This window comes from Pseudomonas sp. SH10-3B, from assembly GCF_019891415.1.
Lineage (GTDB): Bacteria > Pseudomonadota > Gammaproteobacteria > Pseudomonadales > Pseudomonadaceae > Aquipseudomonas.
Map to the genome: position 1 here is coordinate 56,769 of NZ_JAFLXD010000017.1, position 57,003 is coordinate 113,771.

52 protein-coding genes, 1 tRNA gene and 4 pseudogenes (2 of these 57 running past the window's edge) are annotated in these 57,003 nt (G+C 57.2%); 40 read left to right on the top strand and 17 right to left on the bottom strand.

Going from position 1 to position 57,003, the window contains the following annotated elements; genetic code table 11:
* The 4 genes in view from J1G35_RS15030 to J1G35_RS15045 are tightly spaced (at most 26 nt apart) and all read left to right on the top strand, a layout consistent with a single transcriptional unit that may run on beyond the window.
* Nucleotides 1-824, top strand: the 3' portion of a protein-coding gene (locus J1G35_RS15030; protein ID WP_223015308.1) for a LacI family DNA-binding transcriptional regulator. The gene continues 199 nt to the left of window position 1, outside the view; 824 of the gene's 1,023 nt are visible here — the last part of the coding sequence; the start codon falls outside the window, past its left edge; the stop codon is at nt 822-824.
* Between the two features lie 23 nt (nt 825-847).
* Complete coding sequence (rbsK, locus tag J1G35_RS15035) at nt 848-1,765, top strand: ribokinase (protein WP_223015309.1); 918 nt, start codon at nt 848-850, stop codon at nt 1,763-1,765.
* Nucleotides 1,762-2,166: a D-ribose pyranase gene (gene rbsD, locus J1G35_RS15040; RefSeq protein WP_053128887.1), complete on the top strand. Its 405-nt coding sequence runs from the start codon at nt 1,762-1,764 to the stop codon at nt 2,164-2,166. The genes rbsK and rbsD overlap by 4 nt, the downstream gene beginning before the upstream one ends.
* A gap of 26 nt (nt 2,167-2,192) precedes the next feature.
* A complete protein-coding gene (locus J1G35_RS15045; RefSeq protein WP_053128889.1) occupies nt 2,193-3,221 on the top strand; it encodes a nucleoside hydrolase in 1,029 nt (342 codons plus the stop codon).
* Between the two features lie 33 nt (nt 3,222-3,254).
* Here J1G35_RS15045 and J1G35_RS15050 read toward each other — a convergent pair whose 3' ends face one another.
* Nucleotides 3,255-3,467 (bottom strand): hypothetical protein, encoded by a 213-nt coding sequence (locus tag J1G35_RS15050; protein WP_053128891.1) that lies wholly within the window; start codon nt 3,465-3,467, stop codon nt 3,255-3,257.
* Between the two features lie 154 nt (nt 3,468-3,621).
* Between J1G35_RS15050 and J1G35_RS15055 the strand changes: the two genes are divergently transcribed.
* Nucleotides 3,622-3,927 carry a hypothetical protein gene (locus J1G35_RS15055; protein WP_053128892.1) on the top strand — a complete coding sequence of 102 codons (306 nt, stop codon included), beginning with the start codon at nt 3,622-3,624 and terminating at the stop codon, nt 3,925-3,927.
* A 143-nt stretch (nt 3,928-4,070) separates the two neighbouring features.
* Nucleotides 4,071-4,391 (top strand): I78 family peptidase inhibitor, encoded by a 321-nt coding sequence (locus J1G35_RS15060; protein ID WP_053128894.1) that lies wholly within the window; start codon nt 4,071-4,073, stop codon nt 4,389-4,391.
* 73 nt (nt 4,392-4,464) lie between these two features.
* Here the strand turns inward: J1G35_RS15060 and J1G35_RS15065 are convergent, their stop codons facing one another.
* Nucleotides 4,465-4,677 (bottom strand): cold-shock protein, encoded by a 213-nt coding sequence (locus J1G35_RS15065; protein ID WP_032631434.1) that lies wholly within the window; start codon nt 4,675-4,677, stop codon nt 4,465-4,467.
* 289 nt (nt 4,678-4,966) lie between these two features.
* Nucleotides 4,967-5,281: a hypothetical protein gene (locus tag J1G35_RS15070; protein WP_082340908.1), complete on the bottom strand. Its 315-nt coding sequence runs from the start codon at nt 5,279-5,281 to the stop codon at nt 4,967-4,969.
* 367 nt (nt 5,282-5,648) lie between these two features.
* Between J1G35_RS15070 and thrS the strand changes: the two genes are divergently transcribed.
* The 9 genes from thrS to J1G35_RS15115 all read left to right on the top strand — a co-directional run bounded on the left by thrS (nt 5,649) and on the right by J1G35_RS15115 (nt 13,104).
* Complete coding sequence (gene thrS, locus J1G35_RS15075) at nt 5,649-7,571, top strand: threonine--tRNA ligase (protein WP_223015310.1); 1,923 nt, start codon at nt 5,649-5,651, stop codon at nt 7,569-7,571.
* A complete protein-coding gene (infC, locus tag J1G35_RS15080; RefSeq protein WP_015884933.1) occupies nt 7,571-8,122 on the top strand; it encodes a translation initiation factor IF-3 in 552 nt (183 codons plus the stop codon). The genes thrS and infC overlap by 1 nt, the downstream gene beginning before the upstream one ends.
* Before the next feature lie 60 nt (nt 8,123-8,182).
* Nucleotides 8,183-8,377: a 50S ribosomal protein L35 gene (gene rpmI / locus J1G35_RS15085; protein WP_002553160.1), complete on the top strand. Its 195-nt coding sequence runs from the start codon at nt 8,183-8,185 to the stop codon at nt 8,375-8,377.
* Between the two features lie 29 nt (nt 8,378-8,406).
* The gene (gene rplT, locus J1G35_RS15090; protein WP_003174975.1) at nt 8,407-8,763 is read left to right on the top strand and encodes a 50S ribosomal protein L20; all 357 of its coding nucleotides are present in this window, start codon (nt 8,407-8,409) and stop codon (nt 8,761-8,763) included.
* 109 nt (nt 8,764-8,872) lie between these two features.
* Complete coding sequence (gene pheS, locus J1G35_RS15095; protein WP_034099107.1) at nt 8,873-9,889, top strand: phenylalanine--tRNA ligase subunit alpha; 1,017 nt, start codon at nt 8,873-8,875, stop codon at nt 9,887-9,889.
* A 26-nt stretch (nt 9,890-9,915) separates the two neighbouring features.
* Nucleotides 9,916-12,294 (top strand): phenylalanine--tRNA ligase subunit beta, encoded by a 2,379-nt coding sequence (pheT, locus tag J1G35_RS15100; protein WP_223015311.1) that lies wholly within the window; start codon nt 9,916-9,918, stop codon nt 12,292-12,294.
* Nucleotides 12,295-12,297: 3 nt separating this feature from the next.
* Nucleotides 12,298-12,600 carry an integration host factor subunit alpha gene (ihfA, locus tag J1G35_RS15105; RefSeq protein ID WP_002553164.1) on the top strand — a complete coding sequence of 101 codons (303 nt, stop codon included), beginning with the start codon at nt 12,298-12,300 and terminating at the stop codon, nt 12,598-12,600.
* A complete protein-coding gene (locus J1G35_RS15110; protein WP_003174972.1) occupies nt 12,581-12,937 on the top strand; it encodes a MerR family transcriptional regulator in 357 nt (118 codons plus the stop codon). Before ihfA ends, J1G35_RS15110 begins: the two co-directional genes overlap by 20 nt.
* A 90-nt stretch (nt 12,938-13,027) precedes the next feature.
* Nucleotides 13,028-13,104: transfer RNA gene (locus J1G35_RS15115), tRNA-Pro, on the top strand.
* 78 nt (nt 13,105-13,182) lie between these two features.
* On the opposite strand, the pseudogene J1G35_RS15120 reads toward J1G35_RS15115, so the two are convergent.
* Nucleotides 13,183-13,341 (bottom strand): annotated as a pseudogene (locus J1G35_RS15120) (integrase); the annotation flags it as partial.
* Between the two features lie 163 nt (nt 13,342-13,504).
* On the opposite strand from J1G35_RS15120, the gene J1G35_RS15125 reads away from it, so the two are divergent.
* The 6 genes and pseudogenes from J1G35_RS15125 to J1G35_RS30950 all read left to right on the top strand — a co-directional run bounded on the left by J1G35_RS15125 (nt 13,505) and on the right by J1G35_RS30950 (nt 18,150).
* A complete protein-coding gene (locus tag J1G35_RS15125; protein ID WP_223015312.1) occupies nt 13,505-14,293 on the top strand; it encodes a P63C domain-containing protein in 789 nt (262 codons plus the stop codon).
* Nucleotides 14,294-14,328: 35 nt separating this feature from the next.
* Complete coding sequence (locus J1G35_RS15130; RefSeq protein WP_223015313.1) at nt 14,329-14,709, top strand: hypothetical protein; 381 nt, start codon at nt 14,329-14,331, stop codon at nt 14,707-14,709.
* 123 nt (nt 14,710-14,832) lie between these two features.
* On the top strand, nt 14,833-15,156 hold the full coding sequence (locus tag J1G35_RS15135; protein WP_223015314.1) for a DUF2388 domain-containing protein: 324 nt from the start codon (nt 14,833-14,835) through the stop codon (nt 15,154-15,156).
* 81 nt (nt 15,157-15,237) lie between these two features.
* Nucleotides 15,238-15,711 (top strand): hypothetical protein, encoded by a 474-nt coding sequence (locus J1G35_RS15140; protein ID WP_223015315.1) that lies wholly within the window; start codon nt 15,238-15,240, stop codon nt 15,709-15,711.
* 633 nt (nt 15,712-16,344) lie between these two features.
* On the top strand, nt 16,345-17,610 hold the full coding sequence (locus J1G35_RS15145) for an alpha/beta hydrolase (RefSeq protein ID WP_223015316.1): 1,266 nt from the start codon (nt 16,345-16,347) through the stop codon (nt 17,608-17,610).
* A gap of 321 nt (nt 17,611-17,931) precedes the next feature.
* Nucleotides 17,932-18,150: pseudogene (locus J1G35_RS30950) on the top strand (hypothetical protein).
* A 55-nt stretch (nt 18,151-18,205) separates the two neighbouring features.
* On the opposite strand, the gene J1G35_RS30955 reads toward J1G35_RS30950, so the two are convergent.
* The 4 genes from J1G35_RS30955 to J1G35_RS15165 form a co-directional block, all read right to left on the bottom strand.
* Nucleotides 18,206-18,955, bottom strand: coding sequence for a hypothetical protein (locus J1G35_RS30955; RefSeq protein ID WP_262417297.1), 750 nt, complete (start codon nt 18,953-18,955; stop codon nt 18,206-18,208).
* A gap of 379 nt (nt 18,956-19,334) precedes the next feature.
* Entirely contained in the window at nt 19,335-19,601 is a 267-nt protein-coding gene (locus tag J1G35_RS15155; protein ID WP_223015317.1) for a hypothetical protein, read from the bottom strand.
* Nucleotides 19,602-19,731: 130 nt separating this feature from the next.
* Nucleotides 19,732-20,265, bottom strand: coding sequence for a hypothetical protein (locus J1G35_RS15160; protein WP_223015318.1), 534 nt, complete (start codon nt 20,263-20,265; stop codon nt 19,732-19,734).
* Between the two features lie 42 nt (nt 20,266-20,307).
* The gene (locus tag J1G35_RS15165; RefSeq protein ID WP_223015319.1) at nt 20,308-20,610 is read right to left on the bottom strand and encodes a hypothetical protein; all 303 of its coding nucleotides are present in this window, start codon (nt 20,608-20,610) and stop codon (nt 20,308-20,310) included.
* 481 nt (nt 20,611-21,091) lie between these two features.
* Here J1G35_RS15165 and J1G35_RS15170 point away from each other — a divergent pair.
* The 7 genes and pseudogenes from J1G35_RS15170 to J1G35_RS15200 all read left to right on the top strand — a co-directional run.
* A pseudogene (locus J1G35_RS15170) lies at nt 21,092-21,604 on the top strand (host specificity protein); the annotation flags it as partial.
* A 91-nt stretch (nt 21,605-21,695) separates the two neighbouring features.
* Nucleotides 21,696-21,914 (top strand): annotated as a pseudogene (locus J1G35_RS15175) (cell wall hydrolase); the annotation flags it as partial.
* Complete coding sequence (locus tag J1G35_RS15180) at nt 21,914-22,045, top strand: hypothetical protein (RefSeq protein WP_262417298.1); 132 nt, start codon at nt 21,914-21,916, stop codon at nt 22,043-22,045. The pseudogene J1G35_RS15175 and the gene J1G35_RS15180, both read left to right, overlap by 1 nt.
* 401 nt (nt 22,046-22,446) lie before the next feature.
* The gene (locus J1G35_RS15185; RefSeq protein WP_223015320.1) at nt 22,447-23,649 is read left to right on the top strand and encodes an MFS transporter; all 1,203 of its coding nucleotides are present in this window, start codon (nt 22,447-22,449) and stop codon (nt 23,647-23,649) included.
* 169 nt (nt 23,650-23,818) lie between these two features.
* Nucleotides 23,819-26,170 carry a membrane-bound PQQ-dependent dehydrogenase, glucose/quinate/shikimate family gene (locus tag J1G35_RS15190; RefSeq protein WP_262417299.1) on the top strand — a complete coding sequence of 784 codons (2,352 nt, stop codon included), beginning with the start codon at nt 23,819-23,821 and terminating at the stop codon, nt 26,168-26,170.
* A 102-nt stretch (nt 26,171-26,272) separates the two neighbouring features.
* Complete coding sequence (locus J1G35_RS15195) at nt 26,273-27,283, top strand: alpha/beta fold hydrolase (RefSeq protein ID WP_053129022.1); 1,011 nt, start codon at nt 26,273-26,275, stop codon at nt 27,281-27,283.
* Nucleotides 27,284-27,430: 147 nt separating this feature from the next.
* Nucleotides 27,431-28,033, top strand: coding sequence for a TetR/AcrR family transcriptional regulator (locus J1G35_RS15200; protein ID WP_223015322.1), 603 nt, complete (start codon nt 27,431-27,433; stop codon nt 28,031-28,033).
* A 151-nt stretch (nt 28,034-28,184) separates the two neighbouring features.
* Here J1G35_RS15200 and J1G35_RS15205 read toward each other — a convergent pair whose 3' ends face one another.
* The 6 genes from J1G35_RS15205 to J1G35_RS15230 all read right to left on the bottom strand — a co-directional run bounded on the left by J1G35_RS15205 (nt 28,185) and on the right by J1G35_RS15230 (nt 41,285).
* Nucleotides 28,185-29,393 carry an MFS transporter gene (locus tag J1G35_RS15205; RefSeq protein ID WP_053129027.1) on the bottom strand — a complete coding sequence of 403 codons (1,209 nt, stop codon included), beginning with the start codon at nt 29,391-29,393 and terminating at the stop codon, nt 28,185-28,187.
* Nucleotides 29,394-29,549: 156 nt separating this feature from the next.
* Nucleotides 29,550-30,248: a 4'-phosphopantetheinyl transferase superfamily protein gene (locus J1G35_RS15210; RefSeq protein ID WP_223015323.1), complete on the bottom strand. Its 699-nt coding sequence runs from the start codon at nt 30,246-30,248 to the stop codon at nt 29,550-29,552.
* Between the two features lie 47 nt (nt 30,249-30,295).
* Nucleotides 30,296-31,999 carry an aldehyde dehydrogenase family protein gene (locus J1G35_RS15215; RefSeq protein ID WP_223015324.1) on the bottom strand — a complete coding sequence of 568 codons (1,704 nt, stop codon included), beginning with the start codon at nt 31,997-31,999 and terminating at the stop codon, nt 30,296-30,298.
* Nucleotides 31,996-32,877, bottom strand: a complete 882-nt coding sequence (locus J1G35_RS15220) for an SDR family NAD(P)-dependent oxidoreductase (RefSeq protein ID WP_223015325.1) — start codon at nt 32,875-32,877, stop codon at nt 31,996-31,998. The genes J1G35_RS15215 and J1G35_RS15220 overlap by 4 nt, the downstream gene beginning before the upstream one ends.
* A 39-nt stretch (nt 32,878-32,916) precedes the next feature.
* Nucleotides 32,917-34,092 (bottom strand): FAD-dependent monooxygenase, encoded by a 1,176-nt coding sequence (locus J1G35_RS15225; protein ID WP_053129138.1) that lies wholly within the window; start codon nt 34,090-34,092, stop codon nt 32,917-32,919.
* A gap of 20 nt (nt 34,093-34,112) precedes the next feature.
* Nucleotides 34,113-41,285 carry a non-ribosomal peptide synthetase gene (locus tag J1G35_RS15230; protein WP_223015326.1) on the bottom strand — a complete coding sequence of 2,391 codons (7,173 nt, stop codon included), beginning with the start codon at nt 41,283-41,285 and terminating at the stop codon, nt 34,113-34,115.
* A 246-nt stretch (nt 41,286-41,531) separates the two neighbouring features.
* Here J1G35_RS15230 and J1G35_RS15235 point away from each other — a divergent pair, with 246 nt between their 5' ends.
* Nucleotides 41,532-42,167 (top strand): TetR family transcriptional regulator, encoded by a 636-nt coding sequence (locus J1G35_RS15235; protein ID WP_053129045.1) that lies wholly within the window; start codon nt 41,532-41,534, stop codon nt 42,165-42,167.
* A gap of 306 nt (nt 42,168-42,473) precedes the next feature.
* Nucleotides 42,474-43,022: a cytochrome b gene (locus J1G35_RS15240; RefSeq protein WP_053129141.1), complete on the top strand. Its 549-nt coding sequence runs from the start codon at nt 42,474-42,476 to the stop codon at nt 43,020-43,022.
* A gap of 57 nt (nt 43,023-43,079) precedes the next feature.
* Here the strand turns inward: J1G35_RS15240 and J1G35_RS15245 are convergent, their stop codons facing one another.
* Nucleotides 43,080-43,898, bottom strand: a complete 819-nt coding sequence (locus J1G35_RS15245) for a lipopolysaccharide biosynthesis protein (protein WP_223015327.1) — start codon at nt 43,896-43,898, stop codon at nt 43,080-43,082.
* Between the two features lie 385 nt (nt 43,899-44,283).
* Here J1G35_RS15245 and J1G35_RS15250 point away from each other — a divergent pair, with 385 nt between their 5' ends.
* The 10 genes from J1G35_RS15250 (at nt 44,284) to fecE (ending at nt 55,564) form a co-directional block, all read left to right on the top strand.
* Nucleotides 44,284-44,952, top strand: a complete 669-nt coding sequence (locus J1G35_RS15250) for a GntR family transcriptional regulator (RefSeq protein WP_223015328.1) — start codon at nt 44,284-44,286, stop codon at nt 44,950-44,952.
* Between the two features lie 64 nt (nt 44,953-45,016).
* Complete coding sequence (locus tag J1G35_RS15255; protein ID WP_223015329.1) at nt 45,017-45,823, top strand: ABC transporter substrate-binding protein; 807 nt, start codon at nt 45,017-45,019, stop codon at nt 45,821-45,823.
* Nucleotides 45,824-45,835: 12 nt separating this feature from the next.
* Entirely contained in the window at nt 45,836-46,612 is a 777-nt protein-coding gene (locus J1G35_RS15260) for an amino acid ABC transporter permease (RefSeq protein ID WP_015884889.1), read from the top strand.
* Between the two features lie 2 nt (nt 46,613-46,614).
* Entirely contained in the window at nt 46,615-47,394 is a 780-nt protein-coding gene (locus J1G35_RS15265) for an amino acid ABC transporter ATP-binding protein (RefSeq protein WP_053129053.1), read from the top strand.
* A 22-nt stretch (nt 47,395-47,416) separates the two neighbouring features.
* The gene (locus J1G35_RS15270; protein ID WP_223015330.1) at nt 47,417-49,027 is read left to right on the top strand and encodes a gamma-glutamyltransferase family protein; all 1,611 of its coding nucleotides are present in this window, start codon (nt 47,417-47,419) and stop codon (nt 49,025-49,027) included.
* 123 nt (nt 49,028-49,150) lie between these two features.
* Nucleotides 49,151-51,556 (top strand): TonB-dependent receptor, encoded by a 2,406-nt coding sequence (locus J1G35_RS15275; RefSeq protein ID WP_223015331.1) that lies wholly within the window; start codon nt 49,151-49,153, stop codon nt 51,554-51,556.
* Between the two features lie 334 nt (nt 51,557-51,890).
* On the top strand, nt 51,891-52,811 hold the full coding sequence (locus J1G35_RS15280) for a Fe(3+) dicitrate ABC transporter substrate-binding protein (RefSeq protein ID WP_223015332.1): 921 nt from the start codon (nt 51,891-51,893) through the stop codon (nt 52,809-52,811).
* A 2-nt stretch (nt 52,812-52,813) separates the two neighbouring features.
* Nucleotides 52,814-53,803, top strand: a complete 990-nt coding sequence (gene fecC / locus J1G35_RS15285) for an iron-dicitrate ABC transporter permease FecC (RefSeq protein ID WP_223015333.1) — start codon at nt 52,814-52,816, stop codon at nt 53,801-53,803.
* A complete protein-coding gene (locus J1G35_RS15290; protein ID WP_223015334.1) occupies nt 53,800-54,768 on the top strand; it encodes an iron chelate uptake ABC transporter family permease subunit in 969 nt (322 codons plus the stop codon). The genes fecC and J1G35_RS15290 overlap by 4 nt, the downstream gene beginning before the upstream one ends.
* Nucleotides 54,769-54,772: 4 nt before the next feature.
* Nucleotides 54,773-55,564 (top strand): Fe(3+) dicitrate ABC transporter ATP-binding protein FecE, encoded by a 792-nt coding sequence (fecE, locus tag J1G35_RS15295; RefSeq protein ID WP_223015335.1) that lies wholly within the window; start codon nt 54,773-54,775, stop codon nt 55,562-55,564.
* Nucleotides 55,565-55,613: 49 nt separating this feature from the next.
* Here fecE and J1G35_RS15300 read toward each other — a convergent pair whose 3' ends face one another.
* Nucleotides 55,614-56,546: a sulfonate ABC transporter substrate-binding protein gene (locus J1G35_RS15300; RefSeq protein WP_223015336.1), complete on the bottom strand. Its 933-nt coding sequence runs from the start codon at nt 56,544-56,546 to the stop codon at nt 55,614-55,616.
* Nucleotides 56,543-57,003 carry the end of an LLM class flavin-dependent oxidoreductase gene (locus J1G35_RS15305; protein WP_223015337.1) on the bottom strand. Its footprint extends 871 nt past the window's final position, so 461 of the gene's 1,332 nt are visible here — the last part of the coding sequence; its start codon lies beyond the right edge, outside the window — the gene reads right to left on this strand; its stop codon occupies nt 56,543-56,545. The genes J1G35_RS15300 and J1G35_RS15305 overlap by 4 nt, the downstream gene beginning before the upstream one ends.

Below are 57,003 nucleotides of genomic sequence, written 5' to 3' on the forward strand. Positions count from 1 at the left end.
CCAATAGCCTCAACCCTTATTTTGCCGAGCTGGCCCGGGGTATCGAGGATTACTGTGAGCGTAACGGCTACTGCGTGATTCTCTGCAACTCCGACGACAACGCGGAAAAACAACGTAGCTACTTGCGCGTGTTGCTGGAGAAACGCATCGACGGTTTGATCGTGACCTCGGTAGGCGGTGATGACAGCGGCCTCGCAGCGGGTTTGAGCGCGGTGCGTACGCCCATGGTGATTGTCGACCGGGCGCTGGACGGCATTGATGTTGACCTGGTGCGTATCGATCACGAGCAGGGCGCCTACCTGGCGACCCGACACTTGCTTGATCTGGGCCATCGGGACATCGCTTGCATCGGCGGCCCGGCCCACACGCGCGTCGCGCAAATGCGTCTGGCGGGGTACCAGCGTGCGCTGCATGAGGCCGGTGTGGAAGTGCTGGCCAATCGCACCCGGGAAAGCGACTTCACCAGCACCGGCGGTTATGCTGCTGCCGTGCAATTGCTGGCGGAAAACCCGCCCAGCGCAATTTTTGCCAGCAACGACATGATCGGTTTCGGCGTGTTGCGCGCCGCGGCGGAGCGTAATATCCGCGTGCCTGGCGAACTGTCGGTGATCGGTTTTGATGACATACAAATGGGCCGCTACGTGTACCCGGCGCTGACCACGGTTGGCCAGTCGATCCTGCAACTGGGCGAGACGGCGGCCGAGCTTTTACTGCGACGAATTTCAACACCTCAACTGCCGATCGATCAACGCATCGTGACGCCGAGCATTGTATTGCGCGAGTCGACGGCGCCAGTCGCCAGCGCATTCGCCCAATACCGCTGAACCGAATTGATGAGTACTGATGTATGCCAGCAAAAGTAGTGGTAGTAGGCAGCTTGAACATGGACTTGGTCACCCGCGCCAGTCGGTTGCCCCGTGCCGGCGAGACCCTGATCGGCCAAACATTTTCCACGGTGCCTGGCGGCAAGGGGGCCAACCAGGCCGTGGCATCGGCGCGACTGGGGGCGGATGTGGCAATGATCGGCTGTGTCGGCACCGATGCCTATGGCACTGAACTGCGTGGCGCCTTGCTGGTGGAAGGTATCGATTGCCAGGCGGTGAGCACTGTGGACGGCTCCAGTGGCGTCGCCTTGATTGTGGTGGACGACAGCAGCCAGAACGCGATTGTGATTGTCGCTGGCAGCAACGGTGGGTTGACGCCCGCCTCACTGCGGGCATGTGATGCGGTGCTGCAGGCCGCCGATGTGATCATCTGCCAGCTTGAAGTGCCGATGGATACTGTCGGTTATACCCTCAAGCGCGGTCGTGAACTGGGCAAGACCGTGATCCTCAACCCAGCGCCAGCCAGCGGTCCGTTGCCCGCCGACTGGTACGCCGCGGTCGACTACCTGATTCCCAACGAAAGCGAAGCCACCGCACTGAGCGGCGTGACAGTCGACTCTCTCGACAGTGCCAAGGTCGCGGCGACACACCTGATCAAGGCGGGGGCCGGTAAAGTCATTATTACTCTGGGTGCCCAAGGTGCGTTGTTCGCCGATGGCCACGGTTTTGAGCACCTGGTGGCGCCCAAGGTCAAGGCGGTGGATACCACCGCTGCCGGCGATACCTTTGTCGGTGGTTTTGCCGCAGCACTGGCCAGTGGCAAAAGTGAAGCCGAGGCCATCCGTTTTGGCCAGGTCGCTGCAGCATTGTCAGTCACCCGTGCCGGTGCGCAACCCTCCATTCCTACGCTGCATGACGTTCAAGGTTTTGTGCCCTTATGAAAAAGACCCCGCTGCTCAATATCGCCTTGTCGCGGCTGATCGCATCCCTGGGCCATGGCGACATCCTGGTGATCGGCGACGCCGGCTTACCAGTGCCGCCGGGGGTCGAGTTGATCGACCTGGCGCTGACCCAGGGCATTCCCGACTTCATCAGTACCTTGCGTATCGTGCTCAGTGAAATGCAGGTGGAAAGCCATGTGCTGGCGGAAGAAATCCTGCTCAAGCAGCCACCCGCGCTGGTTGAGTTGAATGCCTTGACTGAGCAGGCAGCCCTCGGCGAGCGACGACTGCTCAGCCATGAACAATTCAAGCAGTTAAGCCGCAATGCGCGCGCGGTTGTGCGCACTGGCGAGTGCCAGCCTTACTGCAATATCGCGCTGGTGTCTGGCGTAACCTTCTAGAGTTCCCCAACGACAAGGAGTGTTTTATGCAACGTGGTCTCCCAACCCTGAGAAATCTGTTTCGGAGTGTCCTGCTTTTGTCCGCGCTCACTGCTGCAAGCGCCCAGGCGGCGGAAAAAATCGACTTGATCATCGACACTGATCCAGGTGCCGACGATGTGGTGGCCTTGCTCTTCGCCATGGCTTCCCCGGACGAATTGAACATTCGTGCGCTGACCACCGTCGCCGGCAATGTGCGCCTGGACAAGACCTCGCGTAACGCGCGTCTGGCCCGCGAGTGGGCCGGGCGTGAAGAAATCCCGGTGTACGCCGGCGCACCCAAACCGCTGCTGCGCACACCGATCTACGCCGAGAACATCCATGGCAAAGAAGGTATTTCCGGCGTCACCGTCCATGAACCTAAAAAGGGCCTGGCTGAAGGCAACGCTGTTGATTACCTGATCAAGACCCTGCGGGCTGCGAAGCCTCACAGCATCACCATTGCGATGCTCGGTCCGCAGACCAACCTGGCGCTGGCATTGACTCAGGACCCGGAAATCACCCAAGGCATCAAGGAAGTGGTGGTGATGGGCGGCGCGCACTTCAACGGCGGCAATATCACCCCGGTTGCCGAGTTCAACTTGTTCGCCGATCCGATGGCGGCCGAGATTGTGCTCAAGAGCGGCGTCAAGCTGACTTACCTGCCGCTGGACGTGACCCATAAGGTCCTGACCAGCGAGGCGCGTTTGAAAAAGATCGCCGACATCAAGAACAATGCGAGCAAGGTCGTCGGCGATATTCTTAATGAATACGTCAAGGGCGACATGGAGCACTACGGCATTCCGGGCGGACCGGTACATGACGCGACCGTCATTGCCTACCTGCTCAAGCCATCGTTGTTCACGGGGCGTCAGGCCAATATGGTGGTGGACAGCCGCGAAGGTCCGACCTTTGGCCAGACTATCGTGGATTGGTACGACGGCCTGAAGCAGGAAAAGAATGTGTTCTGGGTTGAGAACGGCGACGCCCAGGGCTTCTTTGATCTGCTCACCGAGCGCCTGGCGCGCTTGAAGTAAAGCGCTTGCCGGTTGACGTTCGTCAGCCGGCTCTTATTCGCGCTCGGGGTCTTGCGCCCCCATATGATCGGCCGGGTATTTTTCGAATACCTGGCCGATGAATGCTTGCGCTGCCTGGGTGCCGAGTTCCTTGACCAGCAGGTCGATACCGATGATTGCCAGTTCCTCCGGGCTTCCTGGGCTGTAGGAGCTTTGGCCTTGGGGCCACTTGGCTTTGATATCGGCTTGCAGCGTTACGGTGGTCATGGAAATCTCACGGGTTGAAAGACGGGGCAATGCGCTGGAACGCGGTTCTAGCGGGCGCAGTTAATCATTTTGCGCGGTGTTTGGCACTGCTACTTAGGCATGAAGCGGGTGCTGTGCGACACTGTCCCCCTGTTTAATTGCCGGGGGACACCGCGTGCAGATCGATTTGAATAACCCCGAAAATCTCACCCTGGCCGCCGTGCGCCAACTGATCGCCAGCGCCAGTGATGACGAGCACACCCAGTTACGTGTGAGCAAGGCTGGGATTGCCTACATATCGTCGGGGGTGGTGGGGGGCACGGATATAGACGGCCTGCTGTTTCGCCTGGAGACCTGGGCCAAGGGCTCTGGTTATGTCGGCAACGTCGCAGCCAGCGATGAAGTCTGGGTCACGCAGATTTTCAATGCGCTGAAGCAGAATTGGCCGAAGCCGCCGTTTGACTACATCGACATCTACTGATGCGTTCATATCTGGTCACGATTGATCGGGCGAATGCCTGCTGAGAGTCAGGCAGACTTGCCCATCAGCGGTTTACGTCTTGAAACCAATCTGCCAGGCCGCTGTCGCACGATCTCTGTTCATTATTTTCAATAGGAGGCTTCATGCCTTGGAAGCTCGCATCATTCGGTACCCTGTTGGCAGCACTCGCGTTGGCGGGTTGCAGCACCCCAGGTGCCTCTGAGCCAGCCAAAGACGCCGCCGTGTCCGATGCTGGCCATAGCCGCTGTGAGGCTAAGGCCGCCGAATTTACCATTGGCCAAAAAGCCTCGCCGCAGTTACTGGAACAGGCTCGCACGCGTGCCGGTGCGCAAAATGCGCGGATCCTCAAGCCCAACGATATGATCACGCTGGAATACCGCTCCGACCGTTTGAACCTGAATACCGACGACAACCTGGTGATCAACCGCGTCAATTGCGGCTGATTGCTTCCAGGTTTTTGCAGCGCCCATAAAAAACCCCGTCACATGGACGGGGTTTTTTTAGCTCAGCACAGAATTACTCTGGGCGAACCTGTGCAGCTTGCATACCCTTTTGGCCTTTCTCAGCCACGAAGGAAACGGTTTGGCCTTCTTTCAGGCTTTTGAAACCGTCGCTTTCGATAGCTTTGAAGTGTACGAACAGGTCGTCACCGCCACCTTGAGGAGTGATGAAGCCGAAGCCTTTTTCATCGTTGAACCATTTAACGGTGCCGGATTGGCGATTAGACATGGTGTATCTCCAAGAAACATATATTTTCAGTAGTACTGTGCTGCTCAGGCCAACTGGGCACACTGGGCTATCATAGTCGAAATGCTCGGCTTGGGAGCCCCCCCAAGGCATTGTTTGCTAATCAATAGCGTTGCGTTCAGTGCTTGATTCGGCTGAAAGCCCCGATCTACGGGGCTTTTGCACGAAATATCAGCTGGTAAAAAAAGCCGTAAAAGCTGTGTAATTTGTGAGAAATGGCAGTTTTCGGGCTGTTTTTCCGGTAAAACGGCCGTCTGATCAGGGGCCGATCTTACTTTTTCTTCACGACTTTGCAGGACGAAATAGCCGCGACCGCTTTGTTTTTAAGCTCCGGGCTGGCGTTCTGGTTGGTCATGAGTTCCTTGATTTCAGCAGTGCTCAATTCAGCGTTGATCTTGTCAGCGCCGCATTCGCAATGGGCTTTGGCGGTTTTGACGTCCACGTTCTGGCTGGCGGCTGCGCTGCAGTCGCTGACGAAACTGTCGCGGGCGCCGGCTGGCCAGTTGGACGGGGCGGCGGCCTGTGCGCCGAGGGAAAGGAGGCTCAGGGTAGCGGCAAGAGCGAGGGTAGAGGTAAAACGCATCATGGGATGCTCCTTTGGGTCGGGGACGAACGGCGATTCTCAGTGGGTTTGAGGCATGGCGTACAGCCCAAGTTCACTTTTGCAGCTATAAAGGCTGGAATTTGTGTTTACGGCAGGTGTGGTCGGCGCGATGACCGTTCATCTGTGCTAGCATCTTGCGCTTGGCTAATTCCGGGTGCGCCAGTTGCCGCCCTGCCATGTTTCTTTTTAGCTCACTCCAGTCACTGTGGTTCGATTATCGGTTGGCCGAAAGGCTCCTGCCGCTGTAAGGCAGGCGTTCATCACTGAACGGCCTGGTGTTGGATCTTGTACTGGCTCATCCCAACCCACGTGACCTTTGGTAGGGGTCACCACTAGGAGAGGAGGCGCCATGCCAACTATTACTCTTCCCGACGGCAGTCAACGCTCATTCGATCATTCGGTTTCCGTAGCCGAGGTCGCCGCATCCATTGGTGCTGGCCTGGCCAAGGCCACCGTGGCCGGCAAGGTCGATGGCAAGCTGGTTGACGCCAGCGACCTGATCACCTCCGATGCCAGCCTGCAAATCATCACGCCCAAGGATCAAGAGGGGCTGGAGATCATTCGCCACTCTTGCGCGCATCTGATTGGCCACGCGGTCAAACAGCTGTACCCAACGGCGAAAATGGTGATCGGCCCGGTCATCGACGAAGGCTTTTATTACGACATTGCCTACGAACGTCCTTTCACTCCGGACGATCTGGCTGCCATCGAACAGCGCATGCACGCACTGATCGAAAAAGATTACGACGTCATCAAGAAGGTCACTCCGCGCGCCGAAGTGATTGACGTGTTCACCGCGCGCGGTGAGGACTACAAGCTACGTCTGGTGGAAGACATGCCGGACGAACAGGCCATGGGCCTGTACTACCACGAAGAATACGTCGACATGTGCCGTGGTCCGCACGTGCCGAACACACGCTTCCTCAAATCGTTCAAGCTGACTAAGTTGTCCGGTGCCTATTGGCGCGGCGACGCGAAGAACGAGCAGCTGCAACGGATCTACGGCACTGCCTGGGCTGACAAGAAGCAACTGGCCGCCTATATCCAGCGCATCGAAGAAGCCGAAAAGCGCGATCACCGCAAGATCGGCAAGCGCCTGAACCTGTTCCACCTTCAGGAAGAAGCGCCGGGCATGGTGTTCTGGCATCCGAACGGCTGTACCCTGTATCAAGTGCTTGAGCAATACATGCGCAAGGTTCAGCGCGACAACGGTTACCTGGAGATCAAGACCCCACAGGTGGTTGATCGCAGCCTGTGGGAGAAATCCGGGCACTGGGCCAACTACGCCGACAACATGTTCACCACCCAGTCGGAAAACCGCGACTACGCCATCAAGCCGATGAACTGCCCTTGCCACGTGCAAGTGTTCAATCAAGGCCTGAAGAGCTACCGCGAGTTGCCGATGCGCCTGGCCGAGTTCGGTGCCTGCCATCGTAACGAGCCATCGGGTGCGCTGCACGGCATCATGCGCGTGCGCGGCTTCACCCAGGACGACGCCCACATTTTCTGCACCGAAGAGCAGATGCAGGCCGAATCCGCCGCGTTCATCAAGCTGACCATGGACGTTTATCGCGATTTCGGCTTTACCGAAGTCGAGATGAAGCTGTCCACTCGTCCGGAAAAACGCGTCGGTTCCGACGAACTGTGGGATCGCGCCGAAGCGGCACTGGCCGCAGCGCTAGACAGTGCGGGCCTTGCGTACGACTTGCAGCCGGGCGAGGGTGCCTTCTACGGGCCGAAGATCGAATTCTCATTGAAAGATTGCCTTGGTCGTGTCTGGCAATGTGGTACCTTGCAGCTCGATTTTAACCTGCCGATCCGTTTGGGAGCCGAATACGTCTCCGAAGACAACAGCCGTAAACACCCGGTTATGCTGCACCGGGCGATCCTCGGCTCGTTCGAACGGTTCGTCGGGATCCTGATCGAGCACTACGAGGGCGCGTTCCCTGCGTGGCTGGCTCCGACTCAGGCAGTGATCATGAATATCACTGATAAACAGGCAGATTTTGCCGCTGAAGTTGAAAAAACTCTCAACGAAAGCGGATTTCGTGCCAAGTCCGACTTGAGAAATGAAAAGATCGGCTTTAAAATCCGCGAGCATACTTTGCTCAAGGTTCCCTATCTTTTGGTTATCGGAGATCGGGAAGTCGAGATGCAGACTGTCGCTGTGCGTACTCGTGAAGGTGCTGACCTGGGCTCGATGCCCGTCGCCCAGTTCGCTGAGTTCCTCGCGCAAGCGGTTTCCCGGCGTGGTCGCCCAGATTCGGAGTAATTATTATTAAGCGTGAAATGAGACAAGATAAACGAGCTGCACCGAAAGCCCCGATCAACGAGAATATCTCGGCACGCGAGGTTCGGTTAATTGGCGCTGACGGCGAGCAGATTGGCATCGTCTCGATTGATGAAGCGCTTCGTATTGCAGAAGAGTCCAAGTTGGACCTGGTGGAAATCTCCGCCGATGCAATCCCACCCGTTTGCCGGGTGATGGACTACGGCAAGTCGATCTTCGAAAAGAAGAAGCAGGTTGCCGCGGCGAAGAAGAACCAGAAGCAGATTCAAGTAAAAGAAATCAAGTTTCGTCCAGGGACGGAGGAAGGGGATTACCAGGTAAAACTGCGCAACCTGGTACGTTTCCTGAGTGATGGGGACAGGGCCAAGGTATCCTTGCGATTCCGCGGCCGTGAGATGGCCCACCAGGAGCTGGGGATGGAACTCCTCAAACGGGTTGAAGCTGACCTGCTTGAGTACGGTTCGGTCGAACAGCATCCTAAGATGGAAGGACGCCAGCTGATCATGGTCATCGCCCCGAAAAAGAAGAAGTAATCAACAGGGCACGGCAGGCCTTCTGATTATGTTTATCAACTGAATGCGGAGTATCCGAACATGCCAAAGATGAAGACTAAAAGTGGTGCTGCTAAGCGGTTTCTGAAAACTGCTAACGGTATCAAGCACAAGCACGCTTTCAAGAGCCACATCCTGACCAAAATGTCGACCAAGCGTAAGCGTCAACTGCGCGGTAGCAGCTTGCTGCATCCGTCTGACGTGGCAAAAGTCGAGCGCATGCTGCGCCTTCGTTAATTTTGGATCAAGAATAGAGGAAGTAACTCATGGCTCGTGTAAAGCGTGGCGTCATTGCCCGTAAACGTCACAAAAAAATTCTGAAACTCGCTAAAGGCTACTACGGCGCGCGTTCACGCGTATTCCGTGTTGCCAAGCAAGCGGTAATCAAGGCAGGCCAATACGCCTACCGCGACCGTCGTCAGAAAAAACGTCAGTTCCGCGCTCTGTGGATCGCTCGTATCAACGCTGGTGCACGTGTTAACGGTCTGTCCTACAGCCGTTTCATCGCTGGCCTGAAAAAAGCGTCCATCGAAATCGACCGTAAGGTTCTGGCTGAACTGGCCGTGAACGAAAAAGCGGTGTTTGCTGCGATTGTCGAGAAAGCTAAAGCCACCTTGGCTTAAGTACCCCCGACAGTCACCCTGGGCTGCTCCTGTAGCCCAAGGTGGTAAACGTCATAAATAGGGGAAGAGCCTTCAAGCTCTTCCCCTATTTTGTATCTGGAGTCTGTACATGGAAAACCTGGACGCGCTCGTCGCTCAAGCTCTTGAGGCTGTGCAAAGCGCTGAAGATATCAATGCCCTGGAGCAAATCCGGGTTCACTACCTTGGCAAAAAGGGTGAATTGACTCAGGTGATGAAGACCCTGGGGAATTTGCCAGCTGAAGAGCGCCCGCAAGTCGGTGCGCTGATCAACGTCGCCAAGGAGCGTGTCACAGAGGTGCTCAATGCGCGCAAGGCGTCGCTCGAGGAGGCCGATCTTGCGGCCAAGCTCGCCGCCGAGTCCATTGATGTGACCTTGCCTGGCCGTGGCCAGGCCTCGGGCGGTCTGCATCCGATCACCCGGACTCTGGAACGTATCGAGCAGTTCTTCACCCATATCGGCTACGGCATTGCCGAAGGCCCTGAGGTCGAAGACGATTATCACAACTTCGAGGCGCTCAACATCCCAGGCCATCACCCGGCCCGGTCGATGCACGACACCTTCTATTTCAACGCAAACATGCTGTTGCGCACCCATACCTCGCCGGTACAGGTCCGCACCATGGAAGCGAACAAGCCGCCGATCCGCATTGTCTGCCCAGGCCGTGTGTACCGCAGCGACTCCGATATCACCCACTCGCCGATGTTCCACCAGGTCGAAGGCCTGTTGGTTGATCGCGACATCAACTTCGCCGACCTCAAGGGCACCATCGAAGAGTTCCTGCGAGTGTTCTTCGAGAAAGAGCTGGCGGTGCGTTTCCGTCCATCATTCTTCCCGTTCACCGAGCCGTCCGCAGAAGTCGACATGGAGTGCGTGATGTGCAGCGGTAAAGGCTGCCGCGTCTGCAAACAGACCGGCTGGCTGGAAGTGATGGGCTGCGGCATGGTTCACCCCAACGTGCTGCGTATGTCCGGGATCGATCCGGAAGAGTTCTCGGGCTTTGCCTTCGGCATGGGCGTTGAGCGCCTGGCCATGCTGCGTTACGGCGTAAACGACTTGCGTCTGTTCTTCGACAACGACTTGCGGTTCCTCGCGCAATTTCGCTAGTCGTAACGAATCTTTAGGAGAGCAGGATGAAATTCAGTGAACAATGGCTGCGCGGCTGGGTAAGCCCGCAGGTAGATCGCGACGCGCTGGTTGCGCGTTTGTCGATGGCCGGTCTTGAGGTCGATAGCGTTACGCCGGCCGCCGGTGTTTTCAGTGGCGTAGTCGTGGGTGAGGTGCTGAGCACCGAGCAACACCCCGATGCCGACAAATTGCGTGTGTGCCAGGTCAGCAATGGCACGGAAACCTTCCAGGTCGTGTGCGGAGCGCCTAACGTGCGCCCTGGCCTGAAGATCCCGTTCGCCATGATCGGCGCCGAACTGCCGGGCGACTTCAAGATCAAGAAAGCCAAGCTGCGCGGTGTCGAGTCCAACGGCATGCTGTGCTCCCAGGCGGAGTTGCAAGTAGGCGAGGGCAATGATGGCCTGATGGAGCTGCCGGCCGATGCACCTGTGGGCCAGGACATTCGTGTCTACCTGGAGCTGGAAGACGCCAGTATCGAGGTCGACCTGACCCCGAACCGTGGCGACTGCCTGTCCCTGGCCGGCCTGGCACGTGAAGTGGGCGCGTTGTACAACACGCCAGTCACTCGTCCAGTGGTTGCCGCAGTGGCTGCGGTGCACGATGAAGTGCGTCCGATCGAAGTACTGGCACCAAACGCCTGCCCACGTTACCTGGGGCGCGTGATCCGCAACGTTGACCTGTCCAAGCCAACCCCGCTGTGGATGGTTGAGCGTCTGCGCCGCGCCGACGTGCGTAGCATCGACGCTGCCGTCGACATCACCAACTACGTGATGCTTGAGCTGGGCCAGCCGCTGCACGCTTTCGATCTCGCCGAAATCAATGGCGGCATCCGTGTGCGCATGGCCGAAGAAGGCGAGAAGCTTGTATTGCTCGACGGCCAGGAAGTCAGCCTGCGCGCCGACACCCTGGTGATCGCTGACCATTCCCGCGCCCTGGCGATTGCTGGTGTGATGGGTGGCGAGCACAGCGGTGTGTCGGAGACCACTCGTGACATATTCATTGAAAGTGCGTTCTTCGACCAGATTGCCATCGCTGGCAAGGCCCGCTCCTACGGCCTGCACACTGATGCTTCGCACCGCTACGAGCGTGGCGTGGACTGGAAGCTCGCCCGTGAGGCCATGGAGCGCGCCACTGGCCTGCTGCTGGAAATCACCGGTGGCGAAGCTGGCCCGATCACCGAGACTGTCAGCGAACAGCATCTGCCGTCCGTTGCGCCGATCACCCTGCGCGCCAAAAGCGTCGAGCAAATGCTCGGCCTCGTCATAGTGCCGGCTGAAATCGAGCAACTGTTGTCGGCCCTCGGCCTGACCATTTCTGTGAGTGGGGAAGGGCAGTGGCACGTTGAAGTGCCAAGCCATCGCTTCGATATCAGTCTGGAAGTCGATCTGATCGAAGAGTTGGCTCGCCTGTACGGTTACAACCGCCTGCCGGTTCGTTACCCGCAAGCACGTCTGGCGCCGCAACCCAAGGCTGAAGCGCGTGCGCACTTGCCTGAGCTGCGTCGTCTGCTGGTTGCCCGTGGTTATCAGGAAGCGGTGACCTACAGCTTCATCGATCCGAAGCAATTCGAACTGTTCAACCCGGGCGTCGAACCGCTGCTGCTGGCCAACCCGATCTCTAACGACATGGCCGCCATGCGTTCGTCGCTGTGGCCGGGTCTGGTGAAAGCCCTTTCCCATAACCTGAATCGCCAGCAAGACCGCGTGCGCATGTTTGAAAGCGGCCTGCGGTTTGTCGGTCAGCTCGACGGCCTGAAGCAAGAGCCAATGCTGGCCGGGGTTGTTTGCGGTAGCCGCTTGCCAGAAGGCTGGGCGCAAGGTCGCGACGCCGTAGACTTCTTCGACGTTAAAGCTGACGTGGAAGCGGTCTTGGGCTTTGCCGGTGCACTGGACGACTTCACATTCGTGCCAGGCAGCCACCCGGCGTTACACCCAGGCCAGACTGCGCGCATCGAGCGCGAAGGTCGCCTGGTGGGCTTCGTCGGAGCCATTCACCCAGAGCTGTCGAAAATCCTTGGGCTCGACCGCCCGGTCTTCGTCTTCGAACTGGTCCTGGCCGAAGTGGCCTCGGGCAAGATGCCTAAATTCAGCGAGTTGTCGCGCTTCCCTGAAGTGCGTCGCGACCTGGCCCTGATCGCTGATCGTGAAGTCGCCGCCACTGCCGTTTTGGATGTAATCCGTGAAAATGCAGGGGAATGGCTGACAGACCTCAGGCTATTTGACGTCTATCAGGGTAAAGGCATTGATCCGCATAGAAAAAGCCTTGCAGTTGGCTTGACCTGGCAGCATCCATCGCGCACTCTTAATGACGATGAGGTGAATACCACGACACAAAATATCCTCACCTCGCTCGAACAAAGGTTGAACGCCACGTTAAGGAAGTGACGTATGGGGGCTTTGACGAAAGCTGAGATGGCGGAACGTCTGTACGAAGAGTTGGGTCTGAACAAGCGCGAGGCCAAGGAATTGGTCGAGCTGTTTTTTGAAGAGATCAGGCACGCTCTGGAAGACAACGAACAGGTCAAATTGTCGGGTTTCGGCAATTTTGACCTGCGGGACAAACGCCAGCGGCCTGGCCGCAATCCAAAAACGGGAGAAGAAATCCCGATCACGGCTCGCCGTGTGGTCACCTTTCGTCCAGGGCAGAAGTTGAAGGCCCGAGTTGAGGCTTATGCTGGAACCAAGTCATAACGACGAGCTACCCGTCATCCCTGGCAAACGCTACTTCACCATTGGTGAAGTCAGCGAGCTCTGTGCGGTAAAACCGCACGTGCTGCGCTATTGGGAGCAGGAGTTTCCTCAACTCAACCCCGTCAAACGTACTGGGAACCGTCGGTATTATCAGCGCCAGGATGTGCTGATGATCCGACAGATCCGTGCGTTGCTGTATGACCAGGGCTTTACCATCAGCGGCGCGCGCCAGCGTATGTCCGGTGATGAAGCCAAAGACGACACAACCCAATACAAGCAACTGATCCGCCAGATGATTTCCGAACTCGAAGATGTGCTGGTGGTTTTGAAGAAGTGATACAGGCTTTTAAAATACTTCCACATTTCAAAAGCTTGCGGTATATTCCTGATCGCTTCGTTACGAAGCGAACCCAGTAACACGCCTAGTCGGGGCGTAGCGCAGTCCGGTAGCGCACTAGCATGGGGTGCTAGGGGTCGAGTGTTCGAATCACTCCGTCCCGACCATTATTCCTGAGTAAAATCAGACTCTTAAGCCGATCACATAGATCGGCTTTTTTGTGCCTGCGCAAAACTGGCGCAAAACTACCCGGTGATTTCGCTGATATTCAGGTCCGGAATTGCCTCGGACAAGATGATTTCCTCATGGCCTCGCTGGTAGTTCTTCGTCATGCCCTCGCTCGCATGGCCTGCGATCTTCTGCCCATCCTTTCCGGCTTTCTTGTAAAGGTGCAGAGACATCGCGAAGAAGGCAGCTCAAGCGAAGTCAGAAGCAAGTCGATTACCTAAGGCAACTCACGGGTCAAGCGATCACCCCCTTCGTATTGGGGACATCGAAATTCCTTGTTATGTGCTTGATGATGGCCCTCGCGTGATATCTCAGCGCGGTATTGTCTTAGGGCTGGGAATGAAGTTTGGTTCTCGCGCAAGTGGTGCTGACCGACTGACAGGGTTTGTGCAGGGAAAATTGATTTCGCCCTATGTAAACAAAGAGTTAATGGCGCTGATCGAGAATCCAATTAAATTCACTCACAGCGGAGGCGTGGGGGTTGCCTCAGGGTACCCCGTCACTCTAATTGCGGATCTTTGTGACACTATACTTGCTGCAAGAAAAGGCGGCCGACTCCAAAAACAACTGGAGCACATCGCAGTACAAGCCGAAATTCTGGTTCGAGGTTTTGCGCGCGTAGGCATTATTGCTCTTGTCGATGAAGCTACCGGTTATCAAAAAGACAGAGCTAAAGACGCACTTGCGAAAATACTTGAAGCCTTTGTTGCCAAGCAGCTTCAGCCATACGTTCGCACATTCCCGGCAGATTATCACGAGCAATTCCGCCTGCGCGGGCTTCAATATCCTCCTGAAAACGCGAAATATCGTCCGCAATATTTCGGTACTCTTACTAACGACATCGTCTGCAAACGCTTGGCCCCAAGCTTCCTGGCCGAGCTAAAGAGCCAGAACGCCAAGGCCGAAAAAAAGGGAAAACTCTTCCAGCGACTGACGCCAGATACAGGGCATCCAAAGCTTAGAGAGCACCTAGCATCGTCCGTTACCATAATGAAGCTGAGCAAGGATTACCCCGACTTCATTGAGGAGCTGAATAGCATTCATCCCCGGTACGGGGACACACTAGTGCTTGATTTAGACGAAGCCCGGCCCAGCGCCGGGCTTTTTGTCTCTATGCCCCCGTGCTGATAAAATCTGCGCCTCTCTCGAATGGACTCGTTTTCATGCGCATATCTCCGATGCCGCTGGCCTTCTTCGCCATGTTCACCAGTATTTCCTTAACCGCCCAAGCCGAATCTCAAAATGAAAGAGACATCCACTGCGCGGCCTACTACGAATTACTTTCAGTAGCTGGTGACCAGCCCGACATAAACCGCAAGCAGTCCTCAAAAGCCTTCTATGCACTTTTGGTGCATGCTGGCGATAGCCCGAAGGTTCAGGATGACGTTGCGCAGAAAATGGTGGACTTGCACAAAGAGACACCCGGGCCGATGACGCCAGCTAGCACTGCCAAGCTACGTGAAAAATACGACGCGGAATGCAGAATCCTTCTGAAGGCCGCCTGGTGCGAAGCATACAAAGACCCGGGTGCTTGTGAGGCGTAGTGCCTTGGCGGTAACAGCATAGACATCCATCAACGAGCCCAGCCCATCGCCGGACTTCTTGTTTTTAGTAAGCGCTTTACTCTGCTATGTTTCGCCCTCAGATCGCAATGGAAGCATCGAAGAATGGACTCGTGGAAGACTCTGGCAGCAGCCCTAATGTTATCGATGGGGGCTCATGCCTCTGAGGGGGCGGATGACTCCTATAATAACTCGATGTTGTCTGTACTAATGGCTCCAACCTACACGGTTGCGGGAACTACCGGGCTTACCATGCTGGCCTCAAATAACTTCAAGCCTGCAAAGGCTGATGCCCTTGCATTCATCGGCTCAAAAGGCGAGATTCGCGGCGCACAATTTGAACAGGCAGTACGCTTTTATCACACGACCTACGCACCACCGCTGATGACTGACCAACAGCTGGCCCAGGCGATCGCGACTACGTACTGATACAGACCTTTAATCTATCCTCAGCGTCGTGATTCTTGCCGCCGGCGTAACCGCCAAATTCATCATCCGGGTCAGCCACCAATGCCTTCCATCGTCTATGCCAATGAGTTCGACATCTGCGTATCAATGTCCGATTTAGTTTCATGGGTAGGGGACGAGCACTCACCCAATGCGGATTTAGAAGCCGCTTTGAGCGCCGCTGGAATCGAGCTAGACATTGCAAAACTGTACGACCACTACTTCGAAGACACACCTATCGGTGCTGGTGACGTTCATGTCTATTCGTCTGCCGTGAGCGAGAGCCTACTGGTCATAGACCTGTACCGAGATATGACCGACCAGCTTGATTTAATTACCGCTTCGCTGAGAATTGACAAGACCCAGCTCAATTTTTCGACACCACTCCTCAGACTATTTTTTGATGCCGCTGAGTGCCAGGTACTTTTTAGTCAATCTACCCACTCAAAGCGATTGCACTCACTGATAGATGAGAGCAGGTATCCGTTCCTGATCAACGAGAGCGGATACCGGCAACAGATAATTTTCCGGAAATGACGTGCACTACTTAGAGTGCCACTGCTTCGCGCCCCTTTCACAGTCGAGCTCCTATTATTACCTCAGCTCCTAGTGAAAACCTTTCAGCCCGCACTCCCCATCGTGGGCTTTTCTTTGTCTGGGATTCGGCCTGCCAAAGCAGCTGATGAGTCAGATTTATCACTTGTTGCCACACAAGTGAGCACCCGTCTAATCATGCAAGGTGTGTTTGACCTGCGCTCACGATCCGACAGACAAACATCACTGTCCGCCTCTCCAGCTCCGCCCCCGCGCATGATGGTAATTGTGATATGGGAACTATGCCGCGTCGACAAGGTGTAGAGGCTCATCTATACCTATGTTCGAAGTGACAGCATTCTCGAGCGTTTCGCTTCTGCGAAGGTCTCCATTGCAGTCGTTACCTCCAGATTCCATGGTGAGGAAGACTGGCCGTGGTGCCTTACAGTTGGCGCGAAGCGCTCTCGTCGAACTCAGTTGACTGGGATGAAGGTACCTATGGCTATGATCATGAGTAGGGCAATCAAGTGTTTACTGACAGCCAATACCATCTTGCTATCAGGGTGCTTCGGCGACGGGTCGCCCCGAATCCTGGAATCTGCGGAGAGGGAGCTGGGGACCGCCGGGCCAATCACCATGCACTATCATTCGGCTGTCTATTACCCTGACGAAATTTCACTCCGAGATGGTGGATATATAGTCGGGATTGAGAAAGGCGACCCCGATAAGATTCTTCAGCCAGAGGAGCATCTGACGTTTGAGCAGCCGAACAGTACAGATAAAACAGTCAGAAACCAGCAGGCCGCCGTTCACGAAGGCAAGATTATGTTTGTGTCACACATCATCCGTAATCAGCTTCCCGGCAGCGCCAAAAGGAACTGCACCTTGTTCGATGCCTACTACCGGTCAGCCGCCACAGCTCCGCCGGTACGTGACTGTAATCCTGAGCAACCTCCCGAGATTGCTTCAAAAGACGCATACAGCTCAGGCTGGAAGGGGATGAACGCCCTGCAGCAGGCATTGAATGTCGATATCGCGTCCCGCGCCTACACCCACATCGTTGTCGTGGTCATGGGATGGAACACCGTACAAGAGGAAGCGGTAAGGAATATCAACTCGATCATCAGAGGAATTAAGCATGCCAGTGAGGGGAGCCCAGGCGCCTTCAATCCGCTCGTCATAGGCGTGACATGGCCAAGCCAGTGGAACAGCCCATGGCTTGATCCCATTTATAAACTGACAAGCTTCGGGACAAAAGCAAAAGACGCCGATGAAGTGGGGTTAACCTGGTTAGGCGTCCTACTGGGAAACACCATTCCTCGAGCCAACATACAAGCAAAAGGAAGCTTGCCGGTGGTAGCGATAGGGCATAGCTTTGGGGCGCGAGCGGCGACCATGGCTGCTTGTGACGGACCGGTGATAGCTGATGGTTCTGGCCCTCGATCATCGAAGCAAACGGTAGATTTGCTGATCAATTATCAGGGGGCTTTCTTGACCGATAGATTGCTAGATAAAGGCCCAGACGGAGCTCTACGCGACAAGTGTCCCCGTGCAAGGAGCATAGCCCTGACCTCTTCCAAGAACGATACTGCGGTCAAAAGAGCTCTCTGGGGCCTCTATGCCGGCAGCGAGGAAAGCTATCTAGAATACTGCTCCGTGCCATCTACGCTCATAAATTGCGTGAAAGCAAATGCCGCGGGGCAAACTATCCCGCCGCCAACGTTCGGTAGAAGGGTAACCTACATCAATTCGGATGCCTTGATTACCTACAACGCGTTCTACACTGGGGGAGGCGCTCATAGTGATATTTATCGAGATGAGCAAGGTGTTCTTTCATGGTCTCTGATCAAGGCGCTTAGTGATAAAAGCAGTTCATTACCTGCCTCGGTCGTTCAGCCATAGACGGCAAGGAGAATGTTTGAACTCGGGGTTGGGTGGCATAAAGAGTCTTAACCGCAATCGTTACTATTGGTATGGAAAAACGTCCGATTTCAACGATCAAGATTTCATTCCGTATGGTCTTTAATCTCCTCTTGAACACCCCTTAAGCCCGCCGCCATCGCGGGCTTTTCTGCTTTTCCGACATCCTTTTCACCTGGCATTTACACGACGGGGAGCAAGATGACCCTACTCCTTTGAAGAATTCCCATTAGGCCCGCACATAAGCGGGCCATTTTTTTGCCCGCGGCTATGCTTTCCATTCCCTCTGCTGTATACCAAGCAATGCCATCCCCCGAATACTCTCTCCCTCACACGCTCGAACGAATCTATGAGAACCAACTCGCCCTGGAGGCTGCCATCATGGAGCTTTCACTTTGGGCTGAGCGGCAAGGTGGCGCGCATGTCGACGAAAACATTTGAGGAGCCCTGCAGACTATCGGGGAGAACGCCGGACACATCAAACAGGGTTTGGCTAGGCTGAAGGCTCAAGGGCCCGAATGACGCATCGCGTCAGCCGTGAGGAGCCCGCCACTGAGCGGGCTTTTCTTTGTTTGATCTAAAACGATTTCGGGTCAATCCCAATTATTCGAAGAGACTGGGCAAGCGACTCGTCCAGCACAACCTCGCCAGTGGTAGATGCCGCCTGATTGATGCCAACCGTTCTGAACTTAAGAACCTGCCCCGCTAGCATCTGCCTCAAAATTGACTTGGCCTTGTCCCCGCCAGTGATGGTGTAGGGGCTCATCATCTTGTAAACATTTTCCATAGCCTGAGCCTGGGTCTTTTTGATCAGTTCCGCCTGCTCAGGTGGTAGTCCTAAGGCCACCTCGGGAGAGGCTGGTTGGTCATCTCTTAGTTGAATGGGATCTGTTTCGCGCGTTGCTCTACCTGCCTGGGGATCTGGTTTAATCGACGCGACAGCCGCTTTCCAATCACATTCTGAGCCAGTCCAAATCGGGACAGCTTCTGAGAATGAGACGCTAGATGTGTTTTCAATCGGATTGCCAGAGTAGTAGCGTACTAGAGCGGGCGATCCAAAGAAGGCCCGACCCCAAATACGAGGCGAGGGTAGTACACCTTCAATTTTTTCGTATCCAATCACCAGATCAAGATCGCCGCAAAGTAATGCGCCGCGGGCATAGGACCCCACTGCCCAGACCATGGTGATTTCAATCTGACACGTGAACTCACGGTAAATGTGTTTGTGTGTGATCGTGCGAACCGCCTGCTCATCGAGTCTCTGGCAGATCCGCACGAGCTTTTTGGTGAACGACTCGCGCGGATCACGCTTTTCAGATAAGGCCATGCTTTCATCTCTGCATGCGGGCGGGAGACTGAACGTATCATTCCCTGCATTCAAATCACCATTAGCAACAGGTACAGCGAGATGGACTTCATCGCACATCAAGCCCGCACGTAGCGGGATTTATAAGGATGACAGGGGAGGGCTCGCTATTGACCCCAGGATTGGCCTGCTCTGCCGCAGTTTCTGGCAATAGATAAAAAAATGTCGTTAGCGGAGTATTGCTTGGCCGTCCATGCGTCGAGGTTGGCTTGGATCACAGCCCGGCAATTTTTAGGGTAGCCGGTTTCTCCGAACGTGGGCGCTGCGTTAGGGTCGCCTGGCGCCGTGAGTCTTCCGATGGCTATTCCGATTATCAGAATCAGAGCCAGCTTCCAGAGTTTCATCTCCTCTCCTTTGCATTGTTTACTGCTGCGATGATCTCGACATGTCGACTCTTCGCATCGTCCCATGCGTTCAGCGACACCTGCTTGGCAGCGGTTGCTTGATTAACAATCTCTTCGACTTGGATGTGTATTTCCAGCAGTCGCATGTCCATAGTGTCTATTTTTTCATTCAGCTTTTGCACCAGCTTCCTGATAGTGACGGCCTTATATAATGTCCCTGCGGCTAAAATGAAAACAATGAGGTAGCGATAATCAAAGTCCATTTCTCGTCTCGTAGGCTGAGTAAAAGCACCAGATCGGAACACGATTTAACCGTAATAGTTCGATGTCTGTACCACCAATAGCAATTGGTATCTTAAGACTGATGGGGAGCAGTTTTTTAGGTGGAATTATTTACTCGCAAGGGGCATTCATTATTGAAGGAGGAAATGACGTGAAATCTCCTTTTTTCGCCATAATAAGCATGAATTCTTTCTGTACGTCTATGACCATTTTTCGCTCTAACAGCCAAGCGTCGTAACTGCGATCAAATATTCTACTTTGCTCTGCTATGGATGTACCTGCAAATAGGTTTATGACGGTAGCCATCATCATCCCAACCAAACAAAATGGAATGATTGGGCGGAATTTTGCAAGGCCGTCTCGAGTAAAAATATATCCGGTGATCGCGGTTATCAATGTAATGAGAGCGGGGAGAAAAGTTCCGAGGACAGGAGTTTTTGACGCCCCGGCGGTAATTCCAAGTAGTGCGCCAATCGAAATAAATGAAGTTATCAATCCATATGCTTCTCTTAATGGCGGTTTGACAATAAGTCGATAAGCTCCAGAAGTAACTATTGCAATGATTACAATCACAACTAACCAAGGAAGTAGAGTCTGAATAAAGGGTGATATAAATAAAATCGCTGATTGCGTGCATTTTTCCATTCGTCTCACCTGCTGCAATCTAATCTTCCGCAAGGCATGTAGTTATTTACTTTCAAATTTAAAGCTTTTCTCTGGCTTCATTATTTCTGATTCCTTGCCTTGACCTGTAACGTCAAGCTTCTCGTGAGCAGCAGGAGCCGGAAATGTTGGAGCTACTGGGCCGGTACCATGCGGCGGAGGTCTATCTAGCCACACCGCACCACCTGTTTTGCCCTTACACTCGTTATTACACTCGGTTCCCACAGGCTTTTTGGGGCAAAAGCATAGTTCTCCATTCGCAATGCCGGTGTAAAAAAGTAAAGCGCAAATGAAAGAGGTTGACTTTAAGTAAGTTGAGGTAGACATGTGCTTTTCCTCTGGCCTTGAATCTGCCGATCACCCGTGTGTGATCGAAATCCTAGTAGCCTTTTCCCATTACTGCATGCGCCTAACGCAAAATTTCGTTTCGAGTGCTCTTTCCCAATGGTCCTACTAGGTTGGTTTGGCTGGTGCAATGCCGCGCAATGTCAAATATTCAGGGGCTCAGGACGCAGGACGACGCGTTGCTTCGATTCGTACAGGCCTTTCGTATAGCCGTCCTGGAATGCTCCGCAATCAGTTGAAGGGGTTCTCCGTTGCTTTTGGTGCCTTTCCCCCAGGGCTTCTAAAAACGCACGTAAGCCCAGCGCTTCCTTAAGGGGACTTGTGTTCCTAGGGCGCGCGCGGTTGCCTGTTACATTTTGCTAACCGGCGATAGACTGGATGCTATTGCTGCTACGTCGGCAGCTTATGATCCTGAGAAAATTGAAGTCCAGTTCGACGGTGTTAAAGCAGAACTCCCATACGCATAAGATCTATCAGCAATACTCAGCTTTCGGCTGTTCGTGTGCGTTTCGCGTGGCCCGCGCTGCAGTTCGTGGATGCCAGCGGCAATATCAATGGGTATCGCATCGAGTACAAGGTCGAATTGGCCACCGATGGCGGGGCCTATCAGCAAGTTTTGAGCGAGGCTGTAGACGGCAAGACCACCAGCATTCATGAGCGCACACGCCGAATCGACCTACCAAAAGCGACGTCCGGCTGGCTGATGAAAATCACCAGACTGACCATCAATCAGAACAACAAAAAAATTTCCGACACCATGCAGGTCGCTGGCTTCACCGAGGTGATCGACGCGAAGATTCGCTACCCGAATACCGCGCTCCTTTACATAGAGTTTTCGGCAGAGCAATTCCGCAGCATCCCTGCCGTTACGGTCGGTTGTAAGGCACGCAAATGGTCAGTTCCGAGCAGCTACGACCCAGCGTCCCGCACCTATAGCCGAGTGTGGGATGGCACCTTCAAAGAGGCGTACACCAACAAGCCGACCTTCCCCTTCAGGTTGGTTAGGTTAGAGTTTTTCCAGATTGAGGAGATCTCGAAGGCGCTCAACGACTGAACTCGGGCCAGGTAACTACGTATACCTGAGCGGCGCAAAGCCGATCCCGGCCGCCCAGTTCGCCCACGCTAAGCGCGCAGCCGACCAGGTGGTGTCATGTGTGGCGCCCGATCCAACCGGCGGCGCCACGTGCTACTACGCCACGACTATGCCTAAGGCCCCGGCCTGGGCGTCGGGGGCCAAAGAGACTTTGCGCGTCGGTCACCACATCTCCTTCAAGGATGTGCCGTGATGACTCCAGGCCAGATCCTGGCCCCGATCGTGCTGGCAATTGCCATCGCTTTTGGCGGCGTCTGGCAAGTGCAGGACTGGTGGATGGGCAAGCAGCTCGCCGCGACTTCTCATTTGGCCGACTCTTCATAAGTAGAGTTTCCTCGACCCCCCCCATCCCGATGTGAGTCTCAAGCAGGTTCACCAGCGAATAGGTGCTCTAGTCTCTTATCCAATTTCCTAAGGCCAAGCAGCCAACAATGTTGGCTGCACTTCGAGGTTGCCGTGGTTCAAAGCCAGAGCGTCTGAATCGCTACCCGCGATTGTTTACATTCATTGCGTATGATAGGTTTGATTTAAACATTCATTCAGTATGTATGTTTTCTGGGGTCGTCGAGGCTGCGATCCGTTTCCTATCAGGGAACGGTTAACCCACTAGCTTTCCGGGATTAGCGGCGCGATCAAAGGACTTTGCAGTGAGCCCTGTATCCAGGGTGGCAAATGCCTCGCGTTTTGGGCGAGTCCTGAATTTCATCTAAAGGGATTTAGCAATCATGAGTTCACCTTCAGTCGCTTCGCCTGCAACTTCTCCACGGTATCCATGGCTGGCAGTGACCGCCATGGGCCTTGCTACATTTTCGGTCGTGACGACAGAAATGCTTCCGGTCGGTTTGCTGACGACCATTGCCGGCTCGCTTGAAACGTCAACTGGAAGCGCTGGCTTATTGATCTCATTGCCTGCTTTGCTGGCGGCTTTTTTTGCACCGCTGGTGGTGATCGCAGCAGGCAATCTGGACCGTCGTTGGATTTTGTGCGGTTTACTCGTCCTGTTGGTAATCGCCAATATTGCATCGGCCCTGGCCCCAAGTATGGTGTGGATGCTGATTGCGCGTGCGCTTGTCGGCTTCTGCATGGGGGGGATCTGGGCTGTCGCGGGTGGCTTGGCCGCTCGGCTGGTCCCGGCACACGCAGTGGGGCTGGCCACCTCCATTATTTTTGGCGGGGTCGCTGCGGCATCCGTGCTGGGTGTGCCATTAGGCGCGTTGATCGGTGATTTTGCCGGTTGGCGTTGGGCTTTCGGCTGCATGGCTATCTTCAGTGCGGGTGTGCTGTTGATTCACCTCTTCGCCATTCCCGCTTTGCCTGTTCACCACTCAGTCACCTTGCGCCAGTTCGCTGAACAGTTTGCCAACCGCAAGTTGCAAGCCGGTCTGGCACTGACCATCTTGCTGGTGGCCGGGCACTTCATGGCATTCACCTTTGTCCGTCCGTTGTTGTTATCGGTCTCCGGATTCGATGCTCAATGGATCGGCGCGTTGCTGTTCGCCTATGGTGTCGCGGGCATCATTGGCAACTTCCTGGCGGGTATTATCGCCGCGCGTCGCACGGCCCTGACCCTGGTCTTTATCTCGCTGGGATTGTTGTTGGCGCCAGTGCTGTTCCTGACGATCGGTGACTCCCATGTGGGGGGCGGCCTAGTGTTGCTGGCCTGGGGGCTGGCGTACGGTGGCGTGTCGGTGGGCTTGATGACCTGGATGATGAAAGCGGCGCCGCATGCAGTGGAAATCGCTACTGCGCTTTATGTAGGTGTATTCAATATCGGTATTTTTCTGGGGTCGTGGTCGGGTGGGCAGGCGGTAGACAGGTTCGGTCTGGCCACCAATCTCTGGTTGGCCGCAGGTTTGGCCACATTGGCACTGCTGCTGACGTTCGCGATCCGTTCAAGTGGCAAAAAAACTCAGGCAATTTGCCCATAGGCTGGGCCCGAAAGGGGTTCGGTTGTTCGATTGGAAACCTATCCCCCTCGTTTCACGCACGACTGTGACGGGGGGAGTGTGCACGACGGTAAGTGGTCAAAGACCCTTGATCAGTAACCATAGGCATCGCTGGCAGGAGAAGGGCGGTATGCGGGTTATACGGATTGCAATGCACACCGTCGCAGGCTTATTCGCGCTTGGCGCCGGGTTTTTGTTCTTGGGCGGACTGTGGTTGATAGTGCTTGGCGGGAGCTGGTTCTACGCAGTGGCAGGTTGTCTTCTTGGCTACGTTTCCTATTCGCTTATCAAACAGCACGCTCATGCTTTCAGCACGGCAATCGTCCTGTTGATTTTCAGTGTGATTTGGGCGCTGCTGGAGGTGGGCCTGGACTACTGGCAGTTTGTGCCGCGGGTGTCCTTATTTTTAGGCGTGGCTTGTGTGGTTACGTTGTTTTACGCGCAGCTTAGAACTCATGACGGCGTGCAAGGTGGACGCAAGATGCGAACGCCAGCGTCGATTGTGTTGTTCGGCATCGCGTTTGTCGGCATCGGGGCTGGTTTCTATCCGCATGCATCAGTTGTTTCAAAAAGCGTGCTGACGGCTGAGGGAGCATCCAGCGCCAACCCTCCTCTGGAACACGCAGTCAATCAGGATTGGCCTCAATATGGGCTCAGTGCACGGGGCACTCGATATTCAGAACTTGCCGAGATAGAGCGTTCGAACGTAACGGATTTACAGGTCGCCTGGGAGTTTAAAACCGGTGATGTACCCACCGCAGAAGCTGCCTTTCAGGGCACCCCGATAAAGATAGGCGACATGCTCTATGTCTGTACGCCCTACAGCAAAGTTATGGCGGTCGACGCTGAAACCGGTGTTGAGAGGTGGCGATTCGATCCACAAGTAGTTTCAAAAGAATGGCAGCGCTGCCGTGGCCTTGCGTCCCATTCGGCGCCTGACGACAGCGTCACGGGCAACGCGGATGACAGCACGGACGGCTTGTGTAAAACGCGTATTGTACTGACCACCCTCGATGCAAGGTTGTTCACGCTTGATGCCCGCTCGGGTGAGGCGTGTCCTGGGTTTGGCGAGCACGGTTACGTGGATCTGCTGAAGGGATTGAGCGAAAGGGCTAAAGACTCCTATTTCCCTACCTCAGCGCCCCTTGTTGCGGGTGACGTCATTGTCACCGGCGCGCGTATGCAGGATTGGGCCAGTGGTGGCGAGCCATCGGGTGTTGTGCGTGGTTGGGATATTAAGTCAGGGCGGCTTGTCTGGGCATGGGACCCGGCTGCTCCAAAGAGGGGGCATCCGCTCCCGGAGGGGGAAATTTACGCGGATGAGACCCCCAATTTCTGGGGCACAGCCTCCTATGATTCTGAACTGGGATTGATCTACGTACCGACGGGTAATCAGACTCCAGATTTCTGGGGCGCTGATCGTTTACCTTCATCTGAAACGTACAATGCTTCAGTCGTCGCCATTGATGTGAAAACCGGGATTGATCGTTGGCACTTCAGGACCGTCAATCATGATCTCCATGATTATGATGTTGCCGCTCAGCCCATTCTTCATGACCTTGTAATGGGGAATGGAGAAAGCATTCCTGTCGTGATCGTTTTGACAAAAATGGGGCAGATTTTTGTTTTGGATCGCCGCAATGGTCGTCCTGTTATCCCCGTTGAATCACGTGCGGTCAGTGTGGAGGGCGCGCCTGCCGGCCAACATCCATCCGCTGTCCAGCCTTATTCACGAGCGTCACTTGACTACGGTCCGCTCACAGAAAAAAGTATGTGGGGGATCACCGCGCTTGATCAGCTGTATTGCCGCATTCAGTTTAAGCGTATGCATTGGAAAGGCGATTTCACACCGATAAGCACACAAAAAACAATCATGTACCCCGGTTATTACGGGGGCATAAATTGGGGGGGCGGGGCGGTTGATGTAAGTTCAGGCCTGCTGCTTGTCAATGATATCCGCATTGCTCATTGGGCCCAATTTATCAAGCATGAGGATGCCCTGGCCGCTGGTTACAATCCTACTGGCGCTGCGGGTAATTACGCTCAACAGCGTGGGGCACCCTATGGTGTCATTCACGGAATGTTCACCTCGCCACTCGGAGTGCCCTGCACTGCGCCGCCTTACGGCACATTGACAGCAATTGAGCTTCGGTCCGGAGAGATCGCATGGCAAGTCCCCATGGGCAGTACCGAAGACACGCCTTTGTTGGGTGCGATTACCGGATTACGTTTGCCTCTTGGAATGCCCACCATGGGCGGACCTCTTGTTACCCGTGGTGGGGTGGTCTTTTTCTCCGGTTCGATGGATCACTACCTCAGGGCCATGGATAGCGGGAGCGGGAAGGAACTCTGGAAAAGTCGACTGCCCGTCGGCAGTCAGGCGACCCCCATGACTTACCAGGGTGGCAGAACGGGAAGGCAATACGTTGTTGTCACGGCGGGCGGTTCGCAAGGCCCGGAGCAAGAACGCGGAGACTATGTGATCGCCTACCGCCTCCCTTGATCGTTGTGCCGAAGCGGGGCTGCGTATGCAACTTACACATCGCTGCGCAGCGGACCACATCTGCCTGTGGAAAAGAGAACGAGATGAAGGGAAGCACGCATTATGACGTATGAGGTTTTTGAGCTCGGTGACATTCAGTTGCAATCGGGTCGTCGTCTCCGCGAGGCCCGATTGGCATACAAGACCTATGGTCGCCTTAATGACGCAAAGGACAATGTTATTGTCTATCCGACGTCCTTCGCAGCCACCCATGAAGATGCCGCCTGGTTGATCGGGCCAGGTCGCGCGCTGGACTCGGAAAAGTATTTCATTATCGTGCCAAACGCTTTCGGCAATGGCTTGTCCAGCTCGCCCAGCAACACGGCGGCGCCGCAGAACGGTAATCGCTTTCCACACGTTACGATCCACGACAATGTTGTTCAGCAACATCGCTTAGTTACCGAATTGTTCGGTATCCAGAAAATTCGGATGGCCACAGGTTGGTCTCTGGGCGGCACTCAGGCCTTTGAGTGGGCCTGTGCCTTCCCGGACATGGTTGAGCGGCTGTTTACCTTTCAGAGCGCAGCACGCACGTCACGTCATTTGTATGTGTTTTTTGACAGCGTGCGCGCTGCGATCGAGCTGGATGCCGACTTCCGGGAGGGGTTTTACACGCGGCCACCGCAACGCGGCTTACGTGTTGCCGCGCGTGTCTATGCTGCCCTGGGGCTGTCTCAGGCGTTCTTCCGCGACCGACTGGATGAGACCGCACTGGGCTACGCATCCATTGAAGACTTCCTGATTGATTTCTGGGAAGGGTGGTTCCTCAAGCGAGATGCCAACGACATCATTGCGCAACTCTGGAGTGGACAGCATGCAGACATCAGCGCAAATGCCCGTTACCAGGGCGATGTCAGTAAGGCATTGGCTTCGATCACCGCCGATACGCTGGTGATGCCTGCATCGAGCGATCTGTACTTCCCTGTCCGAGATGCCGAACACGAGGTCAGTCGGATACCCAAAGCCGAACTGCGCATATTGGAATCCGTCTGGGGGCACGTCGCTGGCGAAGGCCTGAATGATGCGGATACCCGGGTGATTGAACAGGCGATGATTGAACTTCTTGCACGCTAGCGCATGTGGCGCTGTTTCACGGGGCACGGTGTGCTTGTTATCGAAGTACGCGAAAGTGACAATAGATACAAACCGCATGTATAGCTGCACCTATTCATGACTTCATGGACATCACAGGTCATGCCGCCTTCAGTGAGGAGATAACCGATGGTTCGCCGCACCCGCGCCGATATGGAAGAAACCCGTGCCCTGTTAATAGTCAAAGCGCGAGAGATGTTCAGTGAGCGAGGCTATGCGGACACCTCAATGGATGAGCTGACGGCTCAGGCGAGCCTGACCCGTGGCGCGCTCTACCATCACTTTGGAGACAAGAAAGGCTTGCTGTCAGCAGTCGTCGAGCAACTCGACGCTGAAATGGATGAGCGCCTGCAAGCCATTACTGACACTGCAGCAGATGCCTGGGACGGTTTTCGCCAGCGCTGCCGTGCGTATCTGGAAATGGCCCTGGAACCACAAATCCAGCGGATTGTGCTGCGCGATGCCAGGGCAGTACTGGGCGGCACCTCACCCGATGCACAGCGTCATTGTGTAGAGTCGATGCAGCGGATGATTCAGGTCTTGATCCAGCAAGGTATCGTGGTGGATGTCAACCCTCAGGCGCTGGCGTTGCTGATCTACGGCAGCCTTGCCGAAGCCGCGTTCTGGATTGCAGATTCGGAAGAGGGCGATAAGCGACTTGCGCAGAGTGTGGTCGCGCTTGAGTTGCTGCTGAGGGGCATCCTGGTTAAACCAGAGGCCGACCCCCAGTAGATAAGTTCGTTGCCAGAAGCAGGGGCACGCGCATCATCATTTGCTTAGCGGATCCAAGTGCACATCGCGCTAGGATTAAGAAACGAAAGCCACTCTATTGAGTGGCTTTTTTCTGCCGGTCATTCCAAGCGAAGTGCTTTAGCGTCGAGACTTACACGGAATACGCTTGCGTAAGTGAGTGTTCTCGCATCCGTCGGTGTCCCCAGACAGCAACCAGCAGTACCGCCGCTCCGGCTGCCAGAGCAACGTTGAATCCATAGCGAGCCCCTTCCATATCGACTAACTGGCCCGATGCCGCGGCACCCATCGCCACCCCGACATTCAAGCCCGCCAGCAACCAGGTCATGCCTTCAGTCAATTGTCGTTCCGGTACGATTCGCTCAACCAAGGACATCGCTACGATCATTGTGGGCGCGAAGAATAGTCCAGCCACCAGTACCGCTGCGGACAGGCCGGCAATATTGCCCGCCATCAACAAGGGCAGTGTGGTTGCTGCCGTAGCCAAGCCACCCAACAGCAAGAGTGTGTGGAGCGGTGTTTTCAGTTTCAGCGCACCGAACAACAGGCCAGCGGCGCACGAGCCGATGGCATAACAGGACAGCACGATACTCGCGGCTGCCGGACTCCCCATCTGTTCAGCGAATGCGACACTTACGATATCGACCGTTCCAACGATGACGCCCATCGCGACCATCAGCAATGTTAATAGTCGCACGTCCGCCAAGCGAAAGATGGAGGCCGTTCTCGTTCTCTTTTCTTCGGCGGATTCCACTGGCGGCTCGGTGGATACTTGGGCCGCCAAAGCAAGCGTACCAATCGCCAGCATCACGACGGCCGCCAGCGGTCCGGCCTGGGGAAAGACGGCCACGCTCAATCCCACGGAAATCGGCGGCCCTGCGATAAACGTCACTTCGTCCAGTACGGTTTCGAGGGAGTAGGCTGTTTGCAGGTGGGGCTTGCCTCGGTATATCGCCGTCCACCGGGCGCGAACCATCGCCGACATGCTCGGCATGAAGCCCGCTAACACTGCCGCCAGGAACAACGTCCAGTCAGGCGTGTGCCAGTAGGTGCAAGCCAGTAGTAGAAGCAGGCCCACCACACTGAGACCAGCAGACAATGGCAGTACCCGGCGTTGGCCATAACGATCCACCATTCGTGAAACCTGCGGTGACATCAGTGCATAGGTCAAGACAAAGGTGGCAGAAACCGCGCCAGCCAGTGCATAACTGCCACGCAACTGCGAAAGCATCGTGATAATGCCGATACCTGTCATCGGGAGCGGTAAACGGGCTAGCAGGCCTGCCAGGGAAAATGCCCTGGTGCCCGAGGCTTGAAACAGTATTCGGTACGGATTAGCCATGTTCGATACTCCTTATCGAGTGAGTACAGCGTGTCTGACGATCATTGAATCGGGTTTACATTCATTGCGTATCATTAAAATCGTATAATCATACGAGATGAATGTAAATGATTGGTTGGGCTGGCGCACAGGCTCCACGGTGCCTCTAACCTCTGCTCAAGGGCGCCCATAGCTGAAATCAGGCATATAGAGTTGCGAGTCGAGTGTGGGTAACGCCTGTTTGCGGGGGAGGGCGAGCAGAGTGAGCAGGGTATGGGCGTGTACGGACCACAGGCCACGGAACAGGGTGCCGTTCTCGAATCGGTCGCTCACCCGGTCAGTGACGAGGCGCAGCGTAAAGCACCCTCCGTCATCCCAGGAAGTGAGTTCGGATTCAGTAAATTCCATGTCGGTATGGCACAACGGAAACAGCGTCTTGAACAACGTTTCCTTGGCTGAAAAACACAAGTAGAAGAAGGTCAGCGCCCGTTCCCTGTCCATTTTTTTGAACTGGTTCAGCTCGGGCACAGAAAGGACGTGATTGGCCATTTGTTCAAGTTCTGCGTGCTCAACCATCGGTTCAGCATCCAGGCCAATGGCGAGATAACGCTCGGCATCGCCCACACATGCCAGTGCGCACTCTTGAGTGTGGGTGATCGAACCCTTGAACTCCTTTGGGAATTTTGCATAGCGATAGGGCTTGGCAATCGGCGGCCACACGCTATCGCCACCCAGTGCCTGAAGCGCTGCAGCCGAACAGATTCGGCCGGCTGCGAACTCCTTGCGCCGGGATGTCATGGCGCACGCCAGCCACTCCTCTGCCTGCGGCATATCGCGCTCGACGACGTCTTTTACCTGGAATGAAAACAATGCCATCCGAGGTAACTCCGGGTAATTGAATGGCCATATGCGAAGAGCTGTACTCATGGCGTGCAGACCACGGTTCTGTCTTCCGTCATGCGCAGACGAGAATGGTAAAACCCTGGCGCTCCATAAGTGACATCGGAGGATGAGTTAACCGCGCCGCCGTGGATGTCGGTAAACACCGAACACTGACTGATGAAATAGTTACCGCAGAAATTTACGGACAGCAGGGCGCCAATGTCCGCCGAAACACACTTCATTGCCTTTTCAACATTTGCATCGATGGCGTAGAGCCCCAGTCCCAGCACACCAAACTCTTGGCCGACGTAGCTGAGTTCGCGGGCAACGGTCTTGAGGTCATCTTTGACGATAACAAAGGAGACCGGACCTGCGACTTCGCTGGCGTAGTAGTCGAGACTGCTTGAAAAACCCGGTTGTACCGCAATCACAGAGGGCGTCAGTACCTGGGCATCAGCAAACTCGGGATCCTGCAGCAGCTCGCAATGGCGCAATACCTTGGCAAATCTGGCACCTTCGCATTGCCGAATATCGGCGACGGTTTGTTTGCCGATGATGACCCCGAGCAGATCACGTGGTGGCTGAAATCGTTGCAGCAATTGATCGATCCGAGCCACCAGGTCGCGCTGGAATACGTCAACCGTGATGATCTTGTCAGGTAACTGAATGCCGTCCTTGAGCACGTAGATGTTCTGCGGCGACGTGCACAACTGCGCTGAGTAAGAGCACAGACCGAATGCCAGATTCTCGATCATGCCGTCGTAGTTGTCCGTAGAGTGCACAAACACGGAGGTTTGGGCGCTTTGCTGGGTCATGACGCGGGCGTGCCATGCATGCTGACGCAGCCATTTGCCAAATTCGGATTTGCCCATGTAATCAATCAGCTTCACCGCACGGTGCTGCGCAGCCTTCCTGTAGTCAGCGTCGTTATCAGAGCAAAACAGGTTGATGATGTCTGCTGAAACACCCGCTTCGGCGCACACTGATTTAATCGCCTTTACGGTCAATGCCAGCGGCAGGATAGCTTCGGAGTGAGGGATGACAATGACAGGGCAACCCGCAGCCAATGAGGCAAAAACGCACGGGTATGCCCCCCAGGTGGGGGCGACCCGACCCGAATACACCAGAGAAAGGCCAGCAGGCTTTGGCTGGAAGTTGCGCAAAATCCGCTGTGGTTGCGCGTCCCCTACGCTGAGTTCGGAGTCCACCTGTTGGGTCAGTTCGGCCGTTATTTGACAAATACGCGCAACGGATTCAAGCGCTCGTGCCTGGGCATGAACAGCGTTCGCATGAAAGCCCATGAAGAAACCGTGGCCACTGGTATGCATACCCACCTGAGAGAACAGGAACGTGTCTGCATGAATTCTCGTGATTGCTTCGCACAGCAATGCACTACGAAGCTCAACACTCAGGTGCTCCCATTTGCTCATCGAACGATTGGCCTTTTTAACCAGGCTATCGAAGTGTTCGGCACGGTATGAAATGCCTAATGGAAACCCATAAGGCGACGTCTCCTTCCCGACTCTCTTCTCCCCCAGGTCCGCTGAGCTGCGACGGTCGATCTGAAACTTGGAGTCGAGCAGGCGCTTGAACCTGATCTCGCCCTGTTCGATTTGAGCATGCTCGTAGTTCGTCAACTCATCGGAAAATGGGCTGTAAGGCTGCCTGGATTTCACCGCGACAATCGCGCTATTCATCATTGACCGATGCTGATCACGCCACATCTTCAATCTGCGTACGTTCATGATGCCTGGCCGATCTTTTGAGCTGATCCAAAGTCCGTCCCGGTAGGCATCTGCGCCGCAAACATTGCATCGAGTTCTGCGGTTGTGGCTGACTTAGCCATGTCCACAAAACTTTGTGCATCATTGCCCACGCTGTATTGAGCCAGAGGCTGCGCAGTTGTCAGCACGTCAAGGATGACTTCAGCGAAGTCGGCTTCGCTGGTGGTGGCAGCGCGGGCCAGCGCTTCGCTCTGTTTGAGAAACTCGGTGAATGAGCGAGCGTATATTTGCCTCGCCTCGCCGCTGACCTGATTCATGATGTCCTGGCCGGTGGCGAGAAACTTATCCCAGATAGGGGTGTAGATCGCGCCCGGCTGTACCACGCTGACCGTGACGCCAGAGTTGGCCAGTTCTCTGCGGAGTGCATCAGTGAATGCCATTTTTGCAAACTGAGCGATGGAGTACGCACCCAGGTAAGGAACCGCAATGCTTCCCAGGCCGGACGTGATGTTGATGATGCGCCCGCGGTTTTCACGTAGCAGAGGCAGCATGGCCTGAGTGACCTGCAGTTGACCTATGACGTTCGTGTCAAGTTGTCGGCGCAGCTCTTGCGGGCTAAGCATCTCGAGTGGGCTGGGTACGCAAATGCCGGCGTTGTTGATCAGGCCCCACAGAGGGTAGGCAGTGTTCTTTGTCGCGATTTTTTCCAATGCCTGCGCGACCGACGCCTCGTCGGTGATATCGAGTCTGACTTCCTCCACATTGGCTTGCCCGTTAAACACGCCGCGAATCTCCCTTGCGGCAGCGAAAACATGAAAGCCATTACGAGCAAGCATCAAGGCTGCCGCATGGCCCAGACCCGAAGAAGCACCGGTAACAAGTACGCTTTTCTTAGACATGACAATCCCTTATCTGGCTGAAAATTTTCGTTGGGTGACTTATTGGGCGTGTACTGCAAAATCGTCGAACAGCATTGACGCCTGCAGTCGTTCTCGCATGGTTTTTGCCGGCGCGAGCAGCATGCCAACGTCGCGTTTCAGCCGAGGCAGGAATTGGTCGTATTGCTCCACATCGCTCAGCGCCCTTGATGCGTCGACGATGGCTTTAGCCCGGGGTTGGCGGATCGACTCGTATCGTCGCAACGCCGCTTGATGGTCTGTCGACGTCGACAGGACATGCCCAAGCACGGCTGAGTCCTCTATGGACAAGCCCGCGCCCTGGCCCAGGCTTGTGAGCATTGGATGAGCTGCATCGCCGAGTAACGTTGCACGCCCCTTGGACCACGTCGCTGGAAAGGACCTGTCTTTTGCATCGACCGTGATGATGGCTTCGTTGGGCGTGGCGTGAATAATGTCGGAAACGATCGCTGGCCATCCCTCATAGACCTTGGCAACGTCGGCGCTTGTGCCGGACCAGCCAACAGCCTCCTGGTTCGACATATTGGCTGTTCCCCACCAGTAGACCCATCCACCTCCGATATCAATGATGCCAATCCGCTTGCCCTTGCCCCAGTAATGCACGACATAGCCAGGGGTTATTTGCGGATGATCATATTTGACCAGTGCGAGCCAGCAGATGTATCCAGCCTCTTGTACCTGGCTGGGGATCCCCATCGCATCGCGCACCGCGGAATAGTAGCCATCAGCGCCGACCAGGATGTCGCCTGAGGCCTTGGTCCCGTCTTCGAAGGTCACGTGTACAGCGTCATCCGTTTCGTCGTAGCTTGCAAATCGCTTTGCGTGGCTGATGTCTACCTCCCCCAGGTTGTCCAGCAAGGCGGTTTGCAGTTGCTGTCTGGAAATGCAGACGCTGGGAGAACCTTGCTCCTCGGCAATTTCCTGGAACGGAAGACGCTTGAGGAGAAATCCGGACTTATGACGGATCTCGAAGTTGCGAATTTCGGCTCCGTAGTGCTCCAGCCCCAGATCTATATCGAGCAACTTTTTCATGGCCGCGCTGGCGTTCGACATCACCGAGAGACCTGAACCGGTGGCTCTCATGCTGTCAGCCTTCTCGAAAAGACGCACTGACCAGCCAACTTTTTTCAAGGCGGCTGCACACGATAAGCCGCCGATTCCGGTTCCGATAATGAGCGCAACAGGTTTGGTTTTCATGTTTTGACCCTGATCCATAGTTATTTGATTTCTTCAAGAATTGCCGTGACGAGCGCACCGACAAAAGGTTCTTCCATGATGGTCAAATGGTCACCGTCAACCTCAATCAGCTTGATCATCCCCGAGGTTTTGGCCGCCCAACCATTGAGTGGATCGTTGTATTCACTGCGGATTGTGTCGTGCATATCCCGAAGAATGGGGGGGAGCGGTTCAATTGCCCGGATCAGGGTGATATCCAGTTCCGGGCACTTCGCCTCGTAGTTGTATTGCGTCGCCGCTTCCCAGTTAGTGCGATACACCTCGAACAGCCGCTGCATGACGGCTTTGGTACTACCGGCCGGAATCGCCCCAATGGAGATTGCGTGATCGGTGATGAAGTCGAAGCGCTCCTGAAGCGTGGCGATATGATCAGGCACAATTTGGACAGGGAGCTCGGAGCCTCTCGACGTCCAGAGCAGTTCCCAAAAAAACCAACTCAGCAATGCGTCATCACTGGCTTTGCCTTGGGCGTGTGAGCTAAGCGCCATGGTGTCCAGAATCAGTACATTGGCAACGCGCTCGCCTGCCCGTATCAACTGCTGGGCTATCTCAAATGCAATGAACCCACCGTAGGACCAGCCACCGATGACGTACGGACCTTCGGGCTGGATTCGACGCATTGCTTCAATGTACAAACGTGCTTGTGCCTCGACAGACGGGATGGGCTCAGAGCCTGCATCGACCCCAGAGGCCTGCAGTGCATAGAGTGGCTGTTCGGCGGGTAAATGCGGAAGCATGCGCAGGTACGAGAGAATATTGCCGCCCATGGGGTGGACAAGAAACAACGGTGTGCGCTGCCCGGTTTCGCGTAGCGGCACCAGTGGGTCGAACGTGAATGCGCCACCGCCTTTTTGAATCAGCACGCTGAGTTTTTCCATGGTCGGTGCACTGACAAAGGAAGACAGGGGCACGTTGATTCCGTACAACTTCTCAACCAACACAACCAAGCGCATTGCTGTCAGTGATGTGGCCCCGCAATCGAAGATGCTCTGTTGGGGGTAGATTTTCGGAGTCTTCAGAAGCTCGGCTGCCAATTGGCATAGCTTCATTTCGTACTCGCCGCTCGGCTCCCGGTAATTCACCGCGTTACCCAGCTGGACGTTCAGCGTGCGCAGCGCAGCGTCATCCCTTTTGCCGCTTGGCGTGGTCGGCATCTGCGCGATCCAGGCCATGTGAGTTGGCAGCATGTACGTCGGCAATTCCTCGCTGAGGTAATGCTTGAGCTGGGACAGCACCGCCTCGTCTTGCGACCCGCTTCCTGTCAGGTAAGCGACCAGGTAGGCGTCGTGCTCATCACGCGGCTTCGCGATCACCGCCACGTCAATGTGTTCGTTGCGGGTTTCAAAAAAGCTCAGGACTTTGAGTTCGATTTCCGACAGTTCAATTCTGTAGCCACGCACTTTGACCTGGTTGTCATTCCGGCCAAGGCTGATCACGGTGCCGTCGGCGCATTTGATACCGACGTCACCGGTTCGATAAAACAATTTGCCGGGTACATGATCGTGACGGATGAATTTCTTATCTGTTTCTTCTGGGGCTTTGTAGTAACCGGACGCCAGTGCGTCTCCGTAAACGCAGATTTCTCCCGGTACGCCATCGGGAATAACGTTGGCAGCGTCGTCAAGAATGAGGATGCCAACTCCGTCAATCTCGCTACCGATAGGAGGTAACGCCGGGAAGTAATCAGGGTTACCGCTCATGCTGTAGCGGGTCACCACATGGGTTTCGGTTGGACCGTATTGATTTTCCAGAATCCCCCCGCGCAGATGTCTCATCAGTGCGCGAATCTCCTGGGTGACCCGCAATTGCTCGCCTGACGAGCCGACAACGCGCAGGCTGCCAGGAAACAGATCAAGGGCGACAGCCGCTTCCGCGAGTTGCTGCAGGGCGATGTAAGGCATGAATACGCGTTCCACGCACTTGCGATCCATAAACCTGAGCAGGGCCGAGGGATCACGGCGTTCCTCTTCGCTGATCAGGTGCAGCGTCGAACCCGCGCTTAGCGTTGAGAAAATTTCCTGGAACGAAACGTCAAAACTGAGCGGCGCGTACTGGAGTGTCGAGCCAACGGCGCCACTCGCCGATTTGTTCTGCCAGCCGACCAGATTCGCCAGTCCTCTATGGGGCATTGCAACCCCTTTAGGTGTGCCTGTGGAGCCTGACGTGAACAGAATGTAGGCGTTGTCGGTCGACTCAACCTCGACGTCTGAACAGGCGGCCTCTACCGTTTGTAAAAGGTCATTGGTGAGATCCAGGCGCACAGTACTGTCAGGTAGTTCGTTAACGCACGACCGGGTGACGACTACTTTTGGCGCTGCGATTTTCAGGATCAGTTCAATGCGTGCGGCGGGATAAGACACGTCGATAGGTAGGCAGATGGCCCCTGATCGCAGGGTTGCCAAGGCTGTGGCGATCTGTTCGAACGAGCGTGGCAATGCCAGGCCGACAACGTCCTGGCGCTGTACGCCTTTACTGCTGAGCAGAGACGCAATTCTGCCGGCGGTGTCCCAGAGTTGTGCGTAGGTCCACTGGGCATCTTCATAGGTAACTGCAACGGCCTGTTGCTGATGACGCACGGCCTGAAGGATCTGCGCAGGCACGGGAATGAATGCGTCCCTGGCCGGGCCCGAGGCGAGATAACCGGATTGCGCAATCGGCGACCTGAAGAGCGCTTCTGCATGGGATTGAAAGGCCAGGCGTTTCAACGCGTCATTGAAAAGCCGCGCAAAGACTTCACCTTGTTCGCGTGCATAGATTGCTCCATCCATATCCACACGGATGGCGACCTCGGCTCCCGAGAACTCGCGCATGACGTTCACAAGGAGGGCAAAACTGGTCTCTTCCTGCGGATCGAAGGCTGCGATCTCGATGCCGGTTTGTGCGGCGACTTCCTCCAGTACATGGAAGTGGATGTAGTTGAATGCTGTGCTTATGGATACGCCTGCATTGTCTGTCTGAATTTCACTCAACGGGAATCGACGATGACGGTGGCTCGCCTTCTCGTGTCTGAAGATTGACTCAACCAGTTGTTGAGCGCTGACTTCGGCCAGGTTGACTCGCAACGGCAATGTGTTCAGAAACAATCCGAGAAGGTGTTCTGCGTGCCGGATCTCTGGGCGTGCGTGGGTCACAACCCCTGTTAGCACGTCTCTCGTATTGCTCATTGACGCTATCGCCGAACAATGGGCAGCCAGGTAGAACGTCTTGATGGGCAGGTGAGAGCGTTTTGCCAGTTGCACCAATGCGTCATCAAGGGCGGGTTCAACAAAAAACCGGTACGAGAACATCCCGCTGTCCGCGCGCTCAAGGTGCGCCGCGAGTCCAATCGGCAGTGTGTTGGTGGCGCCTTCCAGATGGCCCTTCCAGTAGGCTCGATGCTCGCTGCTATTTATTGCAGCGAGTTCGTCCTGAACAAACAGCGATGGGTTCGGTAAATCGTGGGTGGGATAACCCAGGGCTTCATCATTACCCCTCGCATAACAGAGGAGCAGTTCGCGAATCAGGTTCGCGACGCTACCGCCGTCAAGGATTGCATGATGGAAACTGAGCACCAGGTCCAGAGGAGCGCCTGATTCGTTAATGAAAACGGCTACGTTGAACAGTGGCCCTGTGGCAAACGAATAGTTGTGCGCGGACCACGCCTGCATATGCTTGGCTATTTCCTGCTCATAGACGTTTGCCAGCGGCGTATTGACGGCCAGAACCTCGTCTACCGACAAGTCCTTGTGAATAAGCTGAAGCGGGGTGGAGTATTCGCCGATGTTGAACGTTGTACGCAATGCCGGGTGGCGCTGGATTAAACCCTGCAGGGCTTCGCGGAACTTCTGTTCAGACCAGTCCATTTTCAGGGTGTAACGGAAAACGTCTTTGTAGACCCGGCTTTGTTCTTGCTCTCGGCTATGGAAGAGGAGCCCCAGTTGCAGTTGTGAAATCGGATAGGCGTCTACGGCCAATTCTGCAAGGCGCTTGCGCTCATTGTCAGTCACCAGCTCAAACGCACTCAGTGCCGCCTTGGGCAGGGCCACGTTGTCTGCGGTAAGTTCCAGGAAGCGCCCCAGTTCTCGAACCGTGGTGTGGTCACTCAGGTCGGACAAGTTGGCGTCATATCCGTGCTTCTCTAATTCCGAGCGCACCTTCAGCATCAGGATTGAGTCGCCTCCGATGGAATAGAAATCGTCCTCTGCAATAATGTCCCGCTGACCGAGAATGCCGCCCCAGATATCGCTGACCAGGCGCTCTGTCACACTCAACTCGGCTTTTGGTGCGGCAGTTTGAGTGGTATTGGCCATCGCTAATGCTTGGCCACGGTCGAACTTTCCATTGGGGGTGAGTGGGATATGGTCAAGGGCTACGAACCGGGAAGGAAGCATGAACGCCGGGAGCGCGTTAGCCATTTGCTCACGCAGTGAGCGCTCGGTTTGTGGAATGCGACTGACGAACAGTGCCACCAAATGGTTGCCTCGCTTATCGTCCTGCTCAACGACGACTTCGGCATTCAAAATGTTTGGCAGATTGAGCAGCGTATTCTTGATTTCGCCCAATTCAATACGGTTTCCGCGGATCTTTACCTGGCCGTCCATTCTTCCCATATAGAGGATAGAACCATCCTTTGCCCACGCGGCGAGATCTCCGGTTCGGTACCAGCGACGCCCATCCTCCGGATCGGTAATGAAGCGTTCCGCCGTAAGGTCCGGGCGATTCAGGTAGCCTCTTGCCAACTGAACGCCGCCGATTTGCAGTTCTCCAGGTACGTTGACGAGCTGCCGGACACCATGTTGGGAGACGATACGTATTGACGTGTTGTTGATGGGGTAACCAATCGGCACTTCATCAATGTCCGAGTGGCCCAGCAGGTCCAGCTCATACCAGGTGACATCTACGGTCGCCTCGGTCGGACCATATAAGTTGATCAACCTGGGCGGCTGGGTATCGCCAGTGAACAGTTTGCGGAATTTATTCACGACGGCAGGGGAGAGCGCTTCGCCGCTGGTAAACAGGCAGCGCAGGCTCTGTACGCTGAGCAGTTGTTCTCGATCGTCTGCCAGCGCCTGGATGTAGGGTTCAAACATCGAAGGAACGAAATGGGCCACCGTGACCTTGTGATCGCTGATGGCTTTAATCAGCGCGCGAGGATCTCGCTGAGCCCCTTGCTCCAACAGGGCCACCGACGCCCCCGTCAGACTCCACCAAAAAAGCTCCCACACCGAAACATCGAACGAGATAGGGGTTTTTTGCAGGATCACATCGTTACTGGCGAGCGGATGAATCTCTTGCATCCACTCCAGGCGATTGATGACCGAGTGATGTTCAATCACGACGCCTTTCGGTCTGCCGGTCGAGCCCGACGTATAGATGATATAGGCGGGATCCTGGGGGCGAGCCTTGCTGACATAATTGACTTCGCGCGCCAGCTCCAAGGGGAGTACGTCGAGGTCGAACCTGCGCGGATCATCACTGCTCATGACCTGAGGCAGGTTGGTGATCACCCGCTTCGCGTTGCTGTCCTCAAGCATGTACTGAATACGGTCTGCGGGATATTCGCTATCGATTGGCAGGTAAGCCGCACCCGTTTTCAGTACGGCGAAGATCGCTGCCATGAGCTGTGGCGACCTGACCATTGATACCGCAACGACGTCACCCGGGCCTACGCCTTGGTTTTCCAGTTCTGTGGCGATCGCCGAGGACCAATTGTCCAATTCGGCATAGGTGAAGGTTGCACGGTCGTGGTCACGCAACGCTATGTTGTAGGGGGTTCGTGCTGCCTGCGCTCGAAAAAGCGATATGACGGTGTCTTTTTCACTGTAAGACTTGGTGGGGCCTTCTTCGAAGGCCCGGAGTGTTTCAGCCTGCTCATAAGTCAGCAGGCTGACCTGGTCCAACGGCTTGTCCAGTTGGGGCAGGAAGCCATCCACCAACTGAAGGAACGCGTCCAGAAACACTGATGCGTGGCACTCGGAATCGAACGCCGCGCTGTTGAGGCAAATTTCCCCACATACGTCGGCGTTTTTTCCGTAGGTATGCAAGTGAATGGCCACCGCGTCTTGTGCGTGAACGTGGGCGGTGCTTCTGTGAGTCGACGACGTCACACCTTGATCTGACTGCGGGTAGCGCAGGTATGAAACCGTCGCATCGAACAGTTGTCGATTGTGGCCAGAACGCGCGATTTCAGAGACCAGTTGCCCAAAGGGAATGGACTCTCTTTCCTTGATAAAGCTGACCTGTCGCTTGAGTGAAACCGCAACGTCTCGAAGCGTGTGAGCGTGGCTGACTTGAACGCTGACGGGAAGCGTGTTGGCTCTTTGGGTGACGGCGGTGATGTCAGCTTCGCCTCGATTGAGGAAGGGCACCCCAAGCAAAAAATGCTCGGCGCCATACTGGCATGACAGCAATACCGCCAATGAGGCGGAAACGGTCATGAAGGGCGTCATGCCGATATCCAGGGCGCGCTGAACGTCTTCAGCCGAAATCGTGAATGTACGACGATAGCGTTGGGACGAGGAGAGCGTCGGACCGGACTTCGAAAAAAGTATGGGGTTCACATCCTTGACTGTGCCAGCTACCTCAAGGATTGCCTGATGAAGCGCTGCACTGTGCAGGGAAGGAGTCTTTGCGGCGTGGTGCTCAACGTAATCGTGAAGGCTCGATTGAGGAAGTGCTTCCCTTCCTTCGAAAACGTTCAAAATCTTTCTGGACAGTACGTCCAATGCCCAGCTGTCGACCACGATGTGATGGCCTCGAATCATGAGCATCACTGAAGTACCCACCTGCCCGATAGCTGCCTCAATCAGCGGAGCACGGGAAAGATTCCATGAGTGGCGGGACCATTCTTCGTAAAAAGCCGCCGAGCCGGATTCGTCGGTGAACTCAAATAGCTCTGCGACGATCTTGCTCGATGTTTGTCGTACCGTCGGATGGCCATCGTTGTCATGGTACGTCTTGAAGCAAGCGGGCTCAGATCGCAGAACGTTCTCAGCGACGAATTTCAACCTTTCCACGTCGACCGATCCTGGCAGGCAAACGCACAAAGCCACGGTGAACTGGTGGCTGTGAGGGGCTTTTTGCGATTCAAACCAGATATCACGCTCAAACGGATTCAGCAGCTGAGCTGTGTGCGAGGCGGATTGTTTTTCGTCTACGGCGCTGGCGCTGTTCATCGCGATCTAACTCCCTTTAGATGATTTACGCGGCAGTAAGCGGAGAGGCAGCTGACACGATTGTCAGAGTTGTCTTACATCCGCTTCTGCCAAATGAGAAGGCGGGTGAATAATGTCGTTGACTGACAAAATAAGTCAATAGGCATATTTCTTGTTGTGTATTTTATTAAAATTGCGCAATTGTCATTTGATGGTAATAATGTTTGGTCGGGTACCGTGAGTTGACCTAATCGAGGAAACAGACGCGTGGCGGAAAAAGAAGAGGTAGGCAGGCGTGAGCGCAAGAAGCTCATGTTGCGCGATGCCCTTATTTCAGCGGCTTATGAGCTTTTCGCTGAGAAGGGATTTGATGAAACGCGAGTCGAGGACATCACCGAAAAAGTGGATGTCTCCGCTCGTACATTTTTTCGATATTTCTCCTGCAAGGAGGATGTCGTTCTGGATTATCAAGAAGCGGAGCATCAGGAGTTCATCGCTGCGCTTGCTGAGCGTCCTCCCCACGAACCTGTTGTGACGGCCTTGAGGCATGCCGCTGTAGATGTCGTCAGGAGTTGTGAGAAAGGATCGTATGGTTTTGATGCGGATCGTTTCATGACGCTTCAGGAGCTGTTGAGAAGTCACCCTCTGATTCGTGCAAAAACTCTGCAAAATGGGGTAAATCGTCGAGATTCGATTGTTGCCCTTATCGCCGGGAGAATGGGGGTTAATGCAGAGAATGACATTCGTCCGAGTGTCGTCGCATGGGCGTTGGACTACGCCCACACCGCGGCCCATGACCTCTGGAAAAAAAGATCCTCCTCTGCGCTCTACTCGGATGTGCTTGATGAGATTTTTGTCATCGTTGAGGAGGGGTTCAACTTTCCTGCTCTTCAAGTCAGATGATTTGCCCTGATTGAGAGGGCGCTTCAATCGTTCGCCGGGCTAGAGTTGAGTTCAAATCATTGCCAGCCTTGGCGGGCGGGTTTCACGGTTGGTCACCTGGAATCGGACCTTGCCTTGGCCCACTCTGAAAAGATTGGGCTTTTTCATGCCTGAACAATACCCCCGCATGTGCCCCCGCTCGCGTTCTCCCTTTGATTCTCGCTTCTCTGCAAACAGAAAATTCGATGTTAATCATCGGATTTTTACGGTTTTTCCATACTGACCAATGACGATAATCGTGGCTTCCAAACGGGGGGGTAATTGCTGATGTCGAACGCACAAAGCTATACAGCTACCGCGAAGTGGTTGCACTGGGGCATGGGGCTGATCTGGATTGTCGCTTGGCTGGTCGGGATCGTGGCGGTTCATTGGCGTGATGAGTTCAACCCTCAGCACCAGTTGACGTTTCTCCATAAGGCGATGGCCAGCGTGCTTCTTTTTCTTATCGTCCTGCGTATCGGCTGGCGTCTGACGCATGCTGCCCCCGCAATGCCCGCGACGATGAGTCCGCTGATGAAACGGGGGGCTTTCGCTGGCCATCTGTTGCTGTACTGCATCGCGCTGGTGGGGTTGCCGATGTCGGGCTGGTATTGGAGTTCGGTCGCAGATAAACCCATCCTGGTCGCTGGTTTGTTCCTGCTGCCAACGCTCGTCGAGCCTGATCAAAGCCTCTACGACCTGGCAAAGTCGATTCACACCTACACCGCCTGGCTATGCGGAGCACTGGTGGGTGGGCATATGGTCGTTGCGTTGAAGCATCACTTCATTGACAAAGATCGGGTTCTCGCCGGCATGCTGCCCGGCCGCGGTGACTGACCGTCCAGGTTCATCGCAGCGTTTGATCGTGCAGGTTCCGGAACGGCTCGAGCGACGTCAGCGGAGCATTGTCTCCACGTCCCCGAGCGTCACACGCGGGATCACGCTCTGCGGAATTTTTGAAGTATCAGATAAGTTGTAAACCATGAAGTCATCGCCCATGACTTTTTTGGACATCAACTCGAACGATGGAAGTATGCGGGTGTAATAGTGTTGGTCGAGCCCGCAGGGCGAGTTTACGGCGTCCATCGTTTCGTAAAAGCGCCCCGACTTTTCGTCCAGGTCCACGCCGATCAGGAAAACCTTGGAAAACCCGACGTGGAATGCCAGCTGTATGGCCAGATAGGCCACGGTCCGAGCATCAAAAAAACCTGCGCTCATGTCCTTGCTGAAGCCGATGGGTCTTTTCCGGAGGGGCAGCAAGGAATGCTCCACGACCAATGCGTCACGTCTCCCCAGCACAGCCTCAAGCCAGCTCGGTTTTTCGGCCTTGGATAATGGGTAGAGCTGCCCGCTGGGGCGGACGCGAGACGATTGCGCATGATCTTCCCACAGCGCCACCCTCTGGCTGACGGCCATCGCATAGTCGAATAAGGCGGGCTGCTGTTGGGAGAAACTTCTGTCAGAACAGGCATAAAAATAGGGTTTGACGTCGGTGTTCATGAACAGCGAAATCGCGCCATTCATGGTGATCATGGGCACGTGCGCAAACGTTTCGAGGGGAAACGATCTGGCTGACAGGCCGGAAGCAATGATAAAAACCGCGCCTGATTCGATACCCCGACAGCCAGCAAAATCGTGCAGGGGCAGCGGGCACCATGGCCCGGACGTATGGTCATTGGCAGGCGTGGACTCAAGGCGCGACAGCTGTTTCATTCGGCCTGCACCAGACAGTGAGTTTGAGGTAGGTGTATCACCAATATGAACACTGTTGATGGGGGCGGCGCATGAAGAATAATTTATAAACCTGTTCTCACTCCCCAACCCTCTGCGCCATGCAGGAGCTGAATCTTGTCCATGTTCTCAAGTGGGTGAATCGCCCACAGCTAATTCATTTCCGCGTGTTACTTCCGCCCACCCATGGGGCATTCCTGCGCTATTTGGTAGCAAGTTCCGGCGCAACAGGGTTCACGTCCCCGTCAGCTTTTTTCTTCTATTTCATCTGAATCAATCCCTTAGCCCGCATATCGATCACTTGGCACGCATCCTGCTTTTTTGTATCCGTGGATAATTGGATACAAAAATTCAAAAGGTGCTGCCGATGCAATTTGCCCCCGCTTACGTTGAACGCCAGCCCCTCACCGCGGAGGAGGAGGCCTACAACTTCTTGCTCGACGCCATTTGCGGCGGCCGCTACCGCAAGGGCGACCGCCTGATCGCCGAAGACATCGCCACCGAGATCGGCATGAGCCGCATGCCGGTGCGCGAAGCGTTTCGCCGCCTGGATGCCCAGGGCCTGGTGACCCTGCGCCCCAACCGTGGCGCTATCGTCAGCGGCCTGGATATCGACGAACTGCACGAGGTTTTCGAAATGCGCAGCGCGCTCGAAGGCCTGGCGGTGCGCGTCGCCGTCGGCCGTATCGGCGAGCGTCAACTGGCGGCGCTGGAACGCATGCTCGACGCGATGGACGACTACCGCGACGAGAGTGCCGCCTGGGTCAGCCGGCACCGCGCGTTCCATGAATACCTGTGCAGCCTCAGCGGCCGCCCACGCTTGATGAAGCAGATTTCGGCGCTGTACTCGCTGGTCGAGGCGCCCATGCGCTTGTGGTTGCAGCACGGCGAAAAACCCCTCAGCGCCCGCCAGGAACACGCCGTGATCCTCGATGCGATTCGCGCCGGTGACGCCGCCCGCGCCGAAGCCGTGGTGCGCGAACACATCGAAGGCACCGTGCCGGCACTGATCCAGTTCCTGCAAACCGAAAAATAAGAAAAAACTGCTGTGTTTTGACTTTAGTCCTGCCCCGTTATTCAACGAACTGGAGTGTCTGGTCATGCATAAATGCCGCGCCTTGCTGGTGGCTGTCTCCCTCGGTCTCTGCGCACAAGGGGCCGTTGCTGCGCCTCAAGTGCCGGATCGTCTGCAAAAAGTCGACAAACTTGTCTATTGCTCGGGGATGGATTCCCCGCCCTTGGTGTCTTTCGATGAAACCCAGAAACCGCGCGGGCTCACCGTCGACCTGGGCCTGGAAATCGCCAAGCGCCTGGGCGACAAGCAAGTGCAATGGCGGGTGATCCCGTTCTCTGGCCTGGTGCCGGCGTTGCTCGCCCAGCAGTGCGACATGATCGTCGACCAGTTGTTCGACAAACCCGAGCGGCGCCAGGTGATCGACATCGTCAACTACATGTACTCCAGCCAGGCGGTGGTGGTACCCAAGGGCAACCCCAAGGGGATCAAGACGCTGGATGACCTGTCCGCGCACAAAGTGGCGGTGCTCAACGGCTCCACCATCAAGACCCTGCTCGATACCCACAATGAAAGCCTCACCAAGGCCGGCAAGCCACCGATGAAACTGGTGGTCTACAACACCGACACCGACGCGTTCCAGGCCCTGCGCATCAGTCAGGTCGACGCCTACGGCACCACCGTGGAAACCGCCGGTTACTACGCCGCAATGGCCCCGGACCTGTTCCAGGAAGGCGTGCCGGCGTTCAGTCGCATCCTCACCGGGCTTGGCATGCGCAAGGACGACCCGCAACTCACTGCCGCCGTGCAGCAGATCATCAGCGACATGCGCAGCGATGGCAGCTATGTGCAATTGCTCAACAAATGGCATGTCAGCAGCGACACACTCGACTGAGGTTCTACAACAATGAATTTCAATTGGGATGTGTTCTGGCAGTACCTGCTGCAGCCTAGTGGGGTTTACCTCACGGGGCTGTGGCTGACCTGCCTGATCAGCGTACTGGCGATGCTGCTGGGCTGCGCGCTGGGGCTGGCGGCGGCGCTGTTGCGCTTGTCGAAGAACCCGCTGTTGCATCTGCCGGTGCGTTTTTATGTGTGGCTGATGCGCGGCACGCCGTTGCTGGTACAGATCGTGTTTCTGTACACGGCACTGGCGGCGGGCGGGATTTTCCGCTTTGAGGATATCGAGCTGTTCGGCTTGATCGTCCCCGGCAATATCCAGGCGGCGATCATTGCCCTGGGCCTCAACGAAGGCGCGTATATGGCCGAGATCATCCGTGCCGGTATCGGTGCGGTAGACAAGGGCCAATATGAAGCCGGGCGCTCCCTGGGCATGGGCTTCGCCAAGTTGATGCGGCGCATCGTGCTGCCCCAGGCGTTCCGGGTGATCGTGCCGCCGCTGGGCAATGAGTTCAACGTGATGCTCAAGAACACCACCCTGGTCAGCGTGATCGGTGTGCAGGAGTTGCTGCTCAGCACCCAGATGATCACCTCGGCGACCTTCCGCGTGTTTGAGCTGTACCTGGTGGTCGCCCTGTATTTCCTGACGCTGACCACGCTCTGGGGCTTTTTCCAGCGCTGGCTCGAAACCCGCTTCAGCCAGTCCGACCGGCCTTCCGCGCCGCCACCGGCAGCCAGCCGTATGTTCGGGCGCAGCACCCTGAAACTGCTGAGGGGACGATAACCATGGCGCACCAAAGTGAAGAACTGATCATTGAAGCACTGGATATTCAGAAGTCGTTCGGCGAGTTGCAGATCCTCAAGGGCATCTCGCTGCAAGTACGGCGCGGCGAAGTGGTAGTGCTGATCGGCGCCTCGGGCTCCGGCAAGACCACCTTTATCCGCTGCATCAACCTGCTGGAAGACATCCAGGGCGGGCGCATCCGCGTCAACGGCCGCGCCATGGGCTATCGCGAGCGCAGCGACGGCAGCCTGGTGCGCGATTCGGAGCGCAACATCGCCCGCCAGCGTCGCGACATCGGCATGGTGTTCCAGCGCTTCAACCTGTTCCCCCATATGACGGCGTTGGAAAACATCATCGAAGCGCCGATCCAGGTCCTCGGCACACCACGTGCCGAAGCGCTGGAACAGGCGCGTGGCCTGCTGGCGCGGGTGGGCCTGGCGGACAAGGCCAGCCATTACCCGTCGATGCTCTCCGGCGGCCAGCAGCAACGGGTCGCCATCGCCCGCGCCCTGGCGATGAAACCCCAGGCCATGCTGTTCGACGAACCCACCAGCGCCCTCGACCCGGAAACCGTCGGCGAAGTGCTGCAGGTGATGAAAGAGCTGGCCGAGGAGGGCATGACCATGGTGGTGGTCACCCATGAAATGGGCTTTGCCCGTGAAGTGGCGGACCGCGTGGTGGTACTCGACCAGGGCGAACTCATCGAACAAGGGCCGCCGGAACAGATCTTCAGCCACCCCAGCCACCCGCGTACCCGGGCGTTTCTCAGCCGCGTGTTATGACTTTTTTTGAAGAGCCTCTGCCATGTTGAAATTTTCTGCTCACGAGTACCCCTATCCGTCGCAGCGCCAGAGCGTATTTGCCCGTCGTGGCATGGTCGCTGCGTCCCAACCCCTGGCTGCCCAGGCCGGTATCGAGATCATGCAAAAGGGCGGCAACGCCATCGACGCGGCCATCGCCACGGCGGCGGCGCTCACGGTGGTGGAGCCCACCGGCTGCGGCCTGGGCGGCGATGCGTTTGCCTTGGTGTGGTGCAAGGGCCAGTTGCATGGCCTGAACGGCAACGGTCATGCGCCAGCCGCCCTGAGTATCGAGGCGGTCAAGTCCGCCGGGCACGACCGGATGCCGCTGTACGGCTGGACCCCAGTGACCGTGCCCGGCTGCCCATCGGCCTGGGCGGAGCTGTCGCAACGCTTCGGCAAGCTACCGTTTGCCGAGTTGCTGCAACCCGCCATCAGCCTGGCCCGCGAGGGTTTCCCGCTGTCACCGGTGGTTGCCCATCAATGGCAGATCTCCTTGAACGAATTCAGCCCGCACCGCGATGAAGTGCTGCAAGCCTGGTTCGACACGTTCCTCATCGATGGGCGCGCACCCCAAGCGGGCGAGATCTTCCGCAACCCGGCCCAGGCACGCACCCTGGAAGAACTGGCCGCCAGCCGTTGCGAAAGCCTGTATCGCGGTGACCTGGCCGCACGCCTGGACGCCCATTCACGCGCCACCGGTGGTTACCTGCGCGCCAGTGACCTCAAGGATTACCGCGCACAGTGGGTGGACCCGATCCACATCAATTATCGCGGCGTCGACGTCTGGGAAATTCCGCCGAGCGGCCAGGGCCTGGTGGCGCTGATGGCGCTGAAAATCCTCGAAGGCTTCAGCTTCGATCACCGCGACAGCCAACAGACCTGGCATCGCCAATTGGAGGCGATGAAGCTCGCCTACAGCGACGGCCTGCACTACATCACCGACCCTCTGCACATGCGCGTGGCAGTGGCCGACCTGCTCAGCGACGACTACAGCGCGCGCCGCCGCATCCAGATCGGCGAACAGGCGCAGCCGCCCAAGCCCGGTGACCCGCACGCCAGCGGCACGGTGTACCTGGCCACGGCAGACGCCGAAGGCAATATGGTCTCGTTCATCCAGAGCAACTACCACGGCTTCGGCTCCGGCGTGGTGTTGCCCGACAGCGGCATCGCGCTGCAGAACCGTGGGCAGGAATTCAGCCTCGACCCGACCCACGCCAACTGCCTGGCAGCGGGCAAGAAAACCTTCCACACCATCATCCCCGGCTTCCTCACCAAAGACGGCCAAGCCCTTGGCCCGTTCGGCGTGATGGGTGGCTATATGCAGCCCCAGGGCCACGTGCAGATGGTGATGAACCTGGTGGACTTCGGCCTCAACCCCCAGGCCGCACTGGATGCGCCGCGCTGGCAATGGCTGGGCGACATGAAGGTCGGCATCGAGCAGGGCGCCTCCCGCGACCTGGCCAATGCCCTGGCCCGGCGTGGTCACCAGGTGCAGATCGCCAGCGACCTCACCGACTACGGCCGTGGGCAGATCATCCTGCGCGACCCGGTCAGCGGCGTGCTGTGCGGCGGCACCGAACCGCGTGCGGATTCGCATATCGCGGTATGGTAACCAGGGCAGGGCATGGCGCCGCCATTGCCCTGCCATTTTTGAAAAAAGTTGGTCGAAGCCTGTCCCCTTTTTTCACCTCGCCTGTCATTCCAGGCAAGTGAACAAAATCGAGAGCTTCTTCCAATGCCCGCCGTCCTCCCTTTGCGCTTGCGCCCGTTGCTCAAACTGAGCCTGATGCTGAGCCTCAGCGCCAGCCCGTTGTTCGTCCCCGTCAGCTATGCCGAAGACAGCGCCGCGCGCCGCAGCTACCAGGTGCCTGCCGGCAGCCTGAGCGCGGCGTTGACCCGTTTTGCCGGGCTGTCGGGGGTCAACCTGTCGGTGGACCCGGCGCTGGTCAGCGGGCGCAGCAGCAGTGGTTTATCCGGCGAATACGGTGTGGAAGAAGGCTTTGCCCGCTTGCTGCAAGGCTCCGGCCTGCAGTTGCAGCCCATGGGTGAGCAAGCGTACATGCTGGTGCCGATGCCGGAGGGCGGCAGCCTGGAACTGGCGCCCACGTCGATTCTCGGTACCACCGGCCTGTACGACGGCGACACCTACGCCGGTGGCCAGGTGGCGCGACGTGGTTCGCAAGGCTTGTTGGGCACCCGTGACTTCATGGAAACGCCGTTCAGCATGACCACCTACACCCAGGACGCGGTGAAAAACCAACAGGCGCGCACCCTCGGCGACCTGATCGCCAGCGACCCGTCGGTACGCGCCACCAACCCGGCCGGTGGGCGTTACGAGCAGTTCACCATTCGCGGTTTCAGCCTGTTCAACAGTGATGTGTCATACAACGGCCTGTACGGCGTGCTGCCGACCTACACCATCGACATGGAAATGGCCGACCGCGTCGACATCTTCAAAGGCCCCACCCAGTTGATCAACGGCATCTCGCCGCGCGGCAGCGTCGGCGGTGGGATCAACGTGGTGCCCAAGCGCGCCACCGACAAGGACATCACCTCGTTCACCGGCACCTGGGCCTCCGACAGCCAGGCCGGTGGCGCGGTGGATGTGGGCCGGCGCTTTGGCGAAGACAACAAGTTCGGCCTGCGCTTCAACGGCGTGAAGCAGTCCGGCGATACCGAATGGGACCACCAGAGCGTCGACCGTGAGATGGCCGTGCTGGGCCTGGATTTTCGTGGCGAGCGCCTGCGCCTTTCCACCGATATCGGCCGCACCGAGCGCGATACCGATGCGCCGCAGGAGCGTGTGCAAGTCGCGGCTGCCGCGCCGGTGCCCAGCGCCAACGATGTGCGCCGCAACTATGCGCAGTCCTGGAGCAAGGCCCGCACCAAGGACACCTTCGGTACGGTGAATGCCGAATATGACCTCAGCGATTCGGTGATGCTCTACGGCGGTGTCGGCGCGCGTAAAAGTAACCACGAGTTCCTGCGCCATGCGGTCTCGGTCAGCAACGCAGCCGGCGCGTTCACCGTCTCGCCGCGGGATTTCACCCGCGATGAAAACGTGCGCACCGCCACGGCCGGCGTGCGTAACTGGTTCCACACCGGGCCGGTGAGCCATGAGGTCAACCTGGCCGCCAGCTACTTCTATATGGACTTCACCAACGGCGGTGCGCGTTATGCCAACGCATCGAGCAACCTCTACAACCCCGTGCAAACCCCGACCCCGTCTGTGGCCACGCGCCAGGATGCGAAGGTGTATACCGAAAACAAATTCAGCGGCGTGGCCTTGTCCGACACCCTGGGCTTCTTCGATGACCGCCTGCTGTTGACCCTCGGCGCGCGCTGGCAGCGAGTCATCGTGGACGACTGGAGCAACGGCATCAAAGGCGACACCAACTACGATGAAGAAAAGATCTCGCCTTCGGGCGGCCTGCTGTTCAAAGCCACCGACAAGCTGTCGCTGTACGCCAACTATATGGAAGGGTTGAGCCAGGGCAAGATCGCACCATCTACGTCGCGCAACGAAGACCAGATCTTCCCGCCCTTTATCAGCCGCCAGGTGGAAGTCGGCGCCAAGTACGACGCGGGCGCCTTCGCCGTCACCGCCGCAGTGTTCCGCATCAAGCAACCGGCCTACGAGACCAACGCCACTTCGCAGCTGTTCGGCCCCAACGGCAAACGCCAGAACACCGGTGCGGAGCTGAGCGTGTTCGGCGAACCGCTCAAGGGCGTGCGCCTGCTCGGCGGTGTGATGTACATCGACAGCAAACTAAAGGACACCACCAACGGCACCTGGGACGGCAACCGCGCGCCGGCCACGCCCAAATACAACGTCAACCTCGGTGCCGAGTGGGACGTACCGACCCTCGAAGGCCTGACCCTGACCAGCCGTGGCATCCACTCCAGCTCCCAATACCTGGACCAGTCCAACGTCAAGGAAATCGACGCCTGGAACCGCATCGACGTCGGCGCCCGCTACGCCTTCAAGGTCGATGACAAGCACATCACCCTGCGGGCGAATGTGGAGAACGTCGCCGACAAGCGCTATTGGAGTTCGGCCGGCGCGTCGGATGACAGCGAGCCGGGGCTGACCTTGTCGACCCCGCGCACCTACCTGCTGTCTGCCACCGTCGACTTCTAGACGCGGATTAAAAATGTGGAAGGGGGCTTGCCCCCGATTGCCATAGGTATCTACACAACTTTCAGAGACTGGCGAGTTCCCCTGTGGCGAGCGGGCTTGCCCCGCGTTGGGCTGCGAAGCGGCCCCAATCAAGTCAAATGCGGTGTGTCAGGTACTCCTCAGCGAATGGTCTTGGGGCTGCTACGCAGCCCAACGCGGGGCAAGCCCGCTCGCCACAGGAGGCGAGGCGTTAGTTAATGAGAATGTTTTTTGATCACGCCGCCCCAATATGGAATAGTACCCGCCGTTTTCCCCAGCCCGTCGAGTTGGGGTGTTTTAACGCCGAGGTACCTCCATGCGATTGCTGCGCTCCATCCCCACCCTTGCCGCCTGCCTGCTGGCGTTCTCTTCCAGCCTGCTGAGCGCTGCCCCCATCGACCTCAATGACGGCCAGCACGCGGTGCATCTGCCCGATGCGCCCAAGCGTGTGGTGGTGTTGGAGTTCTCTTTTCTCGACAGCCTCGCCGCCGTGGACGTCACCCCCGTCGGCGCCGCCGATGATGGCGACGCCAATCGCGTGCTGCCGCGTGTGCGTCAGGCCATCGGCCAGTGGAAATCCGTGGGCCTGCGCTCACAACCGAGCATCGAAGAAATCGCGCGGCTCAAGCCGGACCTGATCGTTGCCGACCTCAACCGCCATCAGGCGCTGTACAGCGACTTGGCGAGCATTGCGCCAACCCTGTTGCTGCCGTCGCGCGGTGAGGATTACGAGGGCAGCCTCAAGTCCGCTGAGCTGATCGGCAAGGCCTTGGGCAAAAGCCCGCAGATGGAAGCCCGCATCGCACAAAACCGCGAAAACCTGAAGAAAATCGCCCAGCAGATCCCCGCCGGTGCCAGCGTGTTGTTCGGTGTCGCCCGTGAAGACAGCTTCTCCGTGCACGGCCCGGACTCCTACGCCGGCAGCGTGCTGCAAGCCATCGGCCTGAAAGTGCCGTCGGTGCGCGCCAACGCCGCGCCGACCGAATTCGTTAGCCTGGAACAACTGCTCGCCCTCGATCCAGGTTGGCTGCTGGTCGGCCATTACCGCCGCCCGAGCATCGTCGACAGCTGGAGCAAGCAGCCGCTGTGGCAAGTGTTGGGCGCGGTGCGCAACCAGCAGGTGGCCGAAGTGGACGGTGACAGCTGGGCGCGCAACCGTGGTGTGTTGGCCTCGGAGCAGATCGCCGAGGACGCCCTGGCGATCCTCAAGGGCGGCAAAGCCGTACTGAGTCAATAAGCATGGGCCGTGGTTTGGCCGCAGCCGGCATCGTGGTGCTGGGTGCCGTGTTGTTCTGGCTGTCGTTGTACAGCTGGTCGCCGTTCACCCTCACGGCGGCCGACGCCTGGAATGGCCTGGTGCATCAGGGCAGCGTGGGCGGCAATATGGCCTATATCGTCGCCCAGTTGCGCGTGCCGCGTGCGGTGTGCGCGGCATTGGTGGGCGCCTGCCTGGGCCTGGCTGGGGCGCTGATGCAGGGCATCACCCGCAACCGCCTGGCATCGCCGTCGCTGTTCGGCGTGACGGCAGGCGCGGCGTTGGGGCTCGCGTTGTTTTCCACCGGGTTGGTCGCACCGCCGTTTGCCGGCGCTGCCTTGCTGATGACCTGCCTGGGCGGCGCACTGGCCTGGATCACAGTGTTCAGCCTCGGTGGCGCCTGGTCGCCGGCCACGGCCCAAGGTCGCCTGGTGTTGGCCGGGGTGGCCGTCGCCGCGTTGTGTGCTGCCTTGACCCGGCTCACGGTGATCCTGGTCGAGGCCCAGGCGCAAAGCGTGCTCAATTGGCTGGCCGGTTCCCTGGCCAACGTCGGTGCGGCCCAGGTGCAATTGCTCTGGCCGTGCACCTTGATCGGCGGCCTGTGGGCGCTGTGGTGTGCGCCGCGCTTGAACCTGATCAACCTCGGCGAAGACGCCGCGCGCTCGTTGGGCGTGGGCATTGCCAGCCTGCGTTTGCAGGTGTTCGTCGCCAGCCTGTTGCTGGTGGGGGCGAGTGTCTGCGCGGTCGGGCCCATCGGCTTTGTCGGGTTGATCGCGCCGAATATCCTTCGCCAGTTTCTCGGTAATGACTACCGCTGGCTGATCCCGCTGAGTGCCGCCCTAGGCGCAGTGATCGTGCTGGGCGCCGACCTGCTCAGCCGCGCCGTGGCGTTCCCGGTGGAAACCCCGGCCGGGGTGGTCACGGCACTGATTGGTGCACCATTCTTCCTCTTTCTCGCCAGGCGCGCCCTATGACCCAGCCACGATTGCGCCTTTGGCTGCTGCTCGGTTTGTTGCTGCTGGCGACTTTCGTCAGCCTCAGCGCCGGCACCCTGTGGCTCACGCCCGAAACCGTGCTGGAGCGCCTGCTGGCCCATGACGCCCTCGACTTTGAAGTCTGGAACCACCGCCTGCCACGCAGCCTGATCGCGATCCTCGCCGGCTGCGCATTCGGCCTGGCCGGGGCGATTGTGCAGGGCGTGATTCGCAACCCGCTGGCCTCGCCGGAGATCCTCGGTGTCACCCAAGGTGCGGGGCTCGCGCTGACCGTGGCGATCATCAGCTGGCCGCACCTGCCGATTGCCTGGCTGCCCCTGGTGGCCTGCCTGGGCGGCGCCGGTGGTGCGTTGCTGTTGGCGCTGTACAACACCGGTGTGAGTTTTTCCGGCGTGCGTTTTGCGCTGTCCGGGGTGGCGATTGCGGTGACCTTGTCCAGCGTCACCGAGTTTCTGATCCTGTCCCACCCGCTGGACATCAACACCGCCTTGCTCGCGCTCACTGGCAGCCTGTGGAGCCGCAACTGGCACCATGTAGCGCTGGTGCTGCCGTTCCTGGTGTTGATCCCGCTGGGGCTGTGCCTGGCCAAACCGCTGAACCTGATCGCCCTCGGCGATGAGGCGGCCCACAGCCTGGGCACCGCACTGAACCGCACACGCTGGCTGGCGATGGCCTGCGCGGTGCTGCTCACCAGCCTGGGCGTGGGCGTGATCGGGCCGATCGGCTTTATCGGCCTGGTCGCACCGCATATGGCACGGCGCCTGGTCGGTGGGCATAACCAGTACCTGCTGCCGGCGGCGATGCTGATCGGCGCGCTGTTACTGGTGCTGGCCGACACCCTCGGACGCACGTTGATCGCACCCAGCGAAATCCCCGCCGGGGTGCTTACGGCGGTGATTGGCGCACCGTATTTTCTTTGGTTGCTGGCACGGTTCAAGGGCTGATGACATGAGTATTCTTCAAGCACGCGCGCTGGATATCGGCTACGGCGCCACACCCATCGTGCAGGGGCTGTCGTTCACGCCGCCGACGGGAAAAGTCACCGCGTTGATCGGCCCCAATGGCTGCGGCAAGTCCACCTTGCTCAAGGCGTTTGCGCGCATCCTCAAGCCCACGCAAGGTGAGCTGAGCCTGGATGGCCAGGCCTACGCCAGCCTGTCCGCCCGCCAACTGGCCCGGCACATTGCATTCCTGCCCCAAGTGCTGCCGGTGCCCGAAGGCGTCAGCGTGCGCCAGTTGGTCGCCTACGGCCGCAGCCCGCACAACTCGCTGTGGGGACGCCTGAGCGGCAATGACCAGGCCCATGTGACCCAAGCCATGCAACGCCTGGAGCTCGACAACCTGGCCGACCGCGCCCTGGCGGACCTGTCCGGCGGCCAGCGTCAACGCGCCTGGCTGGCCATGGTCCTGGCACAGAACGCCCCCGTGGTGCTGCTCGACGAACCCACCACCTACCTCGACATCAGCCACCAGGTCGAACTGCTCGACCTGATGGGCGAACTGGCCGCCGAAGGCAAGACCGTGATCACCGTGCTCCACGACATCAACCAGGCCTGCCGCTACGCCGACCACCTGGCGGTGATGCACGCCGGCAAACTGGTGGCCGATGGCGCGCCGGCACAGGTGATCAGTGCCGAGTTGATGCGCCAGGTGTTTGAGGTGCAGGTACAGATCATGAGCGAACCGGTGGCCGGCACCCCCATGTGCCTGATCGAAAAAAGCACCCGCACCCAAGCCTGACGCGGTCAAAAAATGTGGGAGGGGGCAAGTCCCCTCCCACATTAGGATCTCAGTCGGCTTTGGAATTCCACACGGCCTTCTTCACTTCGATGGCCTTGGGCAACAACCGATTCTGGAAAAACAGATCCGCCGTCGCCTGCTGCGCCTGAATGATCCCCTCATCAATCGGCAAAATCGGCGAAGGCGGGCGGTTGTCCATGTAGCGTGCAACCACGTCGGCGGGCAGGCCCATGAAGTCGGTCAGTACGTTCAGGCTGTCTTCGCGCTGGCTGCGGGTGAGGGCTTCGGCGGCGGTGAGTTCGTCGAGCAGGTCATGGATAAACGCCCCGTTGTCCCGCGCATACTCGCGCCTGGCGGTGTACACCGGACCCGACAAACCCAAGCCTTCGCCATTGGCCAGCACATGGCTGGGGCTCTGGCTCAAGGCGAGTGACGAGTAGGGTTCCCAAATCGCCCAGGCATCGACGCTGCCTTGTTCGAACGCCGCTCGTGCATCGGCCGGGGGCAGGTACACCGGTTGGATGTCCTTGTAGCTCAGGCCGGCGTTGTTCAGCGCGCGCAGGATCAGGTTGTGGGAGCTGGAACCCTTCTGGAACGCCACTTTCTTACCCTTGAGGTCCGCGACCGAATGCAGCGGGCTATCGTTGCGCACCAGGAGAGTCTCGGCGCTGGGCTTGGGCGGTTCGGCGCCGATGTAGACCAGGTCGGCCCCGGCGGCTTGGGCGAACAGCGGCGGGATGTCGCCGGTGGAACCCACGTCCAGTGCCCCCACGTTCAGCGCTTCAAGCATCTGCGGGCCGGCGGGGAACTCGATCCACTTCACCTGCGTCTTCGGGAAACGCTTTTCCAGCAAGTCATGTTGCTTGGCGAGTACCAGGGCGATGGAACCCTTTTGGTAGCCGATACGCAGGGTGGCGGGGTCGGCGGCCAGTGCGGTTTGCGTCACGGCCAGCAGGGCCAGGATCAGTGCGGGGATTTTCATGCTCTAGCCTCTGTAAAACGATGGGCCGGGCGCGCCAGGCCGAGGTTTTCGCGCAAGGTGGAACCGCTGTATTCTGTGCGAAACAGGCCGCGCCGCTGCAACTCGGGTACCACCCATTGCGCGAAGTCTTCCAACCCACCCGGCAAGTGCGGCACCAGGATATTGAAGCCATCGGCCGCGCCGTTTTCGAACCAGTTTTGCAGCTCATCGGCAATCTGTGCGGGCGTGCCGATCAGGCTGTAATGCCCCCGGCCACCGGCAATTCGCCGGCCCAATTGCGCGAGGTTCAGTTGCTCACGGTTGGCCAAGTCGCTCAGCAGTTGCTGGCGACTGCGTTGCCCGCTGTCGGTCAACGGCAGCTCCGGCAACGGCCCGTCCAGCGGATAGCCGGACAGGTCGAAATTACCCAGCATGCGCCCCAGCAATGCGACACCCACCTGCGGTTCCACCAGCGCCT

Coding starts and splice junctions, on each gene's coding strand:
- rbsK (WP_223015309.1), top strand. CDS start 848: ATGCCAGCAAAAGTAGTGGTAGTAGGCAGCTTGAACATGGACTTGGTC.
- rbsD (WP_053128887.1), top strand. CDS start 1,762: ATGAAAAAGACCCCGCTGCTCAATATCGCCTTGTCGCGGCTGATCGCA.
- J1G35_RS15045 (WP_053128889.1), top strand. CDS start 2,193: ATGCAACGTGGTCTCCCAACCCTGAGAAATCTGTTTCGGAGTGTCCTG.
- J1G35_RS15050 (WP_053128891.1), bottom strand. CDS start 3,467: ATGACCACCGTAACGCTGCAAGCCGATATCAAAGCCAAGTGGCCCCAA.
- J1G35_RS15060 (WP_053128894.1), top strand. CDS start 4,071: ATGCCTTGGAAGCTCGCATCATTCGGTACCCTGTTGGCAGCACTCGCG.
- J1G35_RS15065 (WP_032631434.1), bottom strand. CDS start 4,677: ATGTCTAATCGCCAATCCGGCACCGTTAAATGGTTCAACGATGAAAAA.
- J1G35_RS15070 (WP_082340908.1), bottom strand. CDS start 5,281: ATGATGCGTTTTACCTCTACCCTCGCTCTTGCCGCTACCCTGAGCCTC.
- thrS (WP_223015310.1), top strand. CDS start 5,649: ATGCCAACTATTACTCTTCCCGACGGCAGTCAACGCTCATTCGATCAT.
- rpmI (WP_002553160.1), top strand. CDS start 8,183: ATGCCAAAGATGAAGACTAAAAGTGGTGCTGCTAAGCGGTTTCTGAAA.
- rplT (WP_003174975.1), top strand. CDS start 8,407: ATGGCTCGTGTAAAGCGTGGCGTCATTGCCCGTAAACGTCACAAAAAA.
- pheS (WP_034099107.1), top strand. CDS start 8,873: ATGGAAAACCTGGACGCGCTCGTCGCTCAAGCTCTTGAGGCTGTGCAA.
- pheT (WP_223015311.1), top strand. CDS start 9,916: ATGAAATTCAGTGAACAATGGCTGCGCGGCTGGGTAAGCCCGCAGGTA.
- ihfA (WP_002553164.1), top strand. CDS start 12,298: ATGGGGGCTTTGACGAAAGCTGAGATGGCGGAACGTCTGTACGAAGAG.
- J1G35_RS15110 (WP_003174972.1), top strand. CDS start 12,581: ATGCTGGAACCAAGTCATAACGACGAGCTACCCGTCATCCCTGGCAAA.
- J1G35_RS15125 (WP_223015312.1), top strand. CDS start 13,505: ATGAAGTTTGGTTCTCGCGCAAGTGGTGCTGACCGACTGACAGGGTTT.
- J1G35_RS15130 (WP_223015313.1), top strand. CDS start 14,329: ATGCGCATATCTCCGATGCCGCTGGCCTTCTTCGCCATGTTCACCAGT.
- J1G35_RS15135 (WP_223015314.1), top strand. CDS start 14,833: ATGGACTCGTGGAAGACTCTGGCAGCAGCCCTAATGTTATCGATGGGG.
- J1G35_RS15140 (WP_223015315.1), top strand. CDS start 15,238: ATGCCTTCCATCGTCTATGCCAATGAGTTCGACATCTGCGTATCAATG.
- J1G35_RS15145 (WP_223015316.1), top strand. CDS start 16,345: ATGCACTATCATTCGGCTGTCTATTACCCTGACGAAATTTCACTCCGA.
- J1G35_RS30955 (WP_262417297.1), bottom strand. CDS start 18,955: ATGGCCTTATCTGAAAAGCGTGATCCGCGCGAGTCGTTCACCAAAAAG.
- J1G35_RS15155 (WP_223015317.1), bottom strand. CDS start 19,601: ATGGACTTTGATTATCGCTACCTCATTGTTTTCATTTTAGCCGCAGGG.
- J1G35_RS15160 (WP_223015318.1), bottom strand. CDS start 20,265: ATGGAAAAATGCACGCAATCAGCGATTTTATTTATATCACCCTTTATT.
- J1G35_RS15165 (WP_223015319.1), bottom strand. CDS start 20,610: ATGTCTACCTCAACTTACTTAAAGTCAACCTCTTTCATTTGCGCTTTA.
- J1G35_RS15180 (WP_262417298.1), top strand. CDS start 21,914: ATGACTCCAGGCCAGATCCTGGCCCCGATCGTGCTGGCAATTGCCATC.
- J1G35_RS15185 (WP_223015320.1), top strand. CDS start 22,447: ATGAGTTCACCTTCAGTCGCTTCGCCTGCAACTTCTCCACGGTATCCA.
- J1G35_RS15190 (WP_262417299.1), top strand. CDS start 23,819: ATGCACACCGTCGCAGGCTTATTCGCGCTTGGCGCCGGGTTTTTGTTC.
- J1G35_RS15195 (WP_053129022.1), top strand. CDS start 26,273: ATGACGTATGAGGTTTTTGAGCTCGGTGACATTCAGTTGCAATCGGGT.
- J1G35_RS15200 (WP_223015322.1), top strand. CDS start 27,431: ATGGTTCGCCGCACCCGCGCCGATATGGAAGAAACCCGTGCCCTGTTA.
- J1G35_RS15205 (WP_053129027.1), bottom strand. CDS start 29,393: ATGGCTAATCCGTACCGAATACTGTTTCAAGCCTCGGGCACCAGGGCA.
- J1G35_RS15210 (WP_223015323.1), bottom strand. CDS start 30,248: ATGGCATTGTTTTCATTCCAGGTAAAAGACGTCGTCGAGCGCGATATG.
- J1G35_RS15215 (WP_223015324.1), bottom strand. CDS start 31,999: ATGAACGTACGCAGATTGAAGATGTGGCGTGATCAGCATCGGTCAATG.
- J1G35_RS15220 (WP_223015325.1), bottom strand. CDS start 32,877: ATGTCTAAGAAAAGCGTACTTGTTACCGGTGCTTCTTCGGGTCTGGGC.
- J1G35_RS15225 (WP_053129138.1), bottom strand. CDS start 34,092: ATGAAAACCAAACCTGTTGCGCTCATTATCGGAACCGGAATCGGCGGC.
- J1G35_RS15230 (WP_223015326.1), bottom strand. CDS start 41,285: ATGAACAGCGCCAGCGCCGTAGACGAAAAACAATCCGCCTCGCACACA.
- J1G35_RS15240 (WP_053129141.1), top strand. CDS start 42,474: ATGTCGAACGCACAAAGCTATACAGCTACCGCGAAGTGGTTGCACTGG.
- J1G35_RS15245 (WP_223015327.1), bottom strand. CDS start 43,898: ATGAAACAGCTGTCGCGCCTTGAGTCCACGCCTGCCAATGACCATACG.
- J1G35_RS15250 (WP_223015328.1), top strand. CDS start 44,284: ATGCAATTTGCCCCCGCTTACGTTGAACGCCAGCCCCTCACCGCGGAG.
- J1G35_RS15255 (WP_223015329.1), top strand. CDS start 45,017: ATGCATAAATGCCGCGCCTTGCTGGTGGCTGTCTCCCTCGGTCTCTGC.
- J1G35_RS15260 (WP_015884889.1), top strand. CDS start 45,836: ATGAATTTCAATTGGGATGTGTTCTGGCAGTACCTGCTGCAGCCTAGT.
- J1G35_RS15265 (WP_053129053.1), top strand. CDS start 46,615: ATGGCGCACCAAAGTGAAGAACTGATCATTGAAGCACTGGATATTCAG.
- J1G35_RS15270 (WP_223015330.1), top strand. CDS start 47,417: ATGTTGAAATTTTCTGCTCACGAGTACCCCTATCCGTCGCAGCGCCAG.
- J1G35_RS15275 (WP_223015331.1), top strand. CDS start 49,151: ATGCCCGCCGTCCTCCCTTTGCGCTTGCGCCCGTTGCTCAAACTGAGC.
- J1G35_RS15280 (WP_223015332.1), top strand. CDS start 51,891: ATGCGATTGCTGCGCTCCATCCCCACCCTTGCCGCCTGCCTGCTGGCG.
- fecC (WP_223015333.1), top strand. CDS start 52,814: ATGGGCCGTGGTTTGGCCGCAGCCGGCATCGTGGTGCTGGGTGCCGTG.
- J1G35_RS15290 (WP_223015334.1), top strand. CDS start 53,800: ATGACCCAGCCACGATTGCGCCTTTGGCTGCTGCTCGGTTTGTTGCTG.
- fecE (WP_223015335.1), top strand. CDS start 54,773: ATGAGTATTCTTCAAGCACGCGCGCTGGATATCGGCTACGGCGCCACA.
- J1G35_RS15300 (WP_223015336.1), bottom strand. CDS start 56,546: ATGAAAATCCCCGCACTGATCCTGGCCCTGCTGGCCGTGACGCAAACC.